The organism is Stenotrophomonas sp. TWI169 (genome assembly GCF_039674705.1).
In the GTDB taxonomy this organism is placed as follows: Bacteria; Pseudomonadota; Gammaproteobacteria; order Xanthomonadales; family Xanthomonadaceae; genus Stenotrophomonas; species Stenotrophomonas maltophilia_P.
This window is the reverse complement of record NZ_JBDJOB010000024.1, coordinates 1-57,671: the sequence shown is the minus strand read 5'-3', so window position 1 is coordinate 57,671 and position 57,671 is coordinate 1. Positions and strand designations below refer to the sequence as shown.

44 protein-coding genes and 1 riboswitch (1 of these 45 running past the window's edge) are annotated in these 57,671 nt (G+C 67.5%); of the genes, 21 read left to right on the top strand and 23 right to left on the bottom strand.

The window, feature by feature from the left end; all coding sequences use genetic code 11:
• On the bottom strand, positions 1-993 hold the 5' end (the start) of the coding sequence (locus ABE543_RS16105) for an acyl-CoA dehydrogenase (protein WP_065174795.1). 1,485 nt of this gene lie to the left of the window's left edge; 993 of the gene's 2,478 nt are visible here — the first part of the coding sequence; it begins with the start codon at positions 991-993; the stop codon falls past the left edge of the window.
• The gene (locus ABE543_RS16100; protein WP_346475891.1) at positions 990-1,907 is read right to left on the bottom strand and encodes an alpha/beta hydrolase; all 918 of its coding nucleotides are present in this window, start codon (positions 1,905-1,907) and stop codon (positions 990-992) included. The genes ABE543_RS16105 and ABE543_RS16100 overlap by 4 nt, the downstream gene beginning before the upstream one ends.
• A gap of 141 nt (positions 1,908-2,048) precedes the next feature.
• Here ABE543_RS16100 and ABE543_RS16095 point away from each other — a divergent pair, with 141 nt between their 5' ends.
• Complete coding sequence (locus ABE543_RS16095) at positions 2,049-2,651, top strand: TetR/AcrR family transcriptional regulator (RefSeq protein WP_053520195.1); 603 nt, start codon at positions 2,049-2,051, stop codon at positions 2,649-2,651.
• A 139-nt stretch (positions 2,652-2,790) separates the two neighbouring features.
• Here ABE543_RS16095 and ABE543_RS16090 read toward each other — a convergent pair whose 3' ends face one another.
• The 3 genes from ABE543_RS16090 to ABE543_RS16080 all read right to left on the bottom strand — a co-directional run bounded on the left by ABE543_RS16090 (position 2,791) and on the right by ABE543_RS16080 (position 7,779).
• Complete coding sequence (locus tag ABE543_RS16090; RefSeq protein WP_065174797.1) at positions 2,791-5,535, bottom strand: TonB-dependent receptor; 2,745 nt, start codon at positions 5,533-5,535, stop codon at positions 2,791-2,793.
• Positions 5,536-5,919: 384 nt separating this feature from the next.
• Positions 5,920-6,768: a hypothetical protein gene (locus ABE543_RS16085; RefSeq protein WP_128990771.1), complete on the bottom strand. Its 849-nt coding sequence runs from the start codon at positions 6,766-6,768 to the stop codon at positions 5,920-5,922.
• 117 nt (positions 6,769-6,885) lie between these two features.
• Positions 6,886-7,779: an Hsp33 family molecular chaperone HslO gene (locus ABE543_RS16080; RefSeq protein ID WP_346475890.1), complete on the bottom strand. Its 894-nt coding sequence runs from the start codon at positions 7,777-7,779 to the stop codon at positions 6,886-6,888.
• A gap of 77 nt (positions 7,780-7,856) precedes the next feature.
• Here ABE543_RS16080 and mtgA point away from each other — a divergent pair, with 77 nt between their 5' ends.
• From mtgA to ABE543_RS16065, 3 genes are read left to right on the top strand one after another with little or no spacing between them, the layout of a single operon-like run.
• Positions 7,857-8,606: a monofunctional biosynthetic peptidoglycan transglycosylase gene (mtgA, locus tag ABE543_RS16075; RefSeq protein ID WP_053520199.1), complete on the top strand. Its 750-nt coding sequence runs from the start codon at positions 7,857-7,859 to the stop codon at positions 8,604-8,606.
• Positions 8,607-8,651: 45 nt separating this feature from the next.
• Positions 8,652-9,671 (top strand): glycosyltransferase family 2 protein, encoded by a 1,020-nt coding sequence (locus ABE543_RS16070; protein ID WP_065174800.1) that lies wholly within the window; start codon positions 8,652-8,654, stop codon positions 9,669-9,671.
• The gene (locus tag ABE543_RS16065) at positions 9,631-10,062 is read left to right on the top strand and encodes a CBS domain-containing protein (RefSeq protein ID WP_053520201.1); all 432 of its coding nucleotides are present in this window, start codon (positions 9,631-9,633) and stop codon (positions 10,060-10,062) included. Before ABE543_RS16070 ends, ABE543_RS16065 begins: the two co-directional genes overlap by 41 nt.
• Before the next feature lie 315 nt (positions 10,063-10,377).
• Here ABE543_RS16065 and ABE543_RS16060 read toward each other — a convergent pair whose 3' ends face one another.
• The 4 genes from ABE543_RS16060 to ABE543_RS16045 all read right to left on the bottom strand — a co-directional run bounded on the left by ABE543_RS16060 (position 10,378) and on the right by ABE543_RS16045 (position 15,744).
• On the bottom strand, positions 10,378-12,351 hold the full coding sequence (locus ABE543_RS16060) for an AsmA family protein (protein ID WP_128990773.1): 1,974 nt from the start codon (positions 12,349-12,351) through the stop codon (positions 10,378-10,380).
• Between the two features lie 85 nt (positions 12,352-12,436).
• Entirely contained in the window at positions 12,437-13,075 is a 639-nt protein-coding gene (locus ABE543_RS16055; RefSeq protein ID WP_053519889.1) for a hemolysin III family protein, read from the bottom strand.
• A gap of 113 nt (positions 13,076-13,188) precedes the next feature.
• On the bottom strand, positions 13,189-14,793 hold the full coding sequence (locus ABE543_RS16050) for a peptide chain release factor 3 (RefSeq protein WP_053519888.1): 1,605 nt from the start codon (positions 14,791-14,793) through the stop codon (positions 13,189-13,191).
• A gap of 66 nt (positions 14,794-14,859) precedes the next feature.
• Positions 14,860-15,744, bottom strand: a complete 885-nt coding sequence (locus ABE543_RS16045) for a M23 family metallopeptidase (protein ID WP_262218580.1) — start codon at positions 15,742-15,744, stop codon at positions 14,860-14,862.
• A gap of 135 nt (positions 15,745-15,879) precedes the next feature.
• A riboswitch (SAM riboswitch) is annotated at positions 15,880-15,998 on the top strand.
• A 77-nt stretch (positions 15,999-16,075) separates the two neighbouring features.
• Here ABE543_RS16045 and ABE543_RS16040 point away from each other — a divergent pair.
• Genes ABE543_RS16040 through ABE543_RS16030 form a run of 3 tightly spaced genes read left to right on the top strand, consistent with a single transcriptional unit; the run spans position 16,076 to position 19,403 of the window.
• Entirely contained in the window at positions 16,076-17,107 is a 1,032-nt protein-coding gene (locus ABE543_RS16040; RefSeq protein ID WP_197571440.1) for a homoserine O-succinyltransferase, read from the top strand.
• A complete protein-coding gene (locus ABE543_RS16035; protein ID WP_262218583.1) occupies positions 17,104-18,339 on the top strand; it encodes an O-succinylhomoserine (thiol)-lyase in 1,236 nt (411 codons plus the stop codon). Before ABE543_RS16040 ends, ABE543_RS16035 begins: the two co-directional genes overlap by 4 nt.
• Positions 18,336-19,403 (top strand): homoserine dehydrogenase, encoded by a 1,068-nt coding sequence (locus ABE543_RS16030; protein WP_346475889.1) that lies wholly within the window; start codon positions 18,336-18,338, stop codon positions 19,401-19,403. Before ABE543_RS16035 ends, ABE543_RS16030 begins: the two co-directional genes overlap by 4 nt.
• Positions 19,404-19,538: 135 nt before the next feature.
• Here the strand turns inward: ABE543_RS16030 and ABE543_RS16025 are convergent, their stop codons facing one another.
• On the bottom strand, positions 19,539-20,534 hold the full coding sequence (locus tag ABE543_RS16025; RefSeq protein WP_065174805.1) for an alpha/beta hydrolase: 996 nt from the start codon (positions 20,532-20,534) through the stop codon (positions 19,539-19,541).
• A 74-nt stretch (positions 20,535-20,608) separates the two neighbouring features.
• Positions 20,609-21,991 carry an L-serine ammonia-lyase gene (locus tag ABE543_RS16020; RefSeq protein ID WP_053519882.1) on the bottom strand — a complete coding sequence of 461 codons (1,383 nt, stop codon included), beginning with the start codon at positions 21,989-21,991 and terminating at the stop codon, positions 20,609-20,611.
• Between the two features lie 141 nt (positions 21,992-22,132).
• Between ABE543_RS16020 and ABE543_RS16015 the strand changes: the two genes are divergently transcribed.
• Positions 22,133-22,318, top strand: coding sequence for a thioredoxin family protein (locus ABE543_RS16015; protein ID WP_053519891.1), 186 nt, complete (start codon positions 22,133-22,135; stop codon positions 22,316-22,318).
• A gap of 69 nt (positions 22,319-22,387) precedes the next feature.
• On the opposite strand, the gene ABE543_RS16010 is transcribed toward ABE543_RS16015, so the two are convergent.
• Genes ABE543_RS16010 through ABE543_RS16000 form a run of 3 tightly spaced genes read right to left on the bottom strand, consistent with a single transcriptional unit; the run spans position 22,388 to position 24,177 of the window.
• A complete protein-coding gene (locus tag ABE543_RS16010) occupies positions 22,388-22,960 on the bottom strand; it encodes a YceI family protein (protein ID WP_053519881.1) in 573 nt (190 codons plus the stop codon).
• 3 nt (positions 22,961-22,963) lie between these two features.
• Entirely contained in the window at positions 22,964-23,536 is a 573-nt protein-coding gene (locus ABE543_RS16005) for a cytochrome b (RefSeq protein WP_065182624.1), read from the bottom strand.
• Positions 23,533-24,177 carry a YceI family protein gene (locus ABE543_RS16000; protein WP_053519879.1) on the bottom strand — a complete coding sequence of 215 codons (645 nt, stop codon included), beginning with the start codon at positions 24,175-24,177 and terminating at the stop codon, positions 23,533-23,535. The genes ABE543_RS16005 and ABE543_RS16000 overlap by 4 nt, the downstream gene beginning before the upstream one ends.
• 164 nt (positions 24,178-24,341) lie before the next feature.
• On the opposite strand from ABE543_RS16000, the gene ABE543_RS15995 reads away from it, so the two are divergent.
• Positions 24,342-27,890, top strand: a complete 3,549-nt coding sequence (locus ABE543_RS15995; RefSeq protein WP_197601063.1) for an ATP-binding protein — start codon at positions 24,342-24,344, stop codon at positions 27,888-27,890.
• 96 nt (positions 27,891-27,986) lie between these two features.
• Positions 27,987-31,517, top strand: a complete 3,531-nt coding sequence (locus ABE543_RS15990) for a hybrid sensor histidine kinase/response regulator (protein WP_065182626.1) — start codon at positions 27,987-27,989, stop codon at positions 31,515-31,517.
• Between the two features lie 21 nt (positions 31,518-31,538).
• Here ABE543_RS15990 and mdtD read toward each other — a convergent pair whose 3' ends face one another.
• The 5 genes from mdtD to ABE543_RS15965 all read right to left on the bottom strand — a co-directional run bounded on the left by mdtD (position 31,539) and on the right by ABE543_RS15965 (position 36,162).
• Entirely contained in the window at positions 31,539-32,948 is a 1,410-nt protein-coding gene (gene mdtD, locus ABE543_RS15985; RefSeq protein ID WP_065182627.1) for a multidrug transporter subunit MdtD, read from the bottom strand.
• A gap of 91 nt (positions 32,949-33,039) precedes the next feature.
• Entirely contained in the window at positions 33,040-34,113 is a 1,074-nt protein-coding gene (gene hemE / locus ABE543_RS15980) for a uroporphyrinogen decarboxylase (protein WP_065182628.1), read from the bottom strand.
• 36 nt (positions 34,114-34,149) lie between these two features.
• Positions 34,150-34,389: a WGR domain-containing protein gene (locus ABE543_RS15975; RefSeq protein WP_053518663.1), complete on the bottom strand. Its 240-nt coding sequence runs from the start codon at positions 34,387-34,389 to the stop codon at positions 34,150-34,152.
• A 121-nt stretch (positions 34,390-34,510) separates the two neighbouring features.
• Positions 34,511-35,623, bottom strand: a complete 1,113-nt coding sequence (aroB, locus tag ABE543_RS15970; RefSeq protein WP_346475888.1) for a 3-dehydroquinate synthase — start codon at positions 35,621-35,623, stop codon at positions 34,511-34,513.
• On the bottom strand, positions 35,620-36,162 hold the full coding sequence (locus ABE543_RS15965; protein WP_065174808.1) for a shikimate kinase: 543 nt from the start codon (positions 36,160-36,162) through the stop codon (positions 35,620-35,622). Before ABE543_RS15965 ends, aroB begins: the two co-directional genes overlap by 4 nt.
• A gap of 98 nt (positions 36,163-36,260) precedes the next feature.
• Between ABE543_RS15965 and ABE543_RS15960 the strand changes: the two genes are divergently transcribed.
• Positions 36,261-36,464 (top strand): dodecin family protein, encoded by a 204-nt coding sequence (locus tag ABE543_RS15960; RefSeq protein ID WP_053518657.1) that lies wholly within the window; start codon positions 36,261-36,263, stop codon positions 36,462-36,464.
• A gap of 6 nt (positions 36,465-36,470) precedes the next feature.
• On the opposite strand, the gene ABE543_RS15955 is transcribed toward ABE543_RS15960, so the two are convergent.
• Positions 36,471-37,298 (bottom strand): kinase, encoded by an 828-nt coding sequence (locus ABE543_RS15955; RefSeq protein ID WP_346475887.1) that lies wholly within the window; start codon positions 37,296-37,298, stop codon positions 36,471-36,473.
• Between the two features lie 40 nt (positions 37,299-37,338).
• On the opposite strand from ABE543_RS15955, the gene pdxH reads away from it, so the two are divergent.
• Entirely contained in the window at positions 37,339-37,938 is a 600-nt protein-coding gene (gene pdxH, locus ABE543_RS15950; protein ID WP_053518654.1) for a pyridoxamine 5'-phosphate oxidase, read from the top strand.
• A complete protein-coding gene (aacA, locus tag ABE543_RS15945) occupies positions 37,935-38,402 on the top strand; it encodes an aminoglycoside 6'-N-acetyltransferase (RefSeq protein ID WP_346475886.1) in 468 nt (155 codons plus the stop codon). The genes pdxH and aacA overlap by 4 nt, the downstream gene beginning before the upstream one ends.
• A gap of 47 nt (positions 38,403-38,449) precedes the next feature.
• Here aacA and prpR read toward each other — a convergent pair whose 3' ends face one another.
• On the bottom strand, positions 38,450-40,033 hold the full coding sequence (gene prpR, locus ABE543_RS15940) for a propionate catabolism operon regulatory protein PrpR (RefSeq protein WP_346475893.1): 1,584 nt from the start codon (positions 40,031-40,033) through the stop codon (positions 38,450-38,452).
• A gap of 155 nt (positions 40,034-40,188) precedes the next feature.
• On the opposite strand from prpR, the gene prpB reads away from it, so the two are divergent.
• The 7 genes from prpB to pbpC all read left to right on the top strand — a co-directional run bounded on the left by prpB (position 40,189) and on the right by pbpC (position 55,307).
• A complete protein-coding gene (gene prpB, locus ABE543_RS15935; RefSeq protein WP_053518670.1) occupies positions 40,189-41,082 on the top strand; it encodes a methylisocitrate lyase in 894 nt (297 codons plus the stop codon).
• A 36-nt stretch (positions 41,083-41,118) separates the two neighbouring features.
• Positions 41,119-42,276, top strand: a complete 1,158-nt coding sequence (prpC, locus tag ABE543_RS15930) for a 2-methylcitrate synthase (RefSeq protein WP_053518648.1) — start codon at positions 41,119-41,121, stop codon at positions 42,274-42,276.
• Positions 42,277-42,374: 98 nt separating this feature from the next.
• On the top strand, positions 42,375-44,993 hold the full coding sequence (gene acnD / locus ABE543_RS15925; protein WP_346475885.1) for a Fe/S-dependent 2-methylisocitrate dehydratase AcnD: 2,619 nt from the start codon (positions 42,375-42,377) through the stop codon (positions 44,991-44,993).
• Between the two features lie 51 nt (positions 44,994-45,044).
• Complete coding sequence (gene prpF, locus ABE543_RS15920) at positions 45,045-46,229, top strand: 2-methylaconitate cis-trans isomerase PrpF (protein ID WP_263175300.1); 1,185 nt, start codon at positions 45,045-45,047, stop codon at positions 46,227-46,229.
• 99 nt (positions 46,230-46,328) lie between these two features.
• The gene (locus tag ABE543_RS15915) at positions 46,329-47,789 is read left to right on the top strand and encodes a bifunctional 2-methylcitrate dehydratase/aconitate hydratase (protein ID WP_346475884.1); all 1,461 of its coding nucleotides are present in this window, start codon (positions 46,329-46,331) and stop codon (positions 47,787-47,789) included.
• Between the two features lie 179 nt (positions 47,790-47,968).
• On the top strand, positions 47,969-52,876 hold the full coding sequence (locus ABE543_RS15910; RefSeq protein ID WP_346475883.1) for an alpha-2-macroglobulin: 4,908 nt from the start codon (positions 47,969-47,971) through the stop codon (positions 52,874-52,876).
• A gap of 49 nt (positions 52,877-52,925) precedes the next feature.
• On the top strand, positions 52,926-55,307 hold the full coding sequence (gene pbpC, locus ABE543_RS15905; RefSeq protein ID WP_346475882.1) for a penicillin-binding protein 1C: 2,382 nt from the start codon (positions 52,926-52,928) through the stop codon (positions 55,305-55,307).
• A gap of 43 nt (positions 55,308-55,350) precedes the next feature.
• Here the strand turns inward: pbpC and ABE543_RS15900 are convergent, their stop codons facing one another.
• The gene (locus ABE543_RS15900) at positions 55,351-55,926 is read right to left on the bottom strand and encodes a ferritin-like domain-containing protein (protein ID WP_065182639.1); all 576 of its coding nucleotides are present in this window, start codon (positions 55,924-55,926) and stop codon (positions 55,351-55,353) included.
• A gap of 29 nt (positions 55,927-55,955) precedes the next feature.
• Positions 55,956-56,438 carry a peroxiredoxin gene (locus ABE543_RS15895; RefSeq protein ID WP_346475881.1) on the bottom strand — a complete coding sequence of 161 codons (483 nt, stop codon included), beginning with the start codon at positions 56,436-56,438 and terminating at the stop codon, positions 55,956-55,958.
• 261 nt (positions 56,439-56,699) lie between these two features.
• On the opposite strand from ABE543_RS15895, the gene ABE543_RS15890 reads away from it, so the two are divergent.
• Positions 56,700-57,584 (top strand): DnaJ C-terminal domain-containing protein, encoded by an 885-nt coding sequence (locus tag ABE543_RS15890; RefSeq protein WP_180876635.1) that lies wholly within the window; start codon positions 56,700-56,702, stop codon positions 57,582-57,584.
• Positions 57,585-57,671: the final 87 nt, after the last annotated feature.

Here is a 57,671-nt window from a genome sequence, read left to right as displayed (position 1 = left end):
GCGGCCGATCTCGACGCCGGCGGTATCGCGCGGCAGCAGGCCCAGAGTGATGCCGATGTCGCGGGTCTCGCCGATCAGGCCATCCGGGTCGTACATGCGGAAGGCCAGACCGATCAGCGATGCGACCGGAGCCAGGGTGATGTAACGCTTGTCGAACGTCAGCCTGACGCCCAGCACCTGCTCGCCATTCCATTCGCCCCGGCAGACGATGCCGTAGTCGGGAATCGAGGTGGCATCGGAGCCGGCAAACGGGCCGGTCAGGCCGAAGCAGGGCACTTCACGACCGTCGGCCAGACGCGGCAGGTACTGGTCCTTCTGCTCCTGGGTGCCGTAATGCACCAGCAGTTCGCCCGGACCCAGCGAGTTCGGCACGCCGACGGTCGAGCTGACCACCGAGGATACCGAGGCCAGCTTCTGGATCACCTTGTGGTGGGCCAGCGCAGAGAAGCCCAGGCCGCCGTATTCCTTCGGGATGATCATGCCGAAGAACTTGTTCTTCTTGATGAAGGCCCACAGCTCGGGCGGCAGGTCGGCGTGGACGTGGGTGATCTCCCAGTCGTTGACCATCCGGCACAGCTCTTCCACCGGGCCGTCGAGGAAGGCCTGCTCCTCGGCGGTCAACTGCGGCTTGGGATAGTTGAGCAGGATGTTCCAGTCCGGATCGCCGGTGAACAGCTCGCCCTCAAAACCGACCGAGCCCGTTTCCAGTGCGATGCGCTCGGTCTGCGACAGCGGCGGCAGCACCTTGCGGAACACCTTCATCATCGGACCGGTCAGCAGCGGCTTGCGGATGAACGGCAGCAGCAGCGGTACGGCGATCACGGCCAGCACGGCGGCGGCGACGATCGTGGCGGTCTGGTTGACGTAGGGGATGAACCAGCAGGCGACCAGCAGCGCGGCGCTGATCAGCGTCCAGGTGACCAGCCGCATGCGGTGGTAGGCGGCGAATGCACCTGCCAGCAGCAGGGCAAGGAAGGGAAGAACGATGCTCATGAGCGTGCTCCGGTGACGTGCTCGTTTGTGACGGACGAAGCTGCGGCGTCCACCGCAGGCAACACGTCCAGATAGTCCAACACAGTAGCGGTAAAGGCGTCGTTGTCGTCGCCGGCGACCATGTGCGTGGCCTGCGGCAACTGCACGTGGCGCGCGTGCGGGGCCAGCGCCAGGAATTCGGCCACGGTCTGCGGCGTGACCAGGTCACTGCGACCCCCACTGACCAGCAGCATCGGGCACTTCACCTGCCGCGCGGCATCGGCCAGCGCATCCTGGTGCTGCTCGCTGTCGCGGGCCAGCTCGGCGACCAGGCGCGGATCCCAGTGCCAGCGCCAGCGGCCGTGACCATCCTCGCGCAGCAGCGCGCGCAGCGACTGCTCGGATTTGCGAGGCCGGTGCGGCATGTAGGCGGAAATCACGTCGGCGGCCTGGGCCAGCGAGGCGAAGCCATCGGGATGGGCGGTCATGAAGGCGAGGATGCGCTCCACGCCCGCGGTATCCCAGCGCGGGGTGATGTCCACCAGCACCATCGCCGAGAACAGGCCCGGCCAGCGCGATTCGGCCAGCAGGCCGAACAGGCCGCCCATCGAGGCGGCGACCAGCACCGGCGGGCGCGGCTGTTCGCCGGCCAGCACGATCAGGTCGTCGGCGAACTGCTCGCCGTGATAGGGCAGGTCGGCGGCATTCCAGTCCGAATCGCCGTGACCGCGGGCGTCGTAGGCCAGCGTCTGCAGGCCGGCAGCAGACAGCGCGCGGGCCGTGGCGTTCCAGGCATGCCGGGTCTGCCCGAAACCGTGGGCGAACAGCACCCGGCCGCGGCGGCCGTGATCGTTGGCCGTGGCGGCCAGCCGTGTGCCGTGCGCGGCTTCCAGACGCAGGTCGTGGAACGCAACGGGTGTGGGGGAAGTAACCATACTTGCTAGTATGGATCGGTTGCGGGGGATGTCAATACTGCATGGTATGGTGCGGCGCGTCAGGTGGCCGGTCTGCACAGCGGAGCCCTTCGGCTGCATCCGCGTACTGCAACGAACCCCGCCGTATGGTTAAATCACTCCATGAATCAACCTGACGCTTCTGCCGGCGAACCGCGCGCCGGCCGCAACAGCCGCCTGAGCGCCGAAGACTGGGCCCAGGCGGCCCTCGATCTGATTGCTGAACAAGGCGTGGGTGCCGTCGCGGTGGAACCGCTGGCGCGGCGCCTCGGCGTCACCAAGGGCAGCTTCTACTGGCATTTCCCCTCGCGCGACGCCCTGCTGCAGGCGGCGTTGGAGCGGTGGGAGCTGTTCGAGCAGGAGCAGGTGTTCGGCAGCCTGGAAGACGTGCCGGATCCGCGCGCGCGCCTGCGTCAGCTGTTCCAGATGGTGGCGCACGAAGTGCAGCCGCACATCATCTACAGCGAGCTGCTGAAGGCGCTGGACCATCCGATGGTGCGGCCGGTGATCGACCGCGTTTCGCAGCGTCGTCTCGATTACCTGATCGCCTCGTTCCGCCAGGCAGGCCTGAGCTCCACCGACGCACGCCATCGTGCGCGCCTGGCCTATGCGGCCTATGTGGGCTTCCTGCAGCTGTCGCTGCAACTGCAGCAGCCGAAGCAGGCGCGGGAGGATTTCGAGGCCTATGTCGAACACCTGATCGAGACGCTCATTCCGAACGGCTGACGGTTTCCGTTGCCCACGAAAAAGCCGCGACCTGATCGCGGCTTTTTTGTTGCCGGCGCAGGGTGGTACGCGCCGGCAGTGCAGAAAGAACAACGGCCCCTTGCGGGGCCGTTGCTGCAGTCATCGATCGATCAACCGATCAGAACTTCTGCTTGTACTGCATGTACATGTAGCGGCCCGGCAGGTCGTACTGCGGGTCGAACATGTTGTAGGACACCGTGTACGAGACCGGCGGATCCTTGTCCCACGCGTTGTTCAGGCCCAGCATGATGGTGCCCTTCCACGGGGTGTTGTAGCGCACCTGGATGTCGTGGTACGTGGTGGCACCAATGTGGTTCTTGCGACCTTCCGGATCCGAGCAGTAGGCACGGGTGGATGCGCCCAGCAGGCAGTCTTCGGTCATGCCCGACTTGTAGCGCAGGCCGTAGTTGACACCGAAGTCACCGTAGGACCAGTCGACGTACAGGTTGGAACGGACGCGCCAGTACGGATCCTGGTCCAGATAGCGGCCCTGACGGCCATCAACCGGAGCATCTTCGGTCGACTTGGTCTCCCACTTGCTCAGGTAGGTGCCGTCCAGGCTGACGGTGAACTGGCCGAACGAGGTTTCCGGCAGCTTGTACAGCACGCCCAGATCCCAGCCCTCCACCTTGTACGACGCCAGGTTCATCAGCGGCATGTCGACGTTGGTGATGGTGTAGCGCTCGTTGATGGTGCCGTAGTTCGGGTCACGCGTGATCAGACCGCAGTAGGCTGCCTGCTGCTGCGCGGTACCACCGTAGCAACGATCCATGATGTCGCCGATCGCCGGGCGGGTGATGGCGTCTTCGATCTTGATCTGCCACCAGTCCAGGGTCACGTTCAGGCCGGAGACGAAGCTCGGGCTCCACACCAGGCCCAGCGTCTTGCTGGTCGAGGTTTCCGGCTTCAGATCCGGGTTCGACTTCCAGGTGAACGGCTCGACGGTCTGCAGCGGGCCAGACTCGCCATCGGTGTTCGGCTGGACGAAGTTCGCCGGAACGCCCTGGGCGATACACTGCGCCAGCACTGCGCCGGTCGGGTTGTTGGCCCGGGCACACGGGTCGGCGTAGGTCTCGAACGAATCGGTGTCGCCGCGGTACAGGTTGTTGATGCTCGGAGCGCGGAAGCCTTCGGAATAGTTACCACGCACCATCAGGTCTTCGATCGGCTTCCAGCGGAAACCGAACTTGTTGTTGGTGGTGTTACCGAAGTTGCTGTAGTCCGAGTAACGGGTCGCCACGCTGAAGTCCAGCAGCTGGGCGCCCGGCAGATCGGCCAGGACCGGGATCGACAGTTCCAGGTAGAACTCGTCCAGGTCGTAAGCACCCTTGGTCGGCGCAGCGCCGTTGCCGGTGCTCAGGCCCGCTGCGATGAAGGCGTCGGGGTCGAACTGGCCGCTTTCCCTGCGGTTCTCATAACCGGCAGCGAAGCCCAGCGCACCGGCCGGCAGCTGCACGATCTCACCGGAGATGTTGGCGTAGTAGCTCTTCGACACCAGGCTGGCCGAATCGTGCGCGGTGAACGAGGTGTAGTCGAGTGCCGCCTGCGAGATCGAACCTTCGCCACCCAGCGGATTGATCGGTGCGCAGCCCGGAATGACGGCTCCGCCTGCGGTCAGACAGACAGCCTGGCCATCGCGGAGCGCCGACGGACCATACGCCTCATCCAGACGCTGGATGTTGAACAGGCCGTAGGTCAGGTCGTTCTGGTCGGTCTTGTCGTAGCGGTAGCCGACATCCCAGTCGAAGTTGCGGTCGGCGAACTCGAAGAAGCCTTCAAAGCCACCGTAGAAGTGCCAGTTCTTGACGTTCTGGTTGAACGAACGGCCGCCGGTTTCATTGAAACGACGGTTCACGCCGGTCAGGTCCTGGCCGTACGGGTTGTACATGCTGTCCGCGCTGAGCGTCATGCCCGTCACCGGCATGGCCGCCAGCAGCTGCTCGGACTTGCGCTCGTTGTACATCGCCTCGGTGCGGAAGGAGATGTTGTCCGTGATGTTGTACGAACCCACAGCGAACAGCGAGGTGCGCTCGTTCGGGGTCAGCAGGTAGTTGTCCGGCGCGGTGTTGTAGCCGTGCACGTTGCTGACGAACGGGGTTTCCACGCCATTGATGATGACGTAGCGCTGATCATTGCGGACGTAGGAGCCCGGGATGCCGGTGCCGCTCTGGCCGCTGAAGAACGGCGGGCCGCCAGCGGAGATCTTGCGATTGCCGGCCATGACCTCCTTCTCGTTCACGTAGGACGCACCCAGCACCAGCGACGCACGGTCGGTGGTGGTGCCGATGGTGAAGTCATAGGCTTCACGATCGCCGTCGCCCTGGCTGTACTGGCCCTTGTAGAAGTTTGCCTCGGCGCCGTCGAAGTTCTGCTTGGTGATGATGTTCACCACGCCGGCGATGGCATCCGAACCGTAGATGGTCGAAGCGCCGTCCTTCAGGACGTCGATGCGCTCGATCATCGCGGTCGGGATGGTGTTCAGGTCGACGCTGCCGTCCAGACCGGTGGTCCAGCGACGGCCGTTGACCAGCACCAGGGTGCGCTCGGCGCCGAGGTTGCGCAGGCTGACGCCGGCCGAACCGTCACCACCGTTGTTGAAGGTGCGGTTCAGTGCGGCACCGTTGGCGGCGACGCGCTGCAGGATATCGGCAACCGAGGTCACACCCTGCTTTTCGATATCGGCGCGGGTCAGGCTCAGGACCGGCTGCGAGGTTTCGATGTCGGTGCTCTTGATGCGCGAACCGGTCACCGAAATGCGATCCAGGTTGGTCGCTTCCTGCGCCTGGGCGGTTACGGACGTGGCCGCACCCGCGATCAGCGCGACGACAACAGCGTCACGCAGCTTGTTGGACTGGAAATTCATTGGCTCTCTCTCTCCAAGAAATCTTGGCTGGGGTTATGCCCGGCGGGGAAGCGAAAGTGCGCTTCCAAATCGCGAGGCTGAGCCGATAGTAGCGGGCGCCTGCAAAGAATTAAAGCTGTGTTAATCAAAGCTGTGATTTGTGTAAATTCATGGAATGTCAATACTTTTCAACGACTTGCAGTAGGGTTTGTGGCATGGTGCCTCGTTTGTTAAAAAAAAATGATGAAAAAAGTTTCCATTGATATGTATCGAAACATGTCGCGGCGGCGAGAAACGCACACATTGCGACAGCGCCGGAGGGGCGCAGAGGGAGTGCGGCACACGCAAACGCAACGGGCGCCTTCCCGCGCCCGCGATGTCACTGCATGAGGGAGGTACGAGCGGTCAGAGATCCTGCTCGTAACGCACATACGGCACGGTGCCGTCGTCGTTGCTCTCGTTGCGTGGAGAGAAGGGGTTCTTGCCGCGGCTGATCACGTTCTCGGCGCCGACGGTGAGCTGGCCGGACCACGGCGTCCGCCAGGTCAGGCCGATGCCCAGACCTTCCCACTTGCCAGGGCGGCCGGGCACGTCGACCACGCGGCCGATGATGCTGCCGGTGAAGTTGCCGTAACCGGCGCCGAGGCTGAGGCTCTTGCTGTCCCAGCGATCGACCAGGGCCGGCGAGGCATCGGCCAGCGGAACCAGGCGTGCCTTGGCGTAGGTGCCGGCGATGGACACGAATCCTTCGCGGCCGATGTTCTTCTGCGCGAACACGGTCAGGTCGTTCTGCTCGGCACGCAGCGACGGCGTCTTGTTCGGGCCGGCCAGCCAGGCGGGCAGTGTTTCGCGACCGGTACCGGCGGTGATGCCCAGGCGGCTGCTGCCCCGGTTCAGGGCAGCCGTGCCGGTGAAGCGGCGGCTGCTGAGGTCATCGTCGTCGCCCAGGCTGGCCAGCATGCAGTGGCTGGCCAGACCGCTGATGCTGGTACTGCTGCTGTTGCTGCAGAGCAGGCCCAGCGAGTCGCCCGACGACAGGCCAAAGGCCGCGTCCAGCGAATTGCGGCCGAAATGCCAGCGGGCGCCGGCGGCCTGCTCACCGGTGGGTTCCAGGTAGAGCAGGGCTTCGACCTTGCCGCTGCCCTTGTTCCACACCGGCAGCACCGTGCGGGTGTCCTTGCTCTGCGCATGCGCGCCCGCGACCGCGCCAAGGGCGATCAGCAGGGCCAGCGGTAGACGCAGATAGGTACGCATCGGACCAGTTCAGACAGGGACAGACAACGGAAGTTCCCGCAGGGGCGGGGACTCGATCCTAGGGTGTTTATGATTTCTTAACAAGCCTTGATCCTCCCCAGGTGCAAGACCCGCCGCTTACTGAAGGCGTTCAGGTGCCGGAACAGCCCCCTCGGCACCGTGGAACAGTATGCCGAACTCCGTCAACGGGAAGTGATACTCCCGTCCGCAGAATTCGCAGCGGACTTCGACCTCACCTGTGGCTTCGGCCGCCGCCCGCGCCTCTTCCTCGCCCAGCGACTGCAGCATCGAGGCAACCCGCTCGCGCGAGCAGGAGCAGGCAAAGGACAGTGGCTTGCTGCCCATCAGCTCCGGGTTCTCCTCATGGAACAAGCGGTGCAGCAGCTGCTCGGCGGGAGTAGCGAGCAGTTCGGCCCTGCCCAGGGTCTCGAACAGGGCACTGGCGCGTGACCAGCCATCTTCGTCGCCCTCGTCGCCGGGCAGTTTCTGCAGCAGAAGGCCGCTGGCCCCCGTGCGGTCGGCGGCCAGCAGCAGTCGCGTCGGCAACTGCTCGGACTGCCGGAAGTAGTCCTCGAAGGCCTCGTCCAGTTCCGCGGCGCTGAGCCCGACCAGGCTCTGGTAGCGCTGCGGTTCGCGCGGGTCCAGCCCGGGGTTCTCGATGGTGATGGCGAGGAGGGCGTCATCGCCCAGGCTGGACAGGTCGCGCGGCGCGTCGGCGCCCTCGCTGAGCTGGGCGATGCCGCGCAGGGTGCCGGCGGCGGTGCATTCGGCGAACAGCGTGCGCAGCGTGGTGCTGCTGCGCAGCTGGATGGACAGGCGGCCGTCGACCTTGGTGTGGCCGGTGAACAGCGCCGAGGCCACGCAGGCTTCGCCGAGCAGCTCGGCTGCGGCATCCGGGTAATGGGCATGGGACAGGATTTCCTGCCAGGTGGTCTGCAGGCGCACGTGTACGCCGCGGACACCCGCGTCGGGAAGCAGGAAGCGGATCAGGGAATCAGGTTGGGCGGTCATCGGCTCACATCGCGCGGAAACAGGGGTGGTTGCCGGATAATGCGCCGACAGCCAGGCAGAAGAAGGATGCACCACTAATGGGGGCAGGGGGAGAGCAGGACAAGGTGAAGGTGGCCGGGGACGTTCCGCGCCGCCGGCGTTGGCACTGGAAGCGGCTGCTGTGGCTGCCGGTGCTGTTCGTGGCCTTCAGCTGCCTGCAGGTGCTGGTGCTGCGCTTCGTGGATCCGCCCATTTCCAGCGTGATGCTGTGGCGCTACGGGGAGGCGCTGGGGGCGGGCGACTGGGCCTACCGGCTGCACTACCAGTGGCGGGATCTGGACCAGATGGCGCCGAGCCTGCCGATTTCGCTGGTGGCGGCCGAGGACCAGCGTTTCCCCGAACACAGTGGGTTCGATCTGCAGGCCATCGAGAAGGCGCGTGACCACAACGCGCGGGGCGGCCGGCTGCGCGGGGCCAGCACCATCAGCCAGCAGGTGGCCAAGAACCTGTTCCTCTGGCAGGGCCGCAGCTGGATCCGCAAGGGCCTGGAGGTCTGGTACACGGTGCTGATCGAAACGTTGTGGCCCAAGCAGCGGATCCTGGAGATGTACGCGAACATCGCCGAGTTCGGTGACGGCGTGTACGGTGCGCAGGCGGCGGCGAAGACCTTCTGGGGCAAGGACGCCGCGCGCCTCAGCCCGGCCGAGAGCGCACGGTTGGCGGCCGTGTTGCCGGCACCGCGGCGCTACAGCGCGGCCTCGCCCGGTCCCTACGTACAGCGTCGCGCCGCGTGGATCCAGCGCCAGGCCCGGCAGCTGGGCGGCGCTGCGTACCTGGCCGAGGACTGAGGCGGGCGTCTGCGCCGCTCCGCACTGGCGACGTACAATCCGGGCATGATCCGTGAACGCCTCACCGTCGTCATTGCCGCCTGCAACGAAGCTCTGGCGCTGCCGGTACTGCACCCGCGCCTGTGCGCGGTACTGGATGCGATGCCGGACATCGATGGCCACATCCTTTACGTGGACGACGGCAGCCAGGACGGAACCTGGGAGGTGATCGCCGCGCTGGCGCAGTCCGAGCCACGCGTGTCGGCGCTGAAGCTGTCGCGCAATTTCGGCAAGGAGGCCGCGCTGACCGCCGGGCTGGATCTCGTCCGCGAGGGTGCGGCGATGATTCTCGATGCCGATGGCCAGGATCCACCGGAGCTGCTGCCGCAGTTCGTGGCGCGGTGGCGCGAGGGTTATGACAACGTCTATGGCACGCGCCGGGCGCGCGCGGGCGAGAGCTGGGTCAAGCGTGCGACCGCGGCGATGTTCTACCGGGTGATCGGCCGCCTGTCGCGCACGCCGATTCCCGCCGATACCGGCGACTTCCGCCTGCTGTCGCCACGCGCGCTGAGCGCGTTGCGTGAAATGCGTGAGCGTCACCGTTTCATGAAGGGGCTTTTCAGCTGGGTTGGCTTCCGCCGGGTGGCGGTGCCGTACCAGCGCCACCCGCGGGTGGCCGGCAGCAGCAAGTTCAGCCTGTGGCGGCTGTGGAACTTCGCGCTGGAAGGCATCACCGGTTTCTCCACCGTGCCGCTGCGCGCGGCCACCTATCTGGGCCTGGCCACTGCGGCGGTGGCCTTCGTGTTCGGTGTCTGGGTGATCGTGAAGGCCGCGATGTACGGCGACCGCGTGGCGGGCTGGCCGACGATGATGGCGGTGATCCTGTTCCTGGGCGGCGTGCAGCTGATCGCGCTGGGCCTGATCGGCGAGTACCTGGGGCGCCTGTATGAGGAGTCCAAGCAGCGTCCCCTGTACCTGGTTGACGCCTGGCTAGCATCGTCCGTGGCAGACTCCGTCGTGCAACCCACCCTGGGAGGGCAGGCAGATGACGTCGGTACGGCAACTGTTGGACGGCAAGTCCCCTGAAGTGCATGCGGTCGCGCCCGGCGCGGCGGTGATCGATGCGATCCGGCTGATGGCCGAAAAGGGCATCGGTGCGGTGCTGGTGATGGAAGGGCCGCGACTGGTCGGCATCCTGTCCGAACGTGATTACGCCCGCAAGATCGTGCTGCGCGATCGTTCCTCACGCGATACGGCGGTAGCCGAGATCATGACTGCGAAGGTGGTGACGGTGGCGCCCGGCGAACAGGTCGAACATTGCCTGCAGCTGGTCACCGATTACCGTATCCGCCATCTGCCGGTGGTGGAGGGGGGACAGGTGCTGGGCGTGATTTCCATCGGCGATCTGGTGAAGTCGGTGATCGATGCACAGCGCCGCGAGCTGGACCAGCTGCAGCAGTACATCGTGGCGGGATGAGTTTTCGCTGGCGGGCCCGCCGGCCCGCTGTTCGGAGCCGAAGCCGAAGCCAAAGCCAAAGCCAAAGCCAAAGCGGCGCCTTGCTGATGCGCCGGAAGGCGGAGGGCATGGCCGTGCAGGACACGCCGTAAACCCATCCATGGGGGCTCGATGGCGCCATCCATGGCGCCAACGGTCCTGCACGGCCATGCCCTCCGCTTCTGGATACATTGCTGGGAACGCGGTGGGTAGCGGCCAGCCTTGGTTGGCAACACCTTGTGGTTCCGCGCGTGCCTCTCAATTCGCGATCCATACAGCCGCCGCGAACAAACGTGCCTACTTCGCGTACTGGCCGCCGCAGTCGGCGTCCTTGCCGGGGCCCAGTTCGATCGTGGCCAGCAGTGCGGCCGGTGGCGCGATGCTTCCCAGCGCCAGGGCGACCGCACCGCGGACGCCGAGCGCCTTGAAGTCCGGGCGGAACGAAGGATCCTTGAACGTTCCCGCGATGTGCAGCGGCGAGCGCAGCACGAGGATGCTGCGGTCCTTCGGCCGTGGCTTCAGCAGCAGGTCCAGCGACTCATCGCGCAGGCTGACGGTGCCTTCGCCGAGAATCAGCGTGTCGGTGGTATCGACGGCGAACGTGCGGCTGGTCATCAATCCCTCGCGTACGCCGAAGTCGGCAAAGGCGCAGCGCAGCGGAATCTGCTTGTCGCCGGTCACCAGGAACTTGACTGCCTCGGTGATGTCCAGCCCGGCCAGTTCCATCACCAGATTGCCGACGTGGCCACGTCCCATTGCCAGGCCCACATCGCCATTGCTGCTGCCCAGCATGGCGGCGATCGAGTTGCCGCGGCCGCTGAGGTCGATTTCGCCACCGATGCCGCCCTTGGCCTGCTCGGCCAGCTTCGCATCCGGGAACAGTTGTCCCAGCTGCACGCCGCGCACGCTGGCCTTGAGCGCGGTGGCGATCTGCGGCTGCCGCGCATCCATGCGGATCGTGCTGCGGATGTCACCACCGGCCACACCGAAGTTCAGCGGGTCCAGCCGCAGCACGCCATCGTCCAGCAGCAGATGCGCATCCATATCGTCAAGCGGCAGCGATGGTGCGTTGATGCGATGTGCCTTCCAGCGCACATCGGCATCCATCGCGCGCAGCTTGCCGAGATTGTACGGAGTGTCCGGCAGCACCCTGGTACGCGCCGCCACGCGTGCGGCCTCGGCCTTCTGCTCGGCGTTGGCGGTCTCGCCGCCACCGGTTCTGGGCGGGGCGCCGACAAAGCCGGCCAGGTCGTCGAAGTCCAGCCGGCGGGACTCCAGCGTGGCCGTCAGGCGCGGGCGCGCACCACCTGTTTCGAACTTCACATTGCCGCCGAGATCGCTGTCGCCGACCTTGCCGGTGAACTGCTCGTAGCGCCACACGTTATGGTCGCGCTTCAGGCGCCCCTCCAGGGCATAGGGCGGCGAAGGCGGAATGGCGATGCCCAGCAGGGGATACAGGTCGGCCAGATCCTGGCCACTGAGCGCGAAAGCGAGGTCGAGCACCTGCAGCTGGAAGGGATTGGTCAGAGTGCCACGGGCGACGGCATGGGTGGCACCTGCACGCCCATCAAGATGGATGCGGAAGGGATGATCGCTGTCGGTCAGTTCCAGCGGAGATTCGGTGCCGCCGCGAAGGGTGAAAGGATTGCCCTGCCAACGACCCTTGCCCTGCACCAGCAGGGGCGGCGCGGCATCCGCCTGCCTGGGCCGGCCACTACGCACATTGACATGGATGTCGGTGCGACCCGCCGCGTCGATGAACTGCAGGCGGCCGTCATCGATACGCAGCCGCTTGAGCTGGGGCGTGGCGCCGCCGCGGCTGTCACCCAGGAAATCCCAGTTGCCCGGCTCGCCCTTGCGTGGGGCGGTTTCCAGCAGCACGTCGGGACGGGTCAGGCGGATCTCGGGGAGCTGCACGCTGCCCCGCAGCAGGGGCCACACCCGCAGGTCGATTTCGACCCGGTCGGCACTGGCCATGTTCGGCTGCTTCGCCCATGACGCATTGGCGAACGTGACGGTGTCGGCGCGGATCGTGCTGGTACGGCCGAGGTCGACATCCAGGTGGCCGATCTGCAGCACGCGGCCGGTCCGCGCCTGTACCGCCCGCTCGACCGGCCCCTTGAACCAGTTCCAGTCCCAGAGCGCGATCAATACCAGGATGGCCGCCAGCAGGAACACCAGCACCGCCAGCCAGCGCTGGCCTCGCGGGCCAGGGCGGCGGAAGCGCCAGCGCGACGGACGCGGCGGAGCAGGGGAGGCAGTCGCATTCACGCTGCCATGGTTGCCCTGCGCGGGTGGACGCAGCGCGAAGCGTTCATGTGCGCGGTGTGCACATGAACGCGTGTGGCACGGATATCTACAGCACCTGCATGGTCACCGCGACGAAGTGGCAGACACTGCCGCCGATCACGAACAGGTGCCAGATCGCATGCGAATAGGGGATCGATTCGCGGTGATAGAAGTAGGTTCCCAGCGTGTAGGAGATACCTCCGGCCAGCAGCCAGCCCAGCGTCCAGCCATCGATGGAGGCCAGCATGGGCTTGACCGCGACGATCACCAGCCAGCCCATGGCCACGTAGATGGCGGTGGACAGGCGCTTGAAGCGGCCGGTATAGAACAGCTTGAACACCACGCCGGCCAGGGCCAGCGTCCAGATCGCGGCGAACAGACCCCAGCCCCACGGGCCGCGCAGGCCGATCAGCGTGAACGGCGTATAGGTACCGGCGATCAGTACATAGATCGCGCAGTGGTCGAAGACCTTCAGCCTGCCCTTGGCAACCGGATGCTGGATGGCGTGGTAGAGGGTGGAGGCGGTGTACAGCAGCAGCAGCGCGATGCCGAACACGATCGCACCTGCCAGTTGCCAACCATCGCCGTAGATGGCGGCCAGGGTGATCAGCACGGCACCCGCACCGAGCGCCAGTACGGCGCCGAGACCGTGGGTCAGCGCACTGGCGATTTCTTCGCGGATCGAAGCAACGGAAGTCGAGGACATGGCGTAGGCATCATTCGCGGGGAGGGGGACCCGCGCCCCCCTATCATCGCCGCGATGGCGGGCGCATGCACGCCCGCCTCCACACGGAAGTCCGATGTCCTGACTGGCCGGATTCAGCCAGCGGTTAGGGTGTGCGCGGCCTCGCGGGTGGCGGCAAAGCGCACGTCGGGCGCGCGCTCCTGTGCCAGCTGCAGGTTGACCCGGGTCGGCGCGAGATAGACCAGATGGCCGGCGGCGTCCAGCGCCAGGTTCAGTGCGTTCTTCTCGCGGAACTCTTCCAGCTTCTTCTCGTTGCTGCAGTGGATCCAGCGCGCCGTGGTGACGCTGACCGGCTCGAAGGTGGCTTCCACGCCGTACTCGTCCTTCAGGCGGTAAGCGGCCACGTCGAACTGCAGCACGCCCACCGCACCCAGGATCAGATCGTTGCTGGTCAGCGGCCGGAAGAACTGGGTCGCGCCCTCTTCGGAGAGCTGGGCCAGGCCCTTCTGCAGCTGCTTGAGCTTGAGCGGATCGCGCAGGCGCGCACGGCGGAACAGCTCCGGGGCGAAGTTGGGGATGCCGGTGAAGGTGACGGCCTCGCCTTCGGTGAAGGTATCGCCGATGGAAATGGTGCCGTGGTTGTGGATGCCGATCACATCGCCCGGCCAGGCCTCGGCGGCGATTTCACGGTCGCTGGCCATGAAGGTCAGGGCGTTGGCCAGCTTCATCTCCTTGCCGGTGCGCACGTGGAAGGTCTTCATGCCCGCGCTGAAGCGGCCCGAGCACACCCGCATGAAGGCGACGCGGTCGCGGTGCTGCGGGTCCATGTTGGCCTGGATCTTGAACACGAAGCCGGTCAGCTTGCTCTCTTCCGGGGCGATCTCGCGGCCGGTGGTGGCGCGTGCCTGCGGCGATGGCGCGTGCTCGACGAAGAAGTCCAGCAGGGGCTGCACGCCGAAGTTGTTCACGCCCGAACCGAAGAACACCGGCGTCTGCTTGCCCTCGCGATAGGCCTGCAGGTCGAACGGATGGCTGGCGCCCTGCACCAGCTCCAGTTCATCGCGCAGGTCGGCCAGCATCTGTACGCCGATCTTCTCGGCCAGGCCGGGAGCGTCGATCGACGGGAAGATGGTCGAATCCTGGCGGGTGAAGTTGCGACCCGGTTCGTACAGGTGCACCTCGCCGGTCAGCAGGTGGACCACGCCCTTCAGGCGCTGGCCCATGCCGATCGGCCAGGTGACGGGCGCGCACTGGATGCCCAGCACGGTTTCCACTTCATCCAGCAGTTCGATCGGATCCTTGCCCTCGCGGTCGAGCTTGTTGATGAAGGTCATGATCGGGGTGTCGCGCAGGCGGCACACTTCCATCAGCTTGATGGTGCGCTCTTCCACGCCCTTGGCCACGTCGATCACCATCAGTGCCGAGTCCACCGCTGTCAGCACGCGGTAGGTGTCCTCGCCGAAGTCGGCGTGGCCGGGGGTATCGAGCAGATTGACGATCTTGCCTTCATACGGGAACTGCATCACCGAGGAGGTGACGGAGATGCCGCGTTCCTTCTCCAGTGCCATCCAGTCGGAGGTGGCATGGCGGGCCGCCTTGCGGCCCTTGACCGAGCCGGCCATCTGGATCGCGCCTCCGAACAGCAGCAGCTTTTCGGTCAGCGTGGTCTTGCCGGCGTCAGGATGGGAGATGATGGCGAAGGTGCGGCGACGCGACGCTTCGGTGGCGACTTCGGACATGGCAGTGGCGCCCGCCCGGGGCGCTTTTCAAAGAGATAAGCGCCTGATTATACCGGCCGTGGCCGGTCAGCGCCCGGCCGCGCCCTCGGTATCACCCTGGCGGGCGAACTGCAGCTGTCCCTGGGAGGTGAAGATGCGCACGGGTACCGAGCGCAGGGCCATGCCGCGGTTGACCTGCACCACGAAATGCAGGTGCGGGGCGCTGCTGTAGCCGCTGTTGCCGGACAGGCCGATTGGTTGTCCGGCCTGCACGGCCTGGCCACGACGGACGCGCATGCCGCCTGCCTGCAGATGGCCGTACAGCGCCATGCTGCCGTCGCTGTGCAGGACACGGATGAAATTCGCCCTGCCGCCGTCGCGCTCGCGGTCCTGGCCGTTGCCGCGGAAGCCGTCCTGGATCTGCATCACGGTTCCCTCGCGCGCGGCCAGCACCAGCGTCGCCTCGGGCAGGGCGAAGTCCACGGCGTCGCGGTTCTCCTCGTCATCGTGGCTGAACCGGCCCTGCGGCGCCTGGTCCACGCGCAGGCGTGCGGCGTCGAACGGCAGGCGGTAGGCCACGTCTTCGGCGCGGGCGTCGGGACGGCCCGGTACCGACTGCAGGCGTACGTCGAGCGTGCTGCCGCCCACGGGCGGGGGCAGGTGACCGACCACGAAGCTGCTGTCGCCCTGCACCAGCGACCGTACCGGCAGGCCCTCGATGGGGCGCCCGGGTCCAGCGCGCAGTTCAACCTGTAATGGGCCGGCCAGGGTGTTGTCGATCCGGGCCTGCCAGTATTCGCCCACCTGCTGCAGCCGCAGTTGCGCCATGGGGGCCGCCTGGCCGATGCCCTGCGTGCTGGGCGCGGGGGCCGGTGAGGGCACCAGGCCCCAGCCCTGCCGCCAGTCGGCCGCTCCGGCGGTGGTGCTGATCAGCAACGGCAGCAGCAGGCAGGACAAGGGCAGGCGCGGCATCGGGCGTTCCGGACAGGGGGACCGCCGCGACTGTACCTGATCCGCAAAAGGTGGGCCGCAGCGATCGCTCCGGGTATTCATCGCTTTATCCGCATGAAGGGATTGACATGCGCGGAAAGCGATGGCATCGTGGCTCCACCATCGAGACCGGCAGAGGGACAGGCCCTTTGAAGCCGGGGCAGCCCGCAGGCGCGCAAGCGCCGGCGTAGGTGCCAAATCCTGCGGGGACCGTGGCGTCCACCGGAAGATGGTTCGAACCATGCACCGCAGGTGCATCTCGAACGCGAGCCCCGCGAAGGCTCGATGGCCGATTCCCCTAACGGATCCCGCCATGAGCTTCGCCCCCAGCACCACGCTTCGCCCCGAACCCTTTGTCCCCGTCAGCGTGCCGGTCGAAGACCGCGTGCACGCCGAGCGCGGCGAGTTCGCCGCGGTGCTGTCGATGCGCCACGCCGGCGCGTGCCCGGTACGCGTTCGCTACGAATGGGTGGGACCGGTCGATGCACCGGTGGTGGTACTGGCTGGCGGCATCTCCGCCCATCGCCATGTGGCGTCCAACGCGCAGTTCGCCGAGAAGGGCTGGGCCGAGGAACTGGTCGGCAGTGGCCGCACGCTCGATCCGCAGCAGCTGCGCGTTCTGGCGTTCGACTTCATCGGTGCGGATGGCGCGCTGGACGTGCCGATCGACACGGCCGACCAGGCCGACGCGCTGGCCCTGCTGCTGGATCACCTGGGCATCCGCACACTGAAGGCGTTTGTCGGCTACTCCTATGGCGCCCTGGTCGGGCAGCAGTTCGCTGTCCGCCATCGCGCCCGCGTGCGCCAGCTGGTGCTGGCCAGTGGTGCGCACCGTCCGCACCCCTATGCCGCGGCGTGGCGTGCGTTGCAGCGCCGGGCGGTCGCCCTGGGACAGCTGCAATGCGGTGAAGACCATGGCCTGGCACTGGCCAGGCAGTTCGCGATGCTCAGCTACCGCACGCCGGAAGAGTTCGGCGAGCGCTTCGACGCTCCGCCCGAGGTGGTCAACGGCCGCGTCCGTGTGGCCGCCGAGGACTACCTCGACGCGGCGGGCGCGCAGTACGTCGCGCGCACCCCAGTGACCGCCTACCTGCGCCTGTCCGAATCGATCGACCTGCACCGCGTGGATCCCACCGCCATCCTGCCGCCAACCGTGGTGGTGGCCGTGGAAGGCGATCGGCTGGTGCCGTTGGCCGACCTGGTCGGTCTGGTCGAGGGGCTGGGTCCGCGCGGCAGCCTGCGCGTGCTGCGCTCCCCATACGGCCACGACGCCTTCCTCAAAGAAACCGATCGCATCGACGCGATCCTCGCTACCGCCTTCCGCACTTCTGGAGAGACCGCATGAGCCTGCACGCCGCCGAGCCGTCCTGTTGTCGCACCACTGCCGCCGTCCGCGCCGGCATCGATCGTGACACCGCCCATGGCGCGGTCACTCCACCGATCGTGCTGTCGTCGAACTTCAGCTTCGAAGGCTTCGGCAACAAGCGCCAGTACGACTACACGCGCAGTGGCAATCCGACGCGCGACCTGCTGGGCGAAGCACTGGCCGAACTGGAAGGCGGAGCCGGTGGCGTGGTCACCGCTACCGGCATGGGCGCCATCAACCTGGTGCTGAATGCCCTGCTGCAGCCGGGCGACACGCTGGTGGTACCGCACGATGCCTACGGCGGCAGCTGGCGCCTGTTCAACGCGCTGGCGAAGAAGGGGCATTTCGAACTGGTCACCGCCGACCTCACCGACCCGCGCACGCTGGCGCAGGCCCTGGCCACCCAGCCACGGCTGGTGCTGGTGGAAACCCCGTCCAACCCACTGCTGCGCATCACCGACCTGCGCTTCGTCATCGAGGCGGCGCACAAGGCCGGGGCGCTGGTGGTGGTCGACAATACGTTCCTGTCGCCGGCGCTGCAGCAGCCGCTCTCCTTCGGTGCCGATCTGGTGCTGCATTCGACCACCAAGTACATCAACGGCCACAGCGATGTCGTCGGCGGTGCGGTGATCGCACGTGATCCCGCGCTGCACGAACAGCTGGTGTGGTGGGGCAACGCACTCGGGCTGACCGGCTCTCCCTTCGACGCTTTCCTGACCCTGCGCGGCCTGCGCACGCTGGATGCACGCCTGCGTGTGCACCAGGAGAACACGGCCTCGATCGTCGCGCTGCTGGACGCGCACCCCGCCGTGGCCCGGGTGTATTACCCCGGCCTGGCCGACCATCCCGGTCATGCCATCGCCGCACGCCAGCAGAGCGGCTTCGGCGCGATGCTGTCGTTCGAGCTGGCCGACTGCGCCGGCGAGGATCCGCACGCTGCCGTGCGCGCGTTTGTCGATGGACTGCGCTGCTTCACCCTGGCCGAATCGCTGGGCGGCGTGGAAAGCCTGGTCGCGCATCCGGCGACCATGACCCACGCAGCGATGAGCGTTGAGGCGCGTGCTGCCGCCGGCATCAGCGAAGGGCTGCTGCGCCTGTCGGTCGGCATCGAGGCCGAGCGCGACCTGCTGGCCGACCTGGGCGCGGCGCTGGCACGCGCCGAAGCGGTGATCGACGCTGCCGCACGTCGCAAACAGGTGGTGGACGCATGAGCGCGCTGGCTGCCGAGATTCCGGCGATGGGCGGCGGTCGCCTGGCACTGCTGGGCACCGGGACGGTGGGCTCTGCGTTCGTGCAGCGCTACCAGGCCCTGCAGGCGCGCGGCCTGGAACTGCCCAGCGTGCAGTGGCTGGCCAACTCGCGTACTGCGCTGGCCATCGACCGCGATCTGGCCCTGCCGCTCGAACTGGCGCGGCGCGCACCGCGTGGCGGCCAGAGCGTGCCACCGTGGGCCGGTGCCGAAGGGCTGGAGCGTGGCGATGTGGTGGTTGATGCCACCGCCAGCGAAGACGTGGCCGCCCGCCATGCGCAGTGGCTGGCGCGCGGGGTGCATGTAGTGACGGCCAACAAGCTGGGCCGGGGCGGGCAGCTGTCACGCGCGAAGGCCATCGCCGAGAGCTGCGCCGACAGCGGCGCCCGGTACGGCGACAGTGCCACCGTGGGGGCGGGACTGCCGCTGTTGAGCAGCCTGCGCGCGCTGGTGGCCGGGGGGGATCACATCCACGCGATCGAGGGGGTGTTGTCCGGTTCCCTGGCCTGGTTGTTCCATCGCTATGACGGCCGTTCGCCGTTCTCGGCTGCAGTGCGCGAGGCGCTGGCCGCGGGTTACACCGAACCGGATCCGCGCCTGGATCTGTCCGGCGAGGATGTGCGGCGCAAGCTGCTGATTCTGGCGCGCAGCAGCGGACTGGCGCTGGATGCCGCACAGGTGCACGTGGATTCACTGGTGCCCTGGGCGTTGGCTGCGCTGCCGCTGGACGAAGCATTGGCCGAACTGGAGCAGCTGGACGCACCGCTGCAGGCGCGCTGGCAGCAGGCGACGGACAGCGGCCGTGTTCTGCGCTTCGTCGGCCGGGTCGACGCTGACGGCGCACAGGTGGGGCTGCGTGAACTGCCGGCCGATCATCCACTGGCGCAAGGGGCGGGCACCGACAACCGCGTCGCCATCCACAGCGACCGCTATCGCACCCAGCCGTTGCTGATCCAGGGGCCGGGAGCGGGCGCGGAAGTCACTGCTGCCGCATTGCTGGATGACGTGCTGCGCATCGTGGGATGAGCAGCGTCCCGCTGCGCCCGCCGGGCATGGCCCGGTGTTATCCGTACCGCTGCGCTCGCCGGGCATGGCCCGGCGCTACCTGCAATGTCGTGTCCGTCCCGGTTGCGCCGGGCCATGCCCGGCGGATACGCAGTTTCAGCGCCCTTTCAACACCTTCAGCAGCGCGGCATTGAACTGCCTGGGGTCCTGTACCTGCGGCGAATGGCCCAGTTCGGCGAATTCGACCAGCGTCGCGCCGGCAATCGCCGCAGCGGCCGATTTGCCCAGCGCCGGATAGTTGCCTAACCGTGCCTTCACTTCTGCCGGTGCCAGGTCACGACCGATCGCGGTGCGGTCCTTCTGGCCGATGAACAGCGCGGTCGGCACCTTCAGATTCTTCAGCTCGTACACCACCGGCTGGTTGAACACCATGTCCGAGGCAAGTGCCTGGCTCCAGGCCACCGCCTGCCTGCCGTCGCCCTCGTACATGCCCGCTTGCATGCGTGCCCAGGTTTCATAGGCAGGCTTCCAGGTGCCGTCGTAGTACACGTCCAGCTGGTAGCGGCGGATGCTCTCGTAACTGGTTTTCAGCTCGCCGGCATACCAGGCATCGACGCTTCGCCACGGCACGCCCAGCGCCTTCCAGTCCTCCAGGCCGATCGGATTGACCAGCGACAGGCTGCGCAGGTCCTGCGGATAGGTCAGTGCATAGCGCACCGCCAGCATGCCCCCCATCGAATGGCCGACCAGGTGCACGGGCAGGCCGCCGAGCTGCAGCTGCTGCAGCAGTGCATGGGTGTTGGCGGCGAGCTGGCCGAATGAATACTGGTAGCGCTCGGGCTTGCTGGATTTGCAGAAGCCGACCTGGTCAGGTGCGATCACTCGGTAACCGGCGGCGAGCAGGGGAGGGATGGTTTCCTTCCAGGTCGCCGCGCAGAAATTCTTGCCATGCAGGAGCACCACCACGCCGATCGGCGCGGTCGTCGGCGCGATATCCAGATAGGCCATCTGCAGCGGTTGCTGCTGCGATTCCAGGGTGAAGGTCTGTACCGGATGGCCGTAATCGAAGCCCTCCAGCCGCGGCCCATAGGCGGGAGCGGCAGCGGCGGTGAGGGGCAGGCAGGCCAGCAATGCGGCGGCGATCACGCGCATGGGACATTCCGTGACAGGGGATGCCCGAGCCTAACCGGAATGCGGTGACGGTGTCGTCCGGCAGATGCCCGTCATCAGCACTCGATGACATTCACCGCGAGGCCGCCGCGGCTGGTTTCCTTGTACTTGTCCTGCATGTCGCGGCCGGTGTCGCGCATGGTCTTGATGACCTTGTCCAGCGACACCTTGTGCTTGCCATCGCCGCGCATTGCCATGCGCGAGGCGTTGATCGCCTTCACCGCGCCCATCGCGTTGCGCTCGATGCAGGGAATCTGCACCAGCCCACCGATCGGGTCGCAGGTCAGGCCGAGGTTGTGTTCCATGCCGATTTCTGCGGCATTCTCGATCTGGCTTGGATTGCCGCCCAGCGCCGCAACCAGGCCGCCGGCCGCCATCGAGCAGGCCACGCCCACTTCGCCCTGGCAGCCCACTTCGGCACCGGAAATCGAAGCATTCTCCTTGTAGAGGATGCCGATCGCCGCCGAGGTCAGCAGGAAGTCGAACACGCGCTGCTCGTTCGCGCCCGGGCAGAACCGGTCGAAGTAATGCAGCACCGCGGGCAGCACGCCGGCCGCACCGTTGGTCGGCGCGGTCACCACGCGGCCACCGGCGGCGTTTTCCTCGTTCACGGCCAGCGCGTACAGATTGACCCAGTCCAGCGTGGTCAGCGGATCGCGCATCGCCGCTTCCGGCTTCGACGACAGCTCGCGGTACAGCGCCGGCGCGCGACGGCCGACCTTCAGGCCGCCCGGCAGCACGCCTTCCTCGCGGATGCCGCGCGTCACGCATGACTGCATCGCGCTCCAGATCTCGCGCAGCTGGGCGCGGATCTCGTCCTCGCTGCGCCAGCACTTCTCGTTCTCGAACATCAGCTGCGCGATGCTCAGGCCGCTGCGCGCGGTCTGCGCGAGCAGCTCGTCGCCGCTCTTGAACGGATAGGGCAGTGGGGTTTCGTCGGGCACGATGCGGTCATCGGCCGCGTCGTCCTGGTTGACCACGAAGCCACCGCCAACGGAGTAATAGTCGCGCGTGGCGATCACTTCATCGTCGGCGTTGTACGCGGTGAAGCGCATGCCGTTGGTGTGGTACGGCAGCTTCTGCCGCTTGTTCATGCCGAGGTCGCGCTTCTCGTCGAAGGCGATCTCATGCTGGCCCATCAGCTGGATGCGCTTGCTGCTGCGGATGCGATCCAGCGTGGACGGAATGATGTCCGGATCGATCAGGTTGGGGCGCTGGCCTTCCAGGCCAAGCAGGATCGCCTTGTCGGTGCCATGGCCGCGACCGGTCAGCGCCAGCGAACCGTAGACGTCGGCGCGGATGCGTGCGACCTCGTGCAGGCGGCCGGGGTCGAGCAGCCAGCGATGGATGAACCGCTCGGCGGCCTTCATCGGTCCGACGGTGTGGGAAGAGCTCGGGCCAATGCCGATCTTGAAGACGTCGAACGTGCTGACAGCCATGGATGCCAAACTGCGGGTACCGGACAAGCGGCTATTCTAGCGGCTTGCCGGGCCCTCCGATGGCTGCGGCGCAGCATTTCCGCCAAGCGAGGCAAGCCGGTGTTGACCCTGTTCCAGCGTGACGACTGCCACCTGTGCGATATGGCCCTGGCCGAACTGGCCAAGGCACGCGCGCCCGAGTTCGAATCGGTGTTCCTGGATGACCATCCAGCGCTGGAGGCGCACTACGGCGCGCGGGTACCGGTGCTGCGCGACGAGGCGGGCGGCCGCGAACTGGACTGGCCCTTCGATGCGGCGCGGGTGCGGGCCTGGCTGGCTGCGGGGTGAAGCCGCCGGGCATGGCCCGGCGCCACCCTGTATCACCGTTCCAAGGTGGAGCCGGGCATGGCCCGTGGCTTACTTCGCGTCGAACTTCACGATCGTGCTGATCGCGGTTTCGTCGGGGATGGTCTTGGTGTCGGCCCAATCGCCGGCGCCGACGCTGAAGTCCAGGCGCTTGACGGTGGCCTTGCCGGTCAGCACCGGCTGCGTGCCCGGCTTCCAGGTGAAGGTGAGCGTCACCGGCTTGCTGACACCACGCAGCTCGAGCGTGCCATCGGCGGCGAACTGGTCATTGCCGATGGCGCGGAAGCCCTTCGCGGTGTAACGCGCGGTGGCGAACTTGCCGACATTGAAGAAGTCCGCGCTCTGCAGCGTCGAGTCACGATCGCTGTTGCCGCTCCTGGCGCCGGCCAGCGGAATCACGACGTCGAGTGAGCCGGCCGCCGGATTGGCGGGATCGAAGCTGAGCTTGGTGGCGAAGCCCGGGAAGCTGCCGGTGAACACTTCGCCGTCGTACTTGCTGGCAAATACCAGGATCGAGCCCGCGCCGGGAGCCTGTGCATAGTCCGCGGCCAACGCCGGGGCAGTGGCCAGCATGCCGGCCAGGGCAGCGGCCACGGCCGCCGGGGTGGTCAGTTTCAGATTCATCGGTCAGTCCTTCTGGGGAGAGGCAAGCCAGCCACGCGGCAGCATGCGGCTCAACGTCGCGTCGCGCTGGAACAGGTGGTGGTAAAGGGCAGCGCCGGCATGGGCCAGCACCACAGCGATCAGCAGCCAGAAGCCGTACTCATGGATCGCATGCGACACGGCGACGACCTGCGGATCCGGTCCGCTGAGCTTGGGCACATCGACCAGGCCGAACCAGCGGAAGGGCCGCAGCCCGCTGGCAGAGTCGTACAGCCAGCCCGAAAGCGGAATGGCGAACATCAGCACGTACAGCAGCACGTGGGTAGCGCTGGCGATGCGCTCCTGCCAGCTGGGCACACCCGGCACCGGCTTGGGCGCACCGGCGTAGAGGCGCCAGACCAGGCGCAGCAGCACCAGGGCCAGCACGGTGATGCCGATCGACTTGTGCGCGGTGTAGACCCAGAAGTATTTGGGCGTCCTGGGCAGTTCGCCCATGGTCAGGCCGATCACGCCAAGGGCGAGGATCAGTAGTGCGATCAACCAGTGCAGGGTCTGGCTGACACTGCCCCAGGCGGCAGGGGAGTTCTTGGCGGTCATGCGGGGTCCTTGGGGGCCGTCTTGCTGTCGGAGTGGGGAACCGGGGCAGGAGTTCCCGGCCTGTCGCTGCGGTCGAGGAAGGCCTCGGCCTCGATCCGTACCTGTACCGCGTCGCCGATCACCCCGGGCCAGGCGGTGATGCCGAACGCGCGGCGGCTCAACGTGGTGCTGGCGGAAAAACCGGCGGTGCGGCGGAACGGCGGCAACGGATAGCGTTTGATGGCATTGAGGGTCACATCCAGCGCGACCTCCTGGCTGACCCCGCGCAGGGTCAGCGTGCCGAACACACGGGCGTGGTTCGCATCGATCGGTTCGACCCGCGACGATACGAACCGGGCGCTGGGAAACCGCTCGCCATCAAGCAGGCTGCGGGCCAGCGTGGCCTGGTTCCATTTGGCATCTCCCAGATCCAGCCGGGCGACCGGCACATCGACCTGCAGGGTTGCCTCGCGCCAGTTGTCGGGATCGAACTGAAGGTGGCCCTCACTGCCCGATACCGTCCCCATGGCCTGCGAGTAGCCGGCATGATCGATCGTGAACAGCACCCGCGTGTGCACCGGATCCAGCCGGTAGGTATCGAGCTGTGCCCAGGCGGGCGCAGCGGCGAGCAGCAACGGCAGCAGGAGCAGGCGGGGTCGCATCGATGGCGGGCTCCGGGAGGGGACGCTGCGATCATACGCACAGCCCCCTGACAACGCTGCGTGCATGGCTGCAACAGTTCGTGGTGGCGATGCCACTGGAAACGGGCTGTTGCAGTCGTGAAGCCTGGGCTGTGTGACAATCGCGGCTGGATCGGGGGTTCAGGATGACGAGTGGCTGGCGTCTGTGGTGCCGAGGCATCGCAGTAACGGGTCTGCTGCTGTTGGCAAGCGCCACGGTGGCCGCGACTCTGGACATGGCTGGGGAGACACCACGACTGCGCCGCTTCGGCGCCGCCGAGGGCTTGCCGTCGCGCATGGTCGTGGCCCTGGCCGAGGACCGCCAGGGGTACATCTGGGCGGCCACCGATGGTGGGCTGGCCCGCTATGACGGCACGACGCTGCGGGTCTGGCAGCATGAACCGGAGCGGCCGGGTTCGCTGCCGGGCAACGAGATCGAGACACTGCTGGTGGATCCGCTGGACCGGGTGTGGGTCGGCATCAACGGCAAGGGCATCGCCCGGCTGGACGCGGATCGCGAGCGTTTCTCCAGCTTCGCCGCGGTGAACAATGAATGCCAGAGCCAGTTCTGGACACTGGCCTATGCGGGCGATGCGCTGTGGATCGGCACCAGCGGCCATGGCGTGTGCCGCTTCGGCGAGGATGGCAGCCTGCGCTTCTTCCAGCATGATCCGCAGCGCCCCGGCGGCTTGCCCAGCAACACCATCTTCAGCAGCCTGGTCGACGCGCAGGGCCGCCTGTGGGTCGGTACCGAGGCCGGTGTCGCCCGCTGGAACGGCAACGGCTTCGAGGCCATCGCGCCGCGCGAGCTGGGCAGGGTCAGCGTGCTGCGTCTCAGCCGCGACCCCGATGGATCGATCTGGGTCGGCAGCCAGAACGAAGGCCTGTTCCGCATCGATGCCCAGGACCGCGTCAGCCGTCCACGCTGGTCCGGCAGTGATCGCTTTCGCTCGGCACTGGTGCTGGCGGATCGGCAGGGAGGCTACTGGGCAGGTACCTCGGATGGGCTGCTGCGCGGTGATGCGCAGACACTGTGGCGCCTGGAGGGCGATCGCGGCAGCGGCTTCCTGACCGCCCACAGCGGCGTGCTCGATCTGCTGCAGGACCACGAAGGCGGGGTCTGGGTGGCCCTGCTGAGCCAGGGGTTGGCCTATCTGCCGCCGGACTGGCGCCGCTTCTCCACCTGGAACCAGCTCGACGGCAAACCGCTGGACAGCCAGTACCTGCTCAGCGCGGCCACCGATGGCCGGAATTACTACGTGAGTTCGGCACACGGCGTGTACCGGATCGATGCGCAGGGTGTGCTGAGTCTGCTTGCCAGTGATCGCGAACTGGGCAGTGGCGCGGTCTGGTCGGTATTGCCGCGGCCGGACGGCAGCCTCTGGCTGGGCCGCGCCGGGCGCATCACCGTCTATGACCCGGCCACCCGCGCAACCCGGGAGTGGCGCATCGACGGCGGCTCCGATCTGCGCCAGCGCATCGACCTGATGCGGCAGGCGCCGGATGGCACCGCCTGGGTGTCGGTGATGAACGTCGGCGTGCAGCAGCGTCTGGACGATGGCCGGGTGCTGCGCAGCTTCCCCGTCGAGGGATTCCGCGGCCTGGGCGATGCGCCGATCGAGCAGATTCGATTCGATCCGCGCGGGCAGGCCTGGGTGATGGGGGACATGGGCCTCTGGCGCCAGCAGGGTGAGCGCTTCGAGGCGGTTCCTGGCGTCTCGCGGGGATCGATCTACGACCTGGTGTGGATCGATCCGCAGCAGCTGTGGCTCGCCCGCCAGGGCGCCTTCGAGCGCTACCAGTGGGACGGCATGAGCCTGCGCCTGGTGCAGCGCGTCGATGCTGCCGCCGGTGTGCCACCCCTGAGCATGGGTGGGCTGGCCTTGGCCGACGATGGCCGCCTGTGGGCCACCACGCCGCGCGGTCTGCTGCGCTGGGATCCGAAAACGAAGCGGCTGAGGCAGTTCACCGAGCGCGACGGACTGCCCGATGCCGAATTCACCGGCCGACCGCCTGCGGTGAACGCCGATGGCCGCGTGCTCGCGGTGACCCAGACCGGCGCGGTCGGTTTCGACGTCAATGCCGCCGACACCCCACTGCCATCCTCCGCGCTGGTGATCGCGCAGGTGCGCGTACGTCGCGACGATGCGCGCGGCTGGCAACCCCTGCCGACCACCGGGGTGCTGCTGCTGGGTCCGGATGACCGTGATCTGCAGATCGACGCGCGGCTGCTCTCGTACGGCAACCCGCAGGGCAACCGCTATCGGTTCCGGGTGCAGGGCTATGACCAGAACTGGGTGGAGCAGGGCGGCGACGGCCAGCGCACGCTGTCGCGCCTCGCGCCCGGTGCCTACGTGATCGAAGTACAGGCGGCCACCGACAGTGGTCCGTGGACGCCGTCGCAGCAACTGCAGGTGAAGGTATTGCCGCCCTGGTGGCGCAGCGGCATGGCGATCTTCGGCTACCTGCTGCTGGGCTCGTTGCTGCTGCTGGTGCTGGCATGGGCGATCCGCAGCCGTCTGAGAAGGCGCCAGCAGTGGCAGCTGACCGTGCACAAGCAGCAGCTCGCCGAGCAGGCCTCGCAGGCCAAGAGCCACTTCCTGGCCACGCTGGGTCATGAGGTGCGCACGCCGATGACCGGCGTACTGGGCATGAGCGAACTGCTGCTGGCCACATCACTGGATCCGGTACAGCGCAGCTATGCCGGATCGATCCAGCAGGCGGGCAGCCATCTGCTGCGTCTGGTCAACGATGCCCTGGACCTGGCCCGGATCGAAGCCGGGCGGCTGGAGCTGGACCTGCGTCCGTTCGATCTTGCCGCGCTGTTGGACCAGGTGCAGATGCTGATGCGGCCGATGGCGCAGCAGCGCCAGCTCGATTTTGTACGCGAGGATGCCTTGCCCGGCCCGATCAGCGTCAGTGGCGATGAAATGCGCATCCGCCAGATCCTGCTGAACCTGCTCGGCAATGCCATCAAGTTCACCGAGCGCGGCCAGGTCGGCCTGGGCGTGCGGCTGCAGGAGGATGGCGGCGGGGTGTGCTTCGAGGTGTTCGATACCGGCCCCGGCATCAATGCCGAACAGCAGCAGCGTCTGTTCCATCGCTTCGAGCAGGCCGATGGCCCGCGGACAGCATCGCGCTATGGCGGCAGCGGTCTGGGCCTGGCGATCTGCCAGGAACTGGCCGTGGCGATGGGTGGGCGCATCGATGTCGACAGCCAGCCGGGCAGGGGCGCACGGTTCCGCGTGCAGCTGCCGCTGCCGTGGACCCGCCAGGCTGCCCACAGTGGTTCCGACAGGGCGTCGCCACCGCCGCTGCCGCCGCTGCGCATCCTGCTGGTCGAAGATGACGCCACGGTAGCGGACGTCATCGCCGGCCTGCTGCGCGGTCGTGGCCACGACGTAGTGCACGTGCTGCACGGCCTGGGGGCCTTGTCGGAGATCGCGACCGAGGGGTTCGATGTCGGTCTGCTCGACCTGGATCTGCCGGCCCTGGACGGAACGGCGATCGCCCGTCAGCTGCGCGCCATGGGCTATGAGCTGCCACTGGTGGCGGTGACCGCGCGGTCCGATGCCTATGCGGAGGCGCAGGTGCTGGCCGCCGGTTTCGACGGCTTCCTGCGCAAGCCGGTCACGGGCGACATGCTGGTGGCGGCCATCGTGCAGGCTCGCAGCAAGCGCCAGGGTGAGGGCTGATTGCGCCGGCGCCGGGCGTGAACGGCGCGACTTTCGGTTTACCATGCCGACGCCCGCACGACGGGCACCATCTGGGAACGCGTGAGGAGGCGATCAGTGGCGTATCTGCGGGCGGCGATGCTGCTGATGCTTCTGCTGTGCTGCCTGGCGCCCGCTGCCGCACAGCCGGTACCGCCCACGCCCCGGCAGGTGACGGTGTTCGATGGCCTGCCGTCCAACACCGTCAACCGCATGGCCGAGGACCGCTACGGCTACCTGTGGATCGCCACCAATGACGGGCTGGCACGATACGACGGCCGCAACTACCGGGTCTGGCGCTCCGAGGATGGCCTGCGCGACAACCGCATCTGGACCGTACTGGTCGATACCCGCAACCGCTTGTGGATCGGCACCGAGAATGCCGGCCTGGTAAGGATGTCGGCCGACCGCCGGCAGCTGCGGTTCTTCGACCGCAGCAGCCAGCCGCTGATGAGCACCAATACGATCTGGAGCCTGGCCGCCACCCCCGATGGCTCGATCTGGTTCGGTACCCACGAAGGCGGGCTGTACCGGGTGGATGGCAATGATCGCGTGCAGCGCTTCCTGCCCGAGGCGAACAATCCGCGCAGCCTGCCGGCCGCTGCGGTGCCCTATCTGGCCACGCTGCCCGACGGCAGCCTGTGGGTGGGCACCAAGCATGGCGTGGCGCGCTGGACCGGCAGCGATTTCGAGCGGGTCGGCGACGAGCAGGTGCCCGGCCAGCTGATCAACGGTCTGACCGCCGAGCCTGACGGCAGCCTGTGGATCAGTACGCTGGCCGGCGCATTCGTGCGCCGGCCGGATGGTCGCTTCGAGCGGCAACCCTGGTCGGTGCCGGCCGGCGACGAGGTGCTGGGCATGATGCTGCGCGATGAGCAGGGGGGCTACTGGCTGGACACCCGCAGCGGACTCGGTCGCGCGGTCGATGGCCAGTACCAGACGGTGCCGCTGTACAGCGCGATCGCGCGCGGCCAGGTGCGGCCGAACTGGACCGGCGCCTACGAGGATCGCGAGGGCGGCATCTGGCTGGCCAGCACCAATGCCGGTCTCTGGCATTTGTTGCCACGGTGGTGGCAGTTCTCGGTGTTCTCGCGTCTGGAGGACGATGCATCGTCACTGCGCAACGCCTACGTACTCGGCACCAGTGCGTCCAGCAACGGAGGTGTCTGGACGGTCGGCAGCCACGGCGCGCTGGATCGCTTCAATCCCCGTACCGGCCGGATCGAGCAGTTCCGGCGCGGCGTCAATGGCATCCACTGGCTGACCTCGGTTCGCGAGGACCGCCATGGCCGGGTCTGGATCGGTTCGTCCGGAGCGCTGCTGCGCTATGACCCGGCACGCGACGAGCTGCGCCGCTGGGGACGCGACGCGCCTGCCGATGCCGCGATGGAGGGCGATGTCGACGCACTGATGATCTGCGACAGCAACAGCCTGTGGTTGATGATGCCCGCCGGCCTGCAGCAGCGCGATCTGGAAGGTCGGCTGCTGCTCGAACTGGACAATGGCCAGAACGGACTGCAGACCGGCCAGCTGAACCAGGATCTGGTATGCGGTCCGCAGAACCAGCTGTGGCTGGCCAGCAGCCGCGGGCTGCTGCAGTGGCAGCCTGAGCAGCAGCGCTTCCAGCCGGTGCCCGGCGCGCCGGCAACGGCACTGTACGCGGCGTATACCGGCAGCGACGGCCAGGTGTGGCTGTCCGAGGACGGCCGGTTGTCGCGCTATCGATGGAGCCAGGGGCGTCTGGAGCGGCAGGGGGTCATTGGTGCCGAACAGGGATATCCGGCGGTTTCCGCCACCGGTCTGGTGGTCGATGCGCAGGGTGTGGCCTGGGCCACCAGCGCACGCGGCCTGGTGCGGGTCGGCGCGGACGGCCAGAGCGTGCGCCTGTATGGCGTGCACGATGGCCTGCCCAGCCAGGAGTTCCGCGCGCATACCTTGATCGCGACGTCTTCGGGACGGCTGGTGGCAGGCACGCCGGCCGGCGTGGTGGTGTTCGATCCGGAACAGGTGCGGCCTTCGGTGCGCCGCGCACCGCTGGTGATCGAGCGGGTGGAGGTGCGCCGCAACGAGCAGGTGCTGGACCTGACCCACGACGCACCGTTGCTGATCGCCGACGGCGACCGCGATCTGCGCATCGTGGCCCGCCTGCTGTCCTTCGCCGATTCGGCCTCCAATTCGTATCGCTACCGCCTGGCTGGCTATGACCCGGACTGGGTCGAGGTCGGGCCCGCCGGTGAACGCCTGTTCTCGCGGCTGCCGCCGGGCAGCTATCGGCTGGAAGTGCAGGCGCGCTCGGCCGATCACGTCTGGTCGCGGGTGCAGACCCTGGAGTTCCGCGTGCAGCCGCCGTGGTGGCGCAGCCTGTCAGGCCTGCTGGTGCTGACGTCGATCGCGTTGCTGCTGACCAGTTGGTTCGCGTGGCTGTACCGTCGCCGCCTGCAGCGTCGCCACGCCTACCAGCTGGCGTTGCACAAGCAGGAACTGGCCGAGCAGGCCTCGGCGGCCAAGACACGCTTCCTGGCCAATCTGGGCCATGAGATCCGCACGCCGATGACCGGTGTGATGGGCATGAGCGAGCTGCTGTTGTCCTCGCCGCTGGATCCTCAGCAGCGCGGCTACACCCAGTCCATCCGCCAGGCGGGCGAGCATCTGCTGCATCTGGTCAACGATGCGCTGGACCTGGCGCGGATCGAATCGGGGCGCCTGGAACTGCAGTCCCGGCCGTTCGCGCTCCATTGCCTGCTGCAGGACCTGGCCGCGCTGATGGGGCCGCTGGCCGCGCAGAAGGGACTGCGTTTCGTCCTGGACAATCGCTTGCCGCCCGGCCTGCAGGCCACCGGCGATGCGATCCGGGTGCGGCAGATCCTGCTGAACCTGCTGTCCAACGCGGTGAAGTTCACCAGCCGTGGCACCATCACCCTGCATGCCCGGTGCGATGAGGCGATGCGTGCACTCCAGTTCGAAGTGCGTGACACCGGGCCGGGCATCAGCCAGGAACAGCAGCTGCGCCTGTTCCGCCGGTTCGAGCAGGCTGACGGTGCACGTACCGCGGCGCAGTATGGTGGCAGTGGCCTGGGGCTGGCGATCTGCCGCGAGCTGGCGCAGGCGATGCAGGGCCGGATCCAGGTCGAAAGCCAGTTGGGGCGCGGAACCTGCTTTGGAGTGATGCTGCCCCTGCCGCTGGAAGTGGACGCCGACGCCGATGCGGACAGCGCCGCGCGGAGCGAGGATGCAGTAGCGAACATGCCCCCCCTGCGCGTGCTGCTGGTGGAGGATGACGCGACGGTGGCCGATGTCGTGCAGGGTCTTCTGAGTGCGCGCGGCCATGAGGTGGTGCATGCCGGGCATGCGTTGGCGGCGCTGCGCGAGATCAGCGGGAGTGATTTCGATGTGGCCCTGCTTGACCTGGACCTGCCGGGCCTCAGCGGCTTCGAGCTGGCCGAGCATCTGCGCAACCAGGGGTACACGCTGCCGTTGCTGGCGGTGACCGCGCGCACGGACCCAGACCTGCAGAAGCAGGTGGAAGCGGCCGGGATCGGCGGTTTCCTGCGCAAGCCGGTCACGGGCGAGCTGCTGGTGGAGGCCATCGCCAAGGTGTTGGGGCGCTGAGGCCGGGCACAGTCCGGCAGGCTACTCCGCGACGTGTTCGACCTGGCGGGGTTCGGGCTTGGTGTCCGGCAACTGCCAGAAGATCATCGTCGAAGTCAGTGTGATCGCGCCCACGCACAGGAACGTGGCGTGCAACGCCGCCGTTGCGCCGTGGCCCTCCAGGTGCGTGCCGAAGGCGGCCAGCAGGCTGCCCGCCGCTGCCGCGCCGAAGCCGGCAGCCAGCATCATCACCATCGACAGCAGACTGTTGCCCGAACTGGCGAACTCCCGATCCAGATCGCGCAGGGTCACGGTGTTCATCACGGTGAACTGCAGCGAATTGACCGCACCGAAGAAGGCCAGCTGCAGCAGGCGCCAGCCCAGGTGCTGGCCCGGCGTCATCAGGATGAAGCTGGCCATGGCCAGGCCCACCAGCACGGTGTTGGTCATCAGCACGCGCCGATAGCCGTAGCGTTCGACCAGCTTCACCGCCAGCCGCTTGGAGACCATGCCGGCCGCGGCCACCGGCACCATCATCAGTCCGGCGTTCATCGGTCCCAGGCCAAGGCCCACCTGCAGCAGCAGCGGAATCAGCATCGGCATGGCGCTGCTGCCGATGCGTGAGAACAGGTTGCCGAGGATGCCGATGCGATAGCTGGGCACACGGAACAGCGCCAGCGAGAACAACGGCGCGGTCGAGTTGGCCGCGTGCAGCCAATAGCCCACCAGTGCGGCCAGCCCCGCCACGGTCATCAGCATCACCAGCGCGTGCGGCGTACCCAGCCCGGAGATGCCGTCCAGCGCCAGCGACAGCACCACCATCGCAAAGGCCAGCATGATGTAGCCGCGCAGGTCGAAGCGGGTGCGGTGGCTGGCGTAATGGTCCGGCATGATCTTCATCGCAGCGATGAAGCCGATCACGCCGATCGGAAGGTTGATCAGGAACACCCAGTGCCAGGAGGCGATCTCGACCAGCCAGCCGCCCAGCGTCGGGCCGATCAAGGGGCCGATCAGGGCGGGGATGGCGATGAAGCTCATCGCACGCAGGAAGTCCTCGCGCGGCACCGAACGCATCACCGCCAGGCGGCCGACCGGCAGCAGCATCGCACCGCCGATGCCCTGCAGCACGCGGGCACCCACCAGCTGATGCAGGTGCTGGGCCAGCGCGCAGGCCAGCGAGCCGAGGGTGAACAGGATGATCGCCACCAGGAAGGTGCGCCGGGTGCCGTAGCGGTCAGCGATCCAGCCGGAGGCGGGAATGAACGTGGCGACCGCCAGTGCATAGCTGAACACCACCGACTGCATCTGCAGCGGACTCTCGCCCAGGCTGGCCGCCATCGCCGGCAGCGCCGTGTTGACGATGGTCGAGTCCAGCATCTGCATGAAGATCGCCAGGGACACCAGCCACAGCAGGGGGCGCTGGCGGTTGTAGGTCGATGGCGATGTGGACATGGGTTGTGGCCGGTGCAACGTGGGGGCGCCATGATCGCGCACTGCGGGTCACGGCGCGATCAACACCGCGCCGCAACCGCATGCGCACTGCTCAGCGCTGGCTGTGCGCGTGCACCGCGTCGACCAGTACCTGCACGTGGGCCGGGTCCATGTCCGGTGACATGCCATGGCCCAGGTTGAACACGTGGCCCTCGCGCGACCCGCCATTGCCGGCGGCGTAGGTATCGAGCACGCGCGCGGCAGCGGTGGCGATCGCATCGGGCGAAGCGTACAGCGTGGTGGGGTCGAGGTTGCCCTGCAGGGCAACGCGACCACCGGTGCGGCGCAGCGCTTCGTCCAGGTCCAGCGTCCAGTCCAGGCCCAGTGCATCCGCACCGGTCTGCGACAGTGCTTCCAGGTGCAGGCCGGTGCCCTTGCCGAACAGGATCAGCGGCGTACGCTCGCTGCCTTCGCCACGGTCCAGGCCCTGGGCAATCCGCTGCAGGTAGCGCAGCGAGAATTCGCGGTACATCGCCGGCGACAGCACGCCGCCCCAGGTGTCGAAAACCTGCAGGGCCTGTGCGCCCGCGGCGCGTTGCGCGCCCAGGTAGGCGATGACCGCGTCGGTGGTGACCTCCAGCAGGCGGTGCAGCGCCTGCGGGTGGTTCAGCGCCATGGCCTTGATGCGCGAGAAATCCTTGCTGCCGCCGCCTTCCACCATGTAGCAGGCCAGTGTCCATGGGCTGCCGGAGAAACCGATCAGCGGCACCTGGCCATCCAGCTCGCGGCGGATCAGGCGCACCGCATCCATCACGTAGCCCAGGTCCTGCTCCATGTCCGGCACCGCCAGCCTGGCGATGGCGGCTTCGTCACGTACCGGGTGGCGGAACTTGGGGCCTTCGCCTTCGACGAAGTACAGCTCCAGCCCCATCGCGTCGGGGATGGTGAGGATGTCCGAGAACAGGATGGCGGCATCCAGTGGGAAACGCCGCAGCGGCTGCAGGGTGACTTCGCAGGCGATCTCCGGGTTCTTGGCCATCGCCAGGAAGCTGCCGGCCTTGGCCCGGGTCGCGCGGTACTCCGGCAGGTAGCGGCCGGCCTGGCGCATCAGCCAGACGGGCGTGCAATCCACCGGTTCGCGGCGCAGAGCGCGTAGCAGGCGATCGTTGCGGAGAGGGCTGGTCACGTTGAACGTTCCTTGGATCGAAGGTGGGCAGCGGCGTCAGTCGCCGTGCGAAAGGATCTGGAAGCCACGATGCAGTTCGGCATCGCGCGCCTTCTCGAAGGCGTGGCGGGCTTCGTCGGCCTGCAGGAACAGCTCGCGGCGCAGCTGCGAGCGGCCACCGACGCGGCCGCTTTCGCGCAGCAGCTCCCAGCCGCCGAAAAGATCCGGCTGCAGGCTCAGGCGCAGGAACCGCGGTGCCTGCGCACCGGCCTCGGGATGTTGCAGGTAGACATGCATGGCCCGATTGTAGCGGGGCCAGGGTGACCCCGGCCGCAACGCGGTAGCGCCGGGCCATGCCCGGCGGACGCTCAGGAAACCCCGGGCAGCGCCGGGCCATGCCCGGCGAACGCGGAAGCGATCAACCCTGGCCCAGCACCTTCAATACCGCTGCTTCATCCACGTCCGGCACCACCTCGGCCCGACCCATGCCGCGCCAGAGCACCAGGCGCAGTCGACCGGCCACGTTCTTCTTGTCCAGCCGCATGCGGCCGAGCAGGGCCTGCGGATCCAGGCCGGCCGGGATCGCGACCGGCAGCCCGAGCCTTTCCAGCAGCGCCTGCAGGCGCGCGCGGTCGGCATCGTCGGCCAGGCCGAGATCGGTGGACAGCCTGGCCGCCAGCACCATGCCCACTGCCACCGCCTCGCCATGGTTCAGCGCATCGCGGCCCGGCGCCGAATAGCCCTGTTCGGTTTCGATGGCATGGCCGAAGGTGTGGCCGAGGTTCAGCAGGGCACGCTCTCCCTTCTCGAACGGATCGCGCTCGACGATGGCGGCCTTGTGCCTGCAGCTGCGGGCGATGGCTTCGGCCAGCACCGCGTCCTCGCCAGCGGACAGCGCGTCGGCGTGGTGCTGCAGCCAGTCGAAGAAATCCGCATCGCCCAGTGCGCCGTACTTCACCACCTCGGCCAGCCCCGCGCGCAGCTCGCGCGGCGGCAGGGTGGCCAGCACCGCGGTATCGGCCACCACCGCGCGCGGCGGATGGAAGGCGCCGACCAGATTCTTGCCGGCAGGAATGTCTACGGCAGTCTTGCCGCCCACCGACGAATCGACCATCGCCAGCAGCGTGGTCGGCAGCTGCACGCAGTCGATGCCCCGCATCCAGCAGGCTGCGGCGAAGCCGGCCAGGTCGCCGACGACACCCCCACCGAGCGCGAACACACAGGCATCGCGGGTGGCGCCCAGGGCTGCCAGCGCTTCGATGGCGCGGCCGAATTCAGCCAGGGTCTTGGAGGCTTCGCCGGCGGCCAGCACGTGTTCGCCGACGACCAGGTCCGGACGCGCAGCCAGCAGGGTCTGCTTCAGCCGCGCCAGGTACAGCGGGGCGACGTCGCTGTCGCTGAGCAGCAGGACGTGGCGCCCCCGCACGTGGCGGACGAGGGCAGGGCCATTGCTCTGGACGCCGGCGCCGATGGAGATGGTGTAAGGGCGGTCACCGCCAACGGCGACCTGCAGCGGAGTGGGGGAAGTCATGCGATCAGGTCCTGGCGCTGCCATTGCGCGGCGAGCTTGACGACCAGCTGGGCGGTGGCGTCGGCAGCGGTGTACGGGTCGGTATCAAGGGTGAGGTCGGCCAGTTCGCGGTACAGCGGATCGCGATGGGCGGCCAGGTCATGCAGCACCTGCTCGCGGTCGGGGCGCTGCAGCAACGGCCGGGCCTTGTCGCGGGCCAGCCGTTCCAGTTGCGCGGTCACGCTGACGCGCAGGTAGACCACGAAGCCACGGCGGGCGATCAATGCCCGGTTGTCCGGGTCCAGTACCGCTCCGCCGCCGGTCGATACCAGTTGGCCGTGGCCCTGCAGGAGGCGGGCCAGCGCGTCGCGCTCGAGGCTGCGGAAGCCGGTTTCGCCGGAGTGCTCGAAGATCGTGGGAATGCTGGCTCCGGCGGCGTCGACGATGGACTGGTCGACATCGACGAAGTCCAGCGTGAAGCGCTCGGCGAGGCGGCGGCCGATGCAGGTTTTGCCGGCGCCCATCGGGCCGATCAGGATCAGGTTCGGAGCAGGATTCATGCGCCCTGATGCTAACACCTCCGTGCCCCGGCCTTTACGTCCTTCACGTCAGGGTGGGACTTCCTGCGGGGATTCCCGCGTTCAACGGAGTACAGGCCATGTCGGTTGCCAAGGTCATCGAAATCACCGCCTCTTCGCCCACGAGCGTGGAGGATGCCGTGCGCAGCGGCCTGAAGAAGGTCTCCGGAACCGTGAAGGGCATCCAGGGGGCCTGGATCAACGAGACCAAGGTGGTCACCAATGGTAGCGGTGAGATCACCGAGTGGCGGGTCAATCTGCGGGTGACCTTCCTGGTGGAATGAGGGGCCTCAGCGCAGTGCCTGTACCTGGCGCTGCGCATCCAGCACCACCACCCGGTCGGCGAGGGCCGGCAGTGCATGCAGTGCCTGCCGGCTGACCCTCTCGAAGTACTGCACGAAGCGCTCCAGCTGCGGCCGGCTCATGCCATGCCGGCCGGGCTGGGCCGCCTGCAGGCTCTGCTCCTGCTGCCAGCGCCAGCGCGGTACTACCGAGAAGTCCGGCGGCTGCAGGAACCACAGGCGGTCACAGCGTTGCCACAATGCCGGGTAGTCGCGGCCCAGGGCCTTGTTGCACCAGTGGCGCCAGCGGCCATCGCTGTCGGCATCACGTTCAAGGGCGTTCAACGGCTGAGCCAGTTCGGATTCCTCCTGCGCCGGTGTGCCCAGGAACCAGCCTTCGAACACCAGCAGGTCCAGCGGCTTTTCCAGCCGTGGCCACTGCGCCTGTGGCAGGCGCTCGTCGGCCAGCTTGTCGAAGCGCGGCAGCGCCAGTGGTTCGCGCGCGGCGGCGGCATCGAGCAGCGCGTGGACCAGCGGCAGGTCGTGGGTGCCCGGCGGCCCCCGGGTGATCAACAGCGGATGGACCTGGCGTGCCAGCCGCTGCCGTTGCGCGCGGGTCAGGTAGACATCATCGATGGACAGCGTCGCGGCGTTCAGGCCCCGGTTCCGGGCGCGCGCCACCACCTGCTCGGCCAGCGTCGATTTGCCGCTCCCCTGCAGCCCGCTGATCGCCAATACTGGAACCGCCGCGCCGCTGCCCAGCGCATCATCCAGTGCCTGCTCGGCCAATGTTTCGGGAAATCCTTTCACCTGGGGCATATACGCAGCAGCGACCATGCCGCCACAATAGATCAATCCGTGTGAGAAGAACGCAATCATGAGCGACCTGTACGCCGAAGCCCTGTCCACGTTTGCGGCCCTGTTCGACGAGGCCAAACAGAGCCGCGAGGTCGAGCCGAACGCGATGACCGTGGCCAGTGCCGACCTGCACGGTCGTCCATCGGCGCGCACCGTGCTGCTGAAGGCCTTCGATGAGCGTGGCTTCGTGTTCTATACCCACCTGGACAGCCACAAGGGCCAGGAGCTGCGGGCCAATCCGCAGGCGGCCCTGCTGTTCCTGTGGCGCAGCCTGCGCGAGGCCGGCATCCAGGTGCGCATCGAAGGCCGTGTCGAACAGGTGGCCGATGCGGAAGCAGACGCCTATTTCGCCAGCCGTCCGCGCATGAGCCAGATCGGCGCGTGGGCCTCGCAGCAGTCGAAGACGCTTGCAACGCGCGAAGAGTTCGATGCGCGCGTGGCCGAGGTCGAGGCACGTTTCGAGGGCAAGGACGTGCCGCGTCCGGACGGCTGGAGTGGCCTGCGCGTGGTGCCCGACCGCATCGAGTTCTGGTACGGCGCGCAGTTCCGCCTGCACGAGCGGTGGTGCTATGAAGCCGGCGCCGAGGGGCGCTGGAGCAAGCGCCTGTTGTATCCGTGAGCGGCTGCGCTGCCACGATCCGCCAGGCCACACCGGCCGATGCCGCTGCATGGTCGCTGCTGCGCGTGGGCCTGTGGCCCGACGCCGATGATCCACTGGAGGAGCTGGCGCAGTCGCTGGCCGATCCGGAAGGTGCGGTGTTCCTGGCGTGCGCGGCTGATGGTGAGGCGGTCGGTTTCGCTGAGGTACGCCTGCGCCACGACTATGTGAACGGCACCGGTTCCTCGCCGGTCGGGTTCCTGGAAGGCTGGTATGTAACGCCGCAGTGGCAGGGCCGCGCTGTCGGCCGTGCCCTGCTGGCGGAAGTGCAGGCGTGGACGCGGGACGCGGGCTGCAGCGAACTGGCCTCGGACAGCCGCCTGGAGGACGTAGAGGCGCACGCGGCACACCGCGCCTGTGGCTTTGTAGAGACCGAGCGGGTGGTCTATTTCCGCATGCCGCTGGACGCGGCCACGCGGGGGTAGTGCCAACCTTGGCTGGCGGCGCGCCGCGCGGTCCGCGCTGCGCCTGCCTACAGTCCTTCCGCGCGCAGCCAGCGCCACAAGGTGGTGCGTGACACGCCGAGCACCTGGGCCATGCCTTCGCGGTCATTGCGGTGTTCCTGCAGCAGCGCCTGCAGCTGGGCCCGTGCCGGGCGCCTGCCATTGCTTTCCAGCCGCAGGGACGGGGTGCTTTCGCGCGCCAGTTCCGGCGCGAGCTGCAGCAGGCGCCCAGCGTCGATCATCCCGTCTGCCGGCTGCCAGTGGATGCGCAGGCGGTCGACCAGATTGCGCAGTTCTCTCACATTGCCCGGCCAGTCGGCGGCACCCAGCACTGCCATCGCGTCCTGGTCCAGGGGGGCGTCGATACCGCGCAGCTGGCGGAAGAAGTGCCGAGTCAGCAGCGGGATGTCAGCGCGCCGGGCACGCAGCGGGGGCAGTGCGATGCGCAGTGCCGCCAGCCGGTAGTAGAGGTCGCGCCTGAAGCTGCCGGCAGCTGCGCGATGCTCCAGCGACTGCAGCGTCGCGGCCACCACCCGCAGGTCCACGGGTGTTGGTTCGGTGGCGCCGACGCGCAGCACTTCACGTTCTTCCAGTACGCGCAGCAGGCGGGTCTGCAGCGGCAAGGGCAGCTCGCCGATCTCGTCAAGGAACAGTGTGCCGCCATCGGCCGCTTCGACCAGTCCGATCCGGCCGCCACGACGTGCGCCCGTGAAGGCGCCATCGCTGTAGCCGAACAGTTCGGCTTCCAGCAGCGATTCGCTGATCGCGCCGCAGTTCAGCGCGACGAAACGACCGCGCCGGCCGCTGGCGGCGTGCAGTTGCCGTGCCACCAGTTCCTTGCCGGTACCGGTCTCGCCGGTGACCAGCACGGTGCTGTCGTGCGGTGCATAGAGCGCGATCTGTGCGCGCACCTGCGCCATCGCCTCGCTGTCGCCGAGCAGCGCGTATGCATCGCCGCGCGGGGCGGCACTGCGCCGCGTGGTGGGGCGTGGACCCACCGAGCGTGCCAGGGTCTGGGTCAGTTCCAGCGCATGCTCGAAGGCCTGCCGTACCGAGTCGGCCGAATACAGCAGCACGCCCGGCAGCCCGGCCTGCTCGGCATGGTCGATGGCCATCCCGGTGCCGACGATCACTTCGATGCCGTTGGCACGCAGATCGGCGATGCAGTCGCGCGCATCTTCGCGGGTGACGAAGCGGCGGTGCTCGATATCCAGGCCGAAGCTCTGCTGGAAGCCGCTGAACACCGGCACGTCGCTGGCATGGGTGACCAGGCCGATGCGTGCGGCGATGCGGCGCGCGCGCGCCAGAGCCTCCATCAGGTCGAAGCCGTTGGCCTGGATCGGCACCAGCGGCAGGTCGAGCCGACTGCGCAGCCAGGCCGCGTTCGAGCCACCGGCAATCACCACGTCGCAGTGCTCGCGGCGCAGGCGTTGGCCGATCACCTCCACTGCCTCTTCGAAGCCGAGGTTGATCTGCTCGATGCGCGCGCGGCGGTCGAACTCGGGAATGACGTCACCCAGCAGGCCGGTCAGCCGCGAAACGCTGACCGTCCAGATCACCGGGCGACCGGGGTCGGCATCGGCATGGCGCAGGGGCGAGCGGGGCAGGTACATGGGGCGGACACCGGCACGGGAGTGTTTCATGATACATCTGTTTCAATGTTTCATATGTTTCATCGCTGTTAGCCGATCATGCCTTTGAAATCAATCGCTTGCAGCTTGGCATGGTGCTTGCGCCTACCCACCTGTTCCTCAACATGGATTGCCGCATGACCGCTTCCGCCCCTTCTTCCGCTGGTGCCCGCTTCCGCGAGGCTCTGGCCGCCGAATCGCCGCTGCAGGTGATCGGTGCGATCAACGCCAACCACGCCCTGCTGGCCAAGCGCGCCGGCTTCCGCGCCATCTACCTGTCCGGCGGTGGTGTTGCCGCAGGCTCGCTGGGCCTGCCGGACCTGGGCATCAACACCCTGGAAGACGTACTGGTGGACGTGCGCCGCATCACCGACGTCTGCGACCTGCCGCTGATGGTGGACATCGATACCGGCTTCGGACCCAGCGCGTTCAACATCGCGCGCACCGTGAAGTCGCTGATCAAGGCCGGCGCGGCCGCCTGCCACATCGAGGACCAGGTCGGCGCCAAGCGCTGTGGTCACCGTCCCGGCAAGGAGATCGTTTCGCAGGGTGAGATGGTCGACCGCGTGAAGGCCGCCGCTGATGCAAAGACCGATCCGGATTTCTTCCTGATCGCACGCACCGATGCCATCCAGGTGGATGGCGTGGACAAGGCCATCGAGCGCGCCATCGCCTGTGTCGAAGCGGGCGCTGATGGCATCTTCGCCGAGGCTGCCTACGATCTGGACACCTACCGCCGCTTCGTCGATGCAGTGAAGGTGCCGGTGCTGGCCAACATCACCGAATTCGGTGCGACGCCGCTGTTCAGCCGCGACGAGCTGGCCTCGGCCGGGGTCGCCATCCAGCTGTTCCCGCTGTCGGCGTTCCGCGCGGCGAACAAGGCGGCGGAGAACGTCTACCAGGCGGTGCGCCGCGACGGTCACCAGCGCAGCGTGGTCGACGCCATGCAGACCCGCGAAGAACTGTACGACCGCATCGGCTACCACGCGTTCGAGCAGCAGCTCGACGCACTGTTCGCCGCCAAGAAATAAGCAGTACCCTGCACCATCAAGTTTTCGGAGGGAAACATGAACGATACGACCGCAACCCCGACCTTCAAGCCGAAGAAATCCGTCGCCCTGTCCGGCACTGCCGCCGGCAACACCGCGCTGTGCAGCGTCGGTCGCAGCGGCAATGACCTGCACTACCGTGGCTACGACATCCTGGATCTGGCCAACACCAGCGAATTCGAGGAAATCGCGTACCTGCTGGTGCACGGCAAGCTGCCGACCCGCGCCGAGCTGGTTTCGTACAAGGCCAAGCTGAAGTCGCTGCGTGGCATCCCGGCCGCGGTGAAAGCCGCGCTGGAAGAACTGCCGCCGTCGGCACACCCGATGGATGTGATGCGCACCGGCGTGTCGGTGCTCGGCTGCGTGGCGCCGGAAAAGGATGACCACAACCATCCGGGTGCACGCGACATCGCCGACAAGCTGATGGCCTGCCTCGGCTCGATGCTGCTGTACTGGTACCACTGGAGCCACAACGGCCGCGCCATCGACGTGGAAACCGATGACGATTCCATCGGTGGCCACTTCCTGCACCTGCTGCACGGCGAGAAGCCACAGGATTCGTGGGTGAAGGCGATGCACACCTCGCTGATCCTGTACGCAGAGCACGAGTTCAACGCGTCCACCTTCACCTGCCGTGTCATCGCCGGTACCGGCAGCGACATGTACAGTGCGATCTGCGGTGGCATCGGCGCGCTGCGCGGCCCCAAGCACGGCGGCGCCAACGAGGTGGCCTTCGAGGTGCAGAAGCGCTACGACAGCCCGGATGAGGCCGAAGAGGACATCAAGGCCCGCGTCGAGCGCAAGGAAGTGGTGATCGGCTTCGGCCACCCGGTGTACACCGTGTCCGACCCGCGCAACAAGGTGATCAAGGACGTCGCCCGTGAGCTGTCCGAAGAGCAGTCGAGCATGAAGATGTACGACATCGCCGAGCGCCTGGAGACGGTGATGTGGGACATCAAGAAAATGTTCCCGAACCTGGACTGGTTCAGCGCCGTCAGCTACCACATGATGGGCGTGCCGACCGCGATGTTCACCCCGCTGTTCGTCATCGCCCGCACCGCCGGCTGGAGCGCGCACATCGTCGAGCAGCGCATCGACGGCAAGATCATCCGTCCGAGCGCGAACTACATCGGCCCGGAAGATCGCGAGTTCGTGGCCATCGACAAGCGCGCCTGACCGCCGCGTGATCCATCCATCCGGTCGGCCAGGTGCCGGCCGGATGCCTTCATTGCCGCTCGCCGGCATCCGGCCCGCCCCAAGCATTCCGCCAGCCCATGAATACCGATTATCGCAAGACCCTCCCCGGCACCCCGCTGGACTACTTCGATGCGCGCGCTGCGGTCGATGCGATCCAGCCCGGCGCCTACGCCACGCTGCCGTATGTCTCGCGCGTGCTGGCCGAGAACCTGGTACGGCGTTGCGATCCGGCGATGCTCACCGCCTCGCTGACGCAGCTGATCGAACGTCGCCGCGACCTGGATTTTCCCTGGTTCCCGGCGCGCGTGGTGTGCCATGACATTCTCGGCCAGACCGCGCTGGTGGATCTCGCCGGCCTGCGCGATGCGATCGCCGACAAGGGCGGCGATCCGGCCAAGGTCAACCCGGTGGTGCCGGTACAGCTGATCGTTGATCACTCGCTGGCGGTGGAGTGCGGTGGTTTCGATCCGCAGGCATTCGAGAAGAACCGCGCCATCGAGGATCGCCGCAACGAGGATCGCTTCCATTTCATCGACTGGACCAAGCGGGCGTTCCAGAACGTGGATGTGATTCCGCCGGGCAACGGCATCATGCACCAGATCAACCTGGAGAAGATGTCGCCGGTGATCTACGTGCAGGACGGCGTGGCCTTCCCGGATACCTGCGTGGGCACCGACAGCCATACGCCGCACGTCGATGCGCTGGGCGTGATCGCCATCGGTGTCGGCGGCCTGGAGGCCGAGAACGTGATGCTCGGCCGCGCGTCGTGGATGCGCCTGCCCGACATCATCGGCGTGGAACTGACCGGTCGGCCACAGCCAGGGATCACCGCCACCGACGTGGTGCTGGCCCTGACCGAGTTCCTGCGCAAGGAACGCGTGGTGGGCGCCTGGCTTGAATTCTTCGGCGAGGGTGCGGCCGCGCTGACCATCGGTGACCGTGCCACCATCTCCAACATGTGCCCGGAATACGGCGCGACCGCGGCGATGTTCTACATCGACGGGCAGACCATCGATTACCTGCGCCTGACCGGTCGCGAGGAATCGCAGGTGGCGCTGGTGGAGAACTACGCACGCAGCACCGGTCTGTGGGCCGATGCGCTGGCCACGGCGCAGTACGAGCGCGTGCTGCGCTTCGACCTGTCCAGCGTGGTCCGCAACATGGCGGGCCCGAGCAATCCGCATCGCCGCCTGCCGGTGGCCGAGCTGGCCGAGCGCGGCATCGCCGACGCAGCCAAGCTCGATGCCGGCAAGGCCGAGCAGCTGCGGGGCCTGATGCCTGATGGCGCGGTGATCATCGCCGCCATTACCAGCTGCACCAACACCTCCAACCCGCGCAACGTGATCGCCGCCGGCCTGCTGGCGCGCAAGGCCAACGAGCGCGGCCTGCTGCGCAAGCCGTGGGTCAAGTCGTCGCTGGCCCCGGGTTCAAAGGCGGTGCAGCTGTATCTGGAAGAGGCCGGCCTGCTGCCGGAGCTGGAAAAGCTCGGCTTCGGCATCGTCGCGTTCGCCTGCACCACGTGCAACGGCATGAGCGGTGCGCTGGATCCGGCGATCCAGCAGGAAATCATCGACCGCGACCTGTATGCCACCGCCGTGCTGTCGGGCAACCGCAACTTCGATGGCCGCATCCATCCTTACGCAAAGCAGGCCTTCTTGGCATCGCCGCCGCTGGTGATCGCCTATGCCATTGCCGGCACCATGCGCTTCGACATCGAGAAGGACGTGCTTGGCGTGGACGCCGACGGCAACGAGGTGCGCCTGAAGGACATCTGGCCGAGCGATGCCGAGATCGATGCAGTGGTGAAGGCGGCGGTGAGGCCCGATCAGTTCCGCAGCGTCTACAACCCGATGTTCAACGTGCGCGTGGAGCAGGGGGCGGCGGTCAGCCCGCTGTACGACTGGCGCCCGCAGAGCACCTACATCCGCCGCCCGCCGTACTGGGAGGGGGCGCTGGCCGGTGAACGCACGCTGGCGGGCATGCGCGCGCTGGCGGTGCTGCCGGACAACATCACCACCGACCACCTGTCGCCGTCCAACGCAATCCTGGCCTCCAGTGCCGCCGGCGAATACCTGGCGAAGATGGGCCTGCCGGAAGAGGACTTCAATTCCTACGCAACCCACCGCGGCGACCACCTGACCGCGCAGCGCGCCACCTTCGCCAACCCGAAACTGTTCAACGAGATGGTGCGCAACGACGACGGCAGCGTGAAGCAGGGCTCGCTCGCGCGGGTGGAGCCGGAGGGCAAGGTGATGCGCATGTGGGAGGCGATCGAGACCTACATGGAGCGCAAGCAGCCGCTGATCATCATCGCCGGTGCCGACTACGGCCAGGGCAGCTCGCGTGACTGGGCGGCGAAGGGCGTGCGCCTGGCCGGCGTGGAAGCGATCGCGGCGGAAGGCTTCGAGCGCATCCACCGCACCAACCTGATCGGCATGGGCGTGCTGCCGCTGGAGTTCAAGCCGGGCACCACCCGGCTGACCCTGGGCATCGACGGTACCGAGACCTTCGACGTGGTGGGCGAGCGCACGCCGCGCGCCGACCTGACCCTGGTCATCCACCGCCGCGATGGGCAGGACATCATCGTGCCGGTCACCTGTCGCCTGGACAGCGACGAGGAAGTGGCGATCTACGAAGCGGGCGGTGTACTGCAGCGCTTCGCCCAGGATTTCCTCGAAGGTGCCCGGGTGGCATGAGACAACCGACGGCCCGGCAACGGGCCGTCTTTCATTGCAAGGAACCGTTCCATGAGCTTTCTTCCGCAACTCCGCATTGCCGCCACCTACATGCGCGGTGGCACCAGCAAGGGGGTGTTCTTCCGCCTGCAGGACCTGCCCGCAGCCGCACAGGTGCCGGGCCCGGCACGTGATGCGCTGCTGATGCGCGTGATCGGGTCGCCCGATCCCTATGGCAAGCACACCGATGGCATGGGCGGGGCCACGTCCAGCACCAGCAAGTGTGTGATCATCTCCAGTGCGTCCGTGCCCGATCACGATGTGGACTATCTGTACGGCCAGGTTTCGATCGACACCGCGTTCGTCGACTGGAGCGGCAACTGTGGCAACCTCAGCACTGCGGTGGGTCCGTTCGCCATCGCCAACGGCCTGATCGATCCGGCCCGGGTGCCGCGCGACGGCCTGTGCACCGTGCGCATCTGGCAAGCCAACATCGGCAAGACCATCATCGCCCACGTGCCGATGCGCAATGGCGAGGTGCAGGAGATCGGTGATTTCGAGCTGGATGGCGTGACCTTCCCGGCCGCCGAGATCCAGCTTGAGTTCATAGATCCCTCCGATGATGGCGACGCGGGCGCGATGTTCCCGACCGGCAACCTGGTCGATACCCTGGATGTGCCGGGCGTGGGCAGTTTCGAGGTGACGATGATCACCGCCGGCATCCCGACCATCTTCCTCAATGCGGCCGATCTGGGCTACAGCGGTACCGAGCTGCAGCCGGCGATCAACGACGACAAGGTTGCCCTGCAGAAGTTCGAGAGCATCCGTGCACACGGTGCGCTGCGCATGGGCCTGATCTCGACGCTGGAAGAGGCGGCGACCCGCCAGCACACGCCGAAAGTGGCGTTCGTGGCACCGGCACAGGACTATGTATCGTCCAGCGGCAAGGCAATCCCGGCATCGGCCATCGATCTGCATGCGCGTGCGCTGTCGATGGGCAAGCTGCACCACGCGATGATGGGCACTGCCGCTGTGGCGATCGGTACCGCTGCTGCGATTCCGGGCACGCTGGTCAACCGTGCCGCCGGCGGTGGCCAGCGCGAGGCGGTGACCTTCGGGCATCCGTCCGGCACGCTGCGCGTGGGCGCCCAGGCCGGTCTCGTTGACGGCCAGTGGACAGTGACCAAGGCCATCATGAGCCGCAGCGCCCGTGTATTGATGGAAGGCAGCGTGCGGGTACCGGCCGACACCTTGTAACGCGGGACCATGGCGGTAGCGCCGGGCCATGCCCGGCGAGCGCGGCAGGGCCCGCCCATGAACCGCCGGGCGTGGTCCGGCGTTAGCGGAGAACAGACGATGTCCGACAGCCACACCCCGTCCAACGAACGTGCCGCGTGGGATGCGCTGCTGGAGGACATCGTCGATTACGTGCGCGACGTGCGCATCGACTCGCCACTGGCATTCCAGACCGCGCATTACTGCCTGCTGGATACCCTCGGTTGCGGCCTGGAAGCGCTGTCCTTCCCGGCCTGCAGCAAGCTGCTCGGGCCCCTGGTGCCGGGCATCAGCGTGACCAACGGCGCGCGCGTGCCGGGAACGCACTACGTGCTGGATCCGGTGCAGGCGGCGTTCAATATCGGCGCGATGGTGCGCTGGCTCGACTTCAACGACACCTGGCTGGCCGCCGAGTGGGGTCATCCGTCGGATAATCTCGGCGGCATCCTGGCCGTCTGCGATTGGCTGGGGCGCAATGCCGTGGCCCTGCGTCGTCCGCCGCCGACCGTGCACGATGTGCTGGTGGCGATGATCAAGGCGCACGAGATCCAGGGCGTGCTGGCCCTGGAGAATTCCTTCAACCGGGTCGGGCTGGACCACGTGGTGCTGGTGAAGGTCGCCACCACCGCCGTGGTCGCCCGCCTGCTTGGGCTGGATCGCGAGCGCATGCTCAATGCGCTGTCGCTGGCCTGGGTCGATGGCCAGGCGCTGCGGACCTACCGGCATGCGCCCAACACCGGTTCGCGCAAGAGCTGGGCCGCCGGCGATGCCACCAGCCGCGGCGTGCGCCTGGCGCTGATGGCGGCCAGCGGCGAGATGGGGTATCCCAGCGTGTTGAGCGCTCCCACCTGGGGCTTCGAAGCGGTCTCCATGCATGGTCAGGCGGTGACGCTGGGGCGGCCGCTGGGCAGCTACGTGATGGAGAACGTGCTGTTCAAGATCAGTTTTCCCGCCGAGTTCCACGGCCAGACCGCAGTGGAGGCCGCGGTCGCGCTGCACGCGCAGCTGCGGGCAGGCGGGCGCAGCGTCGATGACATCGCGCATATCGCCATCCGCACGCAGGAGGCCTGCATCCGCATCATCGACAAGCGCGGCCCGCTGCACAATCCGGCCGACCGCGACCACTGCGTGCAGTACATGGTCGCCATCGCGCTGCTGCATGGGCGGCTGGTGGCCGAGGACTACGAGGACGATGTCGCTGCTGACCCACGCATCGATGCGCTGCGCGCGCGGATGACCTGCCACGAAGACCCGCAGCTCAGTGCGGATTACCTGGACCCGGACAAGCGCAGCATCGCCAACGGCCTGACCGTCCGCTTCAACGACGGCAGCGAACTGCCGGAGGTCCTGGTCGAGTACCCGCTCGGCCACGCCCGGCGACGCGACGAGGGCATGCCCCTGTTGATGGACAAGTTCCGGCGGCATCTGGCCCATCGGTTCCCCACCACCCAGCAGCAGCGCATCCTGGCGGCCTCGCTGGACCCGGTGGCGCTGGCGGCCATGCCGGTGACCGACTACGTGGATCTGTACCGGCCGGGGTAGGGCGCGCCCTGGTAGGTACCAACCTTGGTTGGCACGGGCCCAACGCCAACCAAGGTCGGCCGCTACCGGGACCGCCGGGCATGGCCCGGCGTTACCGTTCCGATGTGTTCCTGCCGGATCCGCGCCAACACCTTGACGCGGCGCGCCTATAATGGCCGCCTCGATCAAGGAGTGACGACATGAGCGGTCCGGCACGGCGCAAGCGGTGGGGATGGGCGGCGGCGGTACTGGCAGGAGGCCTGTTGCTGGGTCTGGCCGGTTGCCGCAACGACAGCGGGCAGCTGCCCAAGGCCAGTGGCGAGGCCATTGCCACCCAGGCCGAGCAGGTGAAGGATTTCACCCTGCTGCGCGCCTACCCGGACCAGAAGAATGACGGCCTGTCGCTGGCGCTGGAGTTCTCGCGCCCGCTGGTCGGCACGCAGGATTTCGACACGCTGGTGCGCTTCGAAGAGAAGGTCGGCACCGACGACAGCAGCTGGACCCTGTCCGATGACGGACTGACCCTGCGCTATCCGTTCGTCGAAGCCGGCAAGGAGTTCAGCCTGGTGGTATCGCCGGACCTGCTGGCCGCCGATGGCAGCCGGCTGGGCAAGGAGCTGAAGCAGAAGGTGTTCAGTGGCGAATTGAAGCCGGTGGCCGGCTTCGCCTCGCAGGGCAGCGTGCTGCCGGCCAAGGACAGCCGCGGCCTGCCGGTTGTCTCCGTGAATGTTCCCGAGGTCGACGTCGAATTCCTGCGCGTGCGCGAGAAGGATCTGCCGACCTTCTTCAGCCAGTACCAGCGCGGCGGCCGTCGTGGCAGCTGGGAACTGAGCAGCGACTACGAGCGCAGCCCGATCAATGCGTTGGCCGAGCCGGTCTACGTCAACCGCTTCATCCTCGGCGGCAAGCAGAACGAGCGGGTGCTGACCTACCTGCCAACCCAGGACATCAAGGAGCTGCAGGAGCCGGGCCTGTACTTCGCACTGCTCAAGCGCACGGGCGATTACGAGGGCGAGTTCGACACCGCGTTCTTCTCGGTCAGCGACATCGGCCTGCACACGCGCGCCTACAAGGACAAGCTGTTCGTCCACACCGCCGGACTGAAGGACGGAGCACCGCTGAAGAACGTCGAGCTGCGCGTGCTCGACGGCAAAGGCGAGGTGGTGCTCAAGGGCAGTACCGATGGCAACGGCAATGCGCTGCTGAACTACACGCTCGACGCCACCCACGTGCTGGTGGCCAGCAGTGGTCGCGACACCAGCTTCCTGCCCTTCAACCAGCCGGCCCTGGACCTGAGCGAGTTTGCCGTTGCCGGCCGTGACAATGCCTGGTTCGATGTCTACGCATGGTCCGGCCGCGACCTCTATCGGCCGGGCGAGACCGTGCGCCTGTCCGCGCTGCTGCGCGACAATGATGGCAAGCCGGTCAAGTCGCAGCCGGTGTTCCTGCGCCTGAAGCAGCCCGACGGCAAGACCTTCCGCGAGACCCGCCTGCAGCCGGGCGAGCAGGGCTACATCGCATTCGAGCAGGTCATCCCGGCCGAGGCGCCGACAGGACGCTGGCAGGTGGAGTTCCGTACCGATCCGGCCAGCAAGGAAGCGATCCAGGGCATGACCCTGCGCATCGAAGAGTTCCTGCCCGAACGGATGAAGCTGGACCTGGACAGCCCGCAAAAGACGCTCAAGCCGGGCGAAGATCTTCGTCTGCAGGCCGATGGCGCGTATCTGTACGGCGCGCCGGCTGACGGCAACCGCTTCACCGCGCGCCTGGCCGTGGCAGCCGAACAGCAGCCGGTCGAGGGATTGCCGGGCTACTTCTTCGGCGACCCTACCCTGCAGCTGCCGCGCGAGGCCAAGGACGTGATCGACACGACGCTGCCGGCCAACGGCCAGCTGCGCGAGGACGTGACGCTGCCGGAAGAAGCGGCCAAGGCCAAGGCGCCGATCGCGGTGGTGCTGTCCGGCAGCCTGTACGAGACCGGTGGGCGGACCGTGACCCGCACCCTGAAGCGGGTGATGTGGCCAGCCAATGCACTGGTCGGCGTGCGTCCGCTGTTCAACCCCGACGATGGTGCCGACTCCAACAGCAACGCACGCTTCGAACTGGTGCGCGTGGACGCGGCCGGCCGGCCGCAGCCGGCCAAGGGCCTGAAGATCACCCTGGTGCGCGAGCTGCGTGACTATCACTGGACCTTCAACGACAACCGTTGGGACTACGATTTCACCCGTCGGTTCGAGAACAAGGAAACCCGCACGGTCGATGCCGGCAGCAGCGCGGTGGCGTTCGATGTCCCGGTCGAGTGGGGCGAGTACCGGGTGGACGTGTTCGATCCGGGCACAGGCCTGACCAGCCGCTATCCGTTCCGTGCCGGCTGGAGCTGGGGCGATGACAATCGCGGTCTCGATGCGCGCCCGGACAAGGTCAAGCTGGGCCTGGACAAGACCGGCTACAAGGCGGGCGACACCCTGCAGGTGACGGTGACGCCGCCGCATGCCGGCAAGGGCATCCTGATGGTCGAGACCGATCGCATGCTGTACGTGCAGGACATCGACGCCAAACCCGGTGCCACCTTCAACATCCCGGTCACCGCTGACTGGGAGCGCCACGATGTCTACATCACCGCGCTGGTGTTCCGGGGTGGCAGTGCGCCGAGCAAGATCACCCCGGCGCGCGCTGTCGGCGTGGTGCACGTACCGATGGACCGCAGGGGCCGCACCGTGGCCGTCGGCCTGGTGGCGCCGAAGCAGATGCGCCCGGAACAGGATCTGCCGGTGACGGTCAGCGCACCGCAGCTGGCCGGCAAGGCTGCGCACGTCACCGTGTCGGCGGTGGATGTGGGCATCCTCAACATCACCCGTTTCCCCGTGCCCGATGCCGGCGCGCACTTCTTCGCCCAGCGCCGCCTCGGCATCGATGCCTATGACATCTACAGCCGGGTGATCGAGAGCTTCGACGGCGGCGCCGGCAAGCTGAAGTTCGGCGGTGACATGGCGCTGCAGTCCCTGCCTCAGGCCAAGCGGCCGACCGCGCGCGTGCAGACCGTGGATCTGTTCTCCGGCCCGGTACAGCTTGATGCCAAGGGCAATGCCCGCATCCGCCTCAAGGTGCCGGACTTCAACGGCACGCTGCGCGTGTCGGCGCTGGTGTACAGCGATGACCAGTACGGCAAGCGCGACGTGGAAACGGTGGTGCGCGCACCGATCCTGGCCGAGGCCAGCATGCCGCGCGTGCTCGCCCCGGGCGACCGCAGCACCGTGACGCTGGACGTGCAGAACTTCACCGGCAAGCCCGGCCAGTTCAACGTGCGCGTGGACAGCGAGGGACCGCTGGCCCTTGGCGAGGGCAGCCGCAGCGTGCAGCTCAACGCCGATGCGAAGACCACGCTGAGCTTCCCGCTGTCGGCACGCGAAGGCCACAGCGTGGCCAAGGTGCGGGTGCGTGTGGAAGGCAATGGCTTCAAGGCCGACCGCCGCTACGACCTGCCGGTGCGTGCGGCATGGCCGCAGGTGCTGCGCTCGCAGGTACGCACGCTCGACCCGCTGGCGGCGGTCAGCCTCGACAGCGGTCTGGCCGATGGCCTGATGTCCGAGTCGGTCAATGCGCGCCTGCTGGTCAGCCCGCTGCCCCCGATTCCGTTTGCCAGTGCTCTGCAGGGCGCGCTGAATTACCCGTATGGCTGCGCCGAGCAGACCACCAGCAAGGGCTACGCTGCGCTGATCCTGGATCAGGCCACGTCGTCGATGCTCGGCGCAGACGGCCTGGATGCCAAGACCCGCCGCGAACGCATGGAGGGCGCGTTCGGCCGCCTGGCGTCGATGCAGGTGGCCAACGGCAACTTCTCGATGTGGGGCGACGATGGTTATGTGAACCCGTGGCTGACCCCGTACATCGCCGAGTTCCTGCTTGATGCCCGGGATGCCGGCTTCGCCGTACCGGACAACGTGCTGCAGAAGGCACTGAACCGTCTCAGCGAGGATCTGCTGTCCGGCGGCAACCCGTTCTACGGCCAGGACGAGCGCGAGAAACTGAAGTTCGCCAACCAGGCGTATTCCGGCTACGTGCTGGCCCGGGTCAACCGTGCGCCGCTGGGTACGCTGCGCACGCTGTACGACAACGAGCGCAGCAAGGCGGTCGGCGGCCTGTCGCTGGTCCACCTGGGTGTGGCGCTGTCGCTGCAGGGCGACGCCAAGCGAGGCCAGGCCGCGTTGGAAGCTGCCTTCGCCAAGTCCAGCAGCGAGCGCCCGTCGTACTTCGGCGACTACGGCAGCGCGATCCGTGACGACGCGCTGATGATCGCGCTGACCCACGAGAACAAGCTGGCGAAGCCGGCATGGGATGCGCGTGCGGTCGATCTCGGCCGCGGCCTGGATGCGCGCCGCAACGCCGGCTGGATGTGGCTGAGCACGCAGGAGCAGGTCGCCATTGCCCGCCTGGGCAAGGCGCTGGCGGCCAACCAGAAGGCGCTGGTGGCCGGCGAGCTGGTGATCGGTGGCAACAGTGAATCGATCGGCGAGCGCAAGCTGTTCGGGCGCACCTTCAGCGCCAGCGAGCTGGCCAGCGGAGTGCGCTTCACTCCGAAGGGCCAGCCGCCGATGTTCGCCAGCATCGATGTGGCCGGCATCCCACGCAGTGCGCCCGCGCCGGACAACAGTGTGATCGGTGTCGAGCGCAGCTACTTCGGTACCGACGGCAAGCCGTGGTCGCCGCGGCCGCTGAAGGAAGGCGAAGCGCTGATCGTGCGGGTCACCGTCAGTGCCGACACCACCATGCCGGATGCGCTGCTGACCGATCTGCTGCCGGCCGGCCTGGAGATCGAGAACTTCAACCTGGGCGATGCCAAGCAGTGGGCGGACGTGGTCGTCGATGGCATCACCATCAGCGACCGCGGTGACGCGGCCGATACCAAGCATGAGGAGTTCCGCGACGACCGTTACGTGGCAGCGCTCAAGCTCTTGCGCGGCGGAAAGGCCAATGTGTTCTACCTGGTGCGTGCGGTGACCCCGGGCACCTACTCGGTGCCGCCGCCGCTGGTGGAAGACATGTACCGGCCGCAGCTGCGTGGCGTCGGCCGCAGCAACCCGACCACGATCACGGTGGTGCAGCCGTGACCGCGCGGACGGGCCGCGACGGCGCGGCCCGTCCTGCTGGCATCCCGCAATGAAGAGCGCGATGACGACCCGGCGGGCGGACCTGCGCCGCCGGCTGCGGCCGCTGTGGCCGTGGCTGCGCTGGGGAACGGCGGGTCTGTTGACACTGCTGCTGGTACTGGACGTCGTCTTCCCGCCGCCACTGCCGAAACAGCGCGACACCAGCACCCTGGTGGTGGCTGCCGACGGCACGCCACTGCGTGCGTTCGCCGATGCCGAGGGCGTGTGGCGCTATCCGGCCTCGATCGACAGCGTCTCGCCGTTGTACCTGCAGGCGTTGTTGACCTACGAGGACCGCTGGTTCTGGCGCCATCCGGGCATCAATCCGCTGGCGATCCTGCGTGCCGGCGGCCAGCTGCTGCGCGGCGGACGCATCGTTTCCGGTGGCTCGACCCTGACCATGCAGGTGGCACGCATCCTCGACCCGCATTCGCGTACCCCGTGGGGCAAGCTCAAGCAGGTGCTGCGTGCCCTGCAGCTGGAAGCGCATCTTTCCAAGCGGGAGATCCTGGCCCTGTATCTGGAGCGTGCGCCCTACGGCGGCACCATCGAGGGCGTGGAGGCTGCCAGCTGGGCCTACCTGGGCAAGCCGGCCGCGCAGCTGTCACATGCCGAGGCCGCGTTGCTGGCGGTGCTGCCACAGGCACCCAGCCGCCTGCGCCCGGACCGCCATCCGGAAGCAGCGCAGAAGGCACGTGACAAGGTGCTGGCACGCATGGCCGAACGGGGGGCGTGGACACCGGATGAGGTGGAGGATGCACGCATCGAGAACGTGGTGGCGCGGTCGCTGCGACCGCCGCTGCATGCGGCATTGCTGGCGCAGCGGCTGCATGCGGCACACCCCGGCCAGGCGCGCATCCGGAGCAGCATCGACATCGGCCTGCAGCGTACACTGGAAGAGCGTGTGGCCAGCTATTTCTCGAGCCTGCCGGAGCGGACGTCGGCGGCATTGCTGGTGGTCGACAACCAGACCCTGCAGGCGCGCGCCTACGTGGGAACGCTGTCCTTCGGCGACCGCCAGCGCCTGGGCCACGTCGACATGGTGCAGGCCTGGCGCTCGCCGGGTTCGACCCTCAAGCCGTTCCTGTACGCGATGGCGCTGGATGACGGCCTGATCCACTCGGAGAGCCTGCTGGTGGACGCGCCGCAGAGCTTCGGCAGCTACCGCCCGGGCAACTTCGACATGGCGTTCAATGGCCCGATCGGCGCCTCCAGTGCGTTGCGTCTGTCGCTCAACGTACCCTCGGTGGACCTGCTGCAGCGGGTCGGCGCCGCGCGCTTTGCCGCGCGCCTGTCACACGCCGGCATCCAGCTGCGTTTTCCCGCGGGCAGCCCCCCCAATCTCTCGCTGATACTCGGTGGCACCGGCGCGAGGCTGGAAGATCTGGTCGGGGCATTCGCCGCACTGAACCGCAACGGTATCGCCGGCCGCGTGCGCTACACCGATGACGAGCCGATGATCGAGCGGCGGCTGGCGTCGCCGGGAGCGAGCTGGATCGTACGCGAGATGCTGGAGTCGAACCCGCGTCCGGGGTATGGCGTGGGCACCTTCGATGTGGGAGGGCGCCCCCGCGTTGCCTGGAAGACCGGGACCAGTTACGGCTACCGCGATGCCTGGGCCATCGGCAGCACGCGGCATTACACCGTGGGCGTATGGGTGGGGCGGCCCGACGGCACGCCCCTGCCGGGCCAGTACGGCGCGGTCACCGCACTGCCGCTGATGTTCGAGGTGGTCGACAGTCTGCCGCGCCAGCGTGGCGATTCGGCGGCGGCACCGATGCCGGCCAGCGTCAGCCAGGGCGACATCTGCTGGCCGACCGGTGAACGCGCCGAAGGATTGCCGCCGGCCGTGTGCCAGCGGCGGATGCCGGCGTACCTGCTCGACGGCGCCGTACCGCTCACGTTCCCCGAGCGCGAAGCCCGGCGTTGGCAACCGGGCCGTCAGCGCTACCTGGCAGATGCACGCACCGGTCTGCGCGTCTCGGCCGATTGTCGTCTGCCCCATGAGGAGGTGGCGCGCGAAATCGCCCGTTGGCCGGCGCTGCTGTCGCCGTGGCTGCCGAAGGCGACCCGGGAGCTGTCGCAGCTGCCGGCGCTGTCACCGGACTGCCGCGACGATGGCCGTGAGGCCAGCGTGGCGCTGCACGTGGACGGTCTGAATGACGGGGCCACGCTGGCGCGCGCGCCCAATGCCGAACACGGCGTGCGCCTGCAGCTGCGCGCGTTGGGCAGCGAGCAGGCAGTGGACTGGCTGCTGGATGGCCGCTGGATCGCACAGACCCGGGGATCTCAGCTGATGCAGCGCGAGTTCGCCGAACCGGGTAGCCATACGCTGACCGCGCTGGCTGTCGATGGCGCGTGGACGCAGGTGCGTTTCAACGTCCTCCGGTAGGTGCCGGCCCACGGCCGGCACGCGGTATCCGATACGCGCAGCGCTATTCCCCGATCCACCCGTCCAGCAGGTCGGCGAACTCATCGGCGTGCTCTTCTTCCTGCGCCAGGATCTCCTCGAGGATGCGCTTGGTGGTCGTGTCGCGATCACCGATGAAGTCGATCATCTCGCGGTAGCTGTCGATGGCGATGCGTTCGGCGACCAGATTCTCGCGGACCATGTCACGCAGGTCGCTGCCCTCCTTGTACTCGGCATGCGAACGCGCGCTCAGCGTGTCCGGATTGAGGTCCGGCTCGCCGCCGAGCTGGACGATGCGTTCGGCCAGCTTGCCAGCATGCGCCTGTTCCTGCTGCGCATGCTCGAGGAACTCGGCCTTGACCGCATCGGCCAGCATCCCCTTGGCGGTGAAGTAATGCCGGTAGTAGCGCAGCACACAGACATACTCGGTGGCGAGGGCGTCGTTGAGCAGCTTGATCACGGCCTTGCGGTCGGCACTGTAGCTTTCGGTGATCGCGCCATCTTCAAGATTGCGCCGCGCGCGTTCGCGCAGGACCTTGCGGTCGCTGATGCCGGGAAGCGGGTGGGCAGACGTGTTGGCGTTGGCTGGCGTATTGGACATGGCTGGCCGTTTCCTCTTGCGGTGGAAGATCAGGTGGGCAGGTGCTCCAGCACGTACTCGGCCGAGGACACTTCGAACTGCCCGGGCTGCTCGATCCAGGCCGCGCGGACGACGCCGTCGTCCACGTACAGGGCAAACCGGCGCGAGCGGATGCCCATGCCCGAAGCACTGGCATCCAGTTCCAGGCCCAGCGCGCGGGTCAGTTCGGCATTGCCGTCGGACAGCATCAGCAGGCCCTCGGGTACGTGCTGGTCAGCGGCCCAGGCCTTCATCACGAACGGATCGTTGACCGCCATGCAGTAGACCTCGATGCCGCGCTGGCGGAACGCCTCGAACTTCTCGACGAAGCCGGGCAGGTGGCGGGCGGAGCAAGTGGGGGTGAAGGCGCCGGGCACGGCGAACAGCACCACTTTGCGGGCGTCGAACAGCGAGTGCGTATCGAGCGTCTCCATGCCCTCGCGGATGCGCTTGAGGGTCACTTCCGGAATGCGGTCGCCGACATGGATGGTCATGATGGACTCCTTGCTGGGGCAGGCTAGTGGGCGGGATGGGACAGGGGCGTCAAGACATTGGAAACCCCGCGTGCAGGCCCCATCTTCAGGGGGCACGCGCCAGGGTTCCAGCCACAGCGTGGCGCAGGCCGATGGCAGGCGCATTGCGCAGGATCAGTCGGCCTCACCGGGGCCGCACGAGGGGCGGCGTAGCATCGCCGGCGCGTAGAATGAACCTGGGGCGGCGCCACCGGCGCGGCCGAAGCGAATCGAGGTAGCTGGATGGAATTCAAGGATTATTACGCCACCCTGGGGGTGGAACCGACTGCGGGTGATGCGGAGATCAAGACCGCATACCGCCGGCTGGCACGCAAGTACCACCCGGACGTCAGCAAGGAGGCCGGGGCCGAAGACAGGTTCAAGGCGGTCAATGAAGCCTATGAGGCGCTGCGCGATCCGGAAAAGCGCGCGGCCTATGACCAGCTGCGCGCGCAGGGCTACCGGCCGGGCGAGGAATTCAATGTGCCGCCGAACTACGGTGGCGGTGGCTTCAATTTCGAGGAAGTGTTCGGCGGTGGTGGCCCCAATGGCGGCTTCAGCGACTTCTTCGAGAGCCTGTTCGCCCGCCAGCGCGGTGGCCAGGGACCGGGCCCGGGATTCAGCAGCCAGGGACATGCACCCAACCGCGATACCCGCGCCAAGCTGTCGGTGCCGCTGGAGGCTGCCTACAACGGCGACAGCCTGCGCATCACCGTCAACGGCAGGCAGCTGGATGTGCGCGTGCCCAAGGGCATCCGTCCCGGCCAGGTGATCCGTCTGGCGGGGCAGGGCAACCACGGTGGCAACCTGCTGCTGGAGGTGGAGTACGCCGCACACCCACAGTTCGAGGTCGATGGCCGCAACATCCTGTATTCGCTGCAGGTCACGCCCTGGCAGGCAGCGCTGGGCACCAGCATCAGCGTGCCCACGCTGGGCGGCGCGGTGGAGCTGAAGATTCCGGCCGATTCCGAAGCCGGTCGCAAGCTTCGCCTGCGCGGCCGCGGCCTGCCGGGCAATCCCGATGGCGATCAGATCGTCGAGCTGGAGATCATTGCCCCGGCCGCCACCGACGAAGCGCAGAAGAAGGCATACCGCAACCTGGCCAAGGCCTTCGGCGAATCAATCTGACGCCCTGTGCAGCACCCTCGGTGAATCAACCCAGGGGTAGCGCCGGGCCATGCCCGGCGGCTCCTGACCCGCTGCGCTAGCCGGGCA

Coding starts and splice junctions, on each gene's coding strand:
- ABE543_RS16100 (WP_346475891.1), bottom strand. CDS start 1,907: ATGGTTACTTCCCCCACACCCGTTGCGTTCCACGACCTGCGTCTGGAA.
- ABE543_RS16045 (WP_262218580.1), bottom strand. CDS start 15,744: ATGCCGCGCCTGCCCTTGTCCTGCCTGCTGCTGCCGTTGCTGATCAGC.
- ABE543_RS15965 (WP_065174808.1), bottom strand. CDS start 36,162: ATGAATCCTGCTCCGAACCTGATCCTGATCGGCCCGATGGGCGCCGGC.
- ABE543_RS16015 (WP_053519891.1), top strand. CDS start 22,133: ATGGCCCTGGCCGAACTGGCCAAGGCACGCGCGCCCGAGTTCGAATCG.
- ABE543_RS16010 (WP_053519881.1), bottom strand. CDS start 22,960: ATGAATCTGAAACTGACCACCCCGGCGGCCGTGGCCGCTGCCCTGGCC.
- ABE543_RS15995 (WP_197601063.1), top strand. CDS start 24,342: ATGACGAGTGGCTGGCGTCTGTGGTGCCGAGGCATCGCAGTAACGGGT.
- ABE543_RS16065 (WP_053520201.1), top strand. CDS start 9,631: ATGACGTCGGTACGGCAACTGTTGGACGGCAAGTCCCCTGAAGTGCAT.
- ABE543_RS16025 (WP_065174805.1), bottom strand. CDS start 20,534: ATGCGCGTGATCGCCGCCGCATTGCTGGCCTGCCTGCCCCTCACCGCC.
- ABE543_RS15955 (WP_346475887.1), bottom strand. CDS start 37,298: ATGGTCGCTGCTGCGTATATGCCCCAGGTGAAAGGATTTCCCGAAACA.
- ABE543_RS16070 (WP_065174800.1), top strand. CDS start 8,652: ATGATCCGTGAACGCCTCACCGTCGTCATTGCCGCCTGCAACGAAGCT.
- ABE543_RS15975 (WP_053518663.1), bottom strand. CDS start 34,389: ATGCATGTCTACCTGCAACATCCCGAGGCCGGTGCGCAGGCACCGCGG.
- pdxH (WP_053518654.1), top strand. CDS start 37,339: ATGAGCGACCTGTACGCCGAAGCCCTGTCCACGTTTGCGGCCCTGTTC.
- ABE543_RS16030 (WP_346475889.1), top strand. CDS start 18,336: ATGAGCGCGCTGGCTGCCGAGATTCCGGCGATGGGCGGCGGTCGCCTG.
- ABE543_RS16020 (WP_053519882.1), bottom strand. CDS start 21,991: ATGGCTGTCAGCACGTTCGACGTCTTCAAGATCGGCATTGGCCCGAGC.
- ABE543_RS15890 (WP_180876635.1), top strand. CDS start 56,700: ATGGAATTCAAGGATTATTACGCCACCCTGGGGGTGGAACCGACTGCG.
- acnD (WP_346475885.1), top strand. CDS start 42,375: ATGAATACCGATTATCGCAAGACCCTCCCCGGCACCCCGCTGGACTAC.
- ABE543_RS16040 (WP_197571440.1), top strand. CDS start 16,076: ATGAGCTTCGCCCCCAGCACCACGCTTCGCCCCGAACCCTTTGTCCCC.
- ABE543_RS16090 (WP_065174797.1), bottom strand. CDS start 5,535: ATGAATTTCCAGTCCAACAAGCTGCGTGACGCTGTTGTCGTCGCGCTG.
- prpB (WP_053518670.1), top strand. CDS start 40,189: ATGACCGCTTCCGCCCCTTCTTCCGCTGGTGCCCGCTTCCGCGAGGCT.
- ABE543_RS16095 (WP_053520195.1), top strand. CDS start 2,049: ATGAATCAACCTGACGCTTCTGCCGGCGAACCGCGCGCCGGCCGCAAC.
- prpF (WP_263175300.1), top strand. CDS start 45,045: ATGAGCTTTCTTCCGCAACTCCGCATTGCCGCCACCTACATGCGCGGT.
- ABE543_RS15910 (WP_346475883.1), top strand. CDS start 47,969: ATGAGCGGTCCGGCACGGCGCAAGCGGTGGGGATGGGCGGCGGCGGTA.
- ABE543_RS15895 (WP_346475881.1), bottom strand. CDS start 56,438: ATGACCATCCATGTCGGCGACCGCATTCCGGAAGTGACCCTCAAGCGC.
- mdtD (WP_065182627.1), bottom strand. CDS start 32,948: ATGTCCACATCGCCATCGACCTACAACCGCCAGCGCCCCCTGCTGTGG.
- mtgA (WP_053520199.1), top strand. CDS start 7,857: ATGGGGGCAGGGGGAGAGCAGGACAAGGTGAAGGTGGCCGGGGACGTT.
- ABE543_RS16035 (WP_262218583.1), top strand. CDS start 17,104: ATGAGCCTGCACGCCGCCGAGCCGTCCTGTTGTCGCACCACTGCCGCC.
- ABE543_RS16005 (WP_065182624.1), bottom strand. CDS start 23,536: ATGACCGCCAAGAACTCCCCTGCCGCCTGGGGCAGTGTCAGCCAGACC.
- prpC (WP_053518648.1), top strand. CDS start 41,119: ATGAACGATACGACCGCAACCCCGACCTTCAAGCCGAAGAAATCCGTC.
- ABE543_RS16000 (WP_053519879.1), bottom strand. CDS start 24,177: ATGCGACCCCGCCTGCTCCTGCTGCCGTTGCTGCTCGCCGCTGCGCCC.
- ABE543_RS15960 (WP_053518657.1), top strand. CDS start 36,261: ATGTCGGTTGCCAAGGTCATCGAAATCACCGCCTCTTCGCCCACGAGC.
- prpR (WP_346475893.1), bottom strand. CDS start 40,033: ATGTACCTGCCCCGCTCGCCCCTGCGCCATGCCGATGCCGACCCCGGT.
- ABE543_RS16055 (WP_053519889.1), bottom strand. CDS start 13,075: ATGTCCTCGACTTCCGTTGCTTCGATCCGCGAAGAAATCGCCAGTGCG.
- pbpC (WP_346475882.1), top strand. CDS start 52,926: ATGAAGAGCGCGATGACGACCCGGCGGGCGGACCTGCGCCGCCGGCTG.
- aroB (WP_346475888.1), bottom strand. CDS start 35,623: ATGACTTCCCCCACTCCGCTGCAGGTCGCCGTTGGCGGTGACCGCCCT.
- ABE543_RS15915 (WP_346475884.1), top strand. CDS start 46,329: ATGTCCGACAGCCACACCCCGTCCAACGAACGTGCCGCGTGGGATGCG.
- ABE543_RS15900 (WP_065182639.1), bottom strand. CDS start 55,926: ATGTCCAATACGCCAGCCAACGCCAACACGTCTGCCCACCCGCTTCCC.
- ABE543_RS16085 (WP_128990771.1), bottom strand. CDS start 6,768: ATGCGTACCTATCTGCGTCTACCGCTGGCCCTGCTGATCGCCCTTGGC.
- ABE543_RS16050 (WP_053519888.1), bottom strand. CDS start 14,793: ATGTCCGAAGTCGCCACCGAAGCGTCGCGTCGCCGCACCTTCGCCATC.
- ABE543_RS16080 (WP_346475890.1), bottom strand. CDS start 7,779: ATGACCGCCCAACCTGATTCCCTGATCCGCTTCCTGCTTCCCGACGCG.